This is a genomic window from Paraburkholderia fungorum, assembly GCF_046027605.1.
In the GTDB taxonomy this organism is placed as follows: Bacteria; Pseudomonadota; Gammaproteobacteria; order Burkholderiales; family Burkholderiaceae; genus Paraburkholderia; species Paraburkholderia fungorum_F.
Genome location: NZ_JAQQEF010000001.1, coordinates 633516 through 690189, shown reverse-complemented (window position 1 = coordinate 690189; position 56674 = coordinate 633516). Strand labels below are relative to the sequence as shown.

The following is a 56674-nucleotide window of genomic DNA, read 5'->3' as shown; positions in this document are numbered from 1 at the left end:
CCGAGCGCCCGCGAGGCGGCACGGATGCTGCCGTGCTCGGCGATAGCAGTGAACGCGCGCAACTGGGAGATCGTCATTGCCATGAGAACGTCGGTGATCGGTAAAAGTGATCATGATATTACTTTCGGGGCTTCTTTGAGGCGCGGTGACGGCATAGGATTGCCCTGTAGTAATCCGTCCACCCACACTCTCTCCCATGAAAATTCCGCTGATGATCTTGAGCGCCGCGCTGTTTTTCAGCAGTGGTGCGTTTGCCGCCGACCCCACCACGCTGCGCCTCGGTATCGATCCGAGCTATCCGCCGATGGACGCCAAGGCGCCCGACGGCAGCTTCAAAGGTTTCGACGTCGATCTTGGTAACGAAATCTGCAGGCGCATTCATGCGCATTGCCAGTGGGTCGAACTCGAGTTCTCCGGGATGATTCCGGCGCTCCAGGCGCGCAAGATCGACGCGATTCTTTCGTCGATGGCGATTACGGAGAAACGCGAGCAGCAGATTCTGTTTTCGTCGAAGCTGTTCCAGTTCAAATCGCGGCTGATCGCCAGGCAAGGTTCGCCGCTCGCGGGCGGTATGAATGCGTTGGCCGGCAAGCAGATCGGTGTGCAGTCGGGCACGCAGTTCGAGGGCTACGCGTTGAAGAATTGGGCGCCGATGGGCGTGCATGTGGTCGCGTACAAGAGTCAGGATGAGGTGTTCGCCGACTTGCAGAGCGGCCGTCTCGATGGCGCGTTGCTGGGTTCGGTCGAAGCCGACTACGGCTTTTTGCGTACGCCGGCGGGTAAGGGATTTGCGTTTGTCGGCGAGCCGCTTTCGATGGGCGATCGTGGCGTTGGCATCGGTCTGCGCAAGGATGAGACTGCGGTGCAGGCGTCCATTAATGCGGCGATTGCTTCGATGCTGAAAGACGGTACGTATGCGCAGATCGCGAAGAAGTACTTCGACTTCGATCCGTACGGCAATTGATTTTCCAGTTTACTTCTCTTCTACAGATCTCTGGTTCCCATGAACAAGCAATCGATTCCGCTTCTATCGCCGGCTATCGGCACGCACCGCGAGCTGGTGTCGTTTCATTTTGGTCCTGCGGATAGCGGGCAGAAGATTTATATCCAGTCGTCCCTGCATGCCGATGAAACGCCGGCGATGCTGACGACGGTTTTGCTTAAGCGTCGACTGCTCGAACTGGAGAAGCAGGGTGCGTTGAATGCCGAGATTGTGTTGGTGCCGGTGGCGAATCCGGTTGGACTCGGGCAGTACGTGCTTGGGCAGTTTCTGGGGCGCTTCGATCTGGGCAGTGGCAAGAACTTCAATCGGCATTTCTTGCAGTTCCCGAAGTTGGTGGCGCGGGCCAAGGAGGCTTTGGGTTCGGATGCCGCGGAGAATCGGCGGATTGTGCGTGAGTTGATTGCTGCTGAGTTGGCAGAGCAGAAGGCGTCGACTGAGTTTGAGTCTTTGCAGTTGGCGTTGCTCAAACTTTCATTCGATGCGGATGTGGTGATTGATCTGCATTGTTCTTTGGAAGCGGCGATGCATCTGTATACCAGTGAGGCTGCGTGGCCTGAATTTGAGCCTTTGTCACGGTATTTGGGCGCACAGGCTTCGTTGCTGGCGACTGACTCGGGCGGCGCGGCGTTTGATGAGACGCATAGCTTGTTGTGGTGGACGTTGCAGCAGGAAATGCCCGCTGATAAGCCGGTGCCGAATGGGACGATTGCTGTGACGGTGGAGTGCCGCGGGCAGCGGGATGTGTCGTATGAAGTTGCTCAGGAAGATGCGGATGCGTTGGTTGATTATCTGGTTTGGCGGAAGGCTGTTCGGGCCGATGTCGTTAAGCCATTGCCTGACTTGTTGTCGCCCGCTACGCCGCTTGCTGGCAGTGAGCAGTTCTATGCGCCCTTCAGCGGGATTCTGATTCATCGCGCGAAGATCGGGGACACGATTCGTGTCGGACAGGCTCTGTTCGACATAGTCGATCCGTTGACTGATGAGACGACTACTTTGACTAGTAATACTGAGGGCGTGTTTTATATGCGACGCGCGATTCGGTTTGTGACGGCTGGGGCGCCGTTGGGCCGGGTGACTGGGGCTCGGGCCTTTAGGACGGGGGTTTTGTTGGGGGCCTAATGATTCTGGTGTGCGTGCGGCGTGCCAAGGCCGGTAAGCCATCGTCGCGGCACGTACCGACGCTCTCACGCAACTCACGGTCGTGCAGGACTGGCAAGCACTTGCGGCCAGCACAGCGCAGCGAAGAGGAAGGCGCAATTTGTCGCGCCTTTTTTGCGCGATTCCCAGACTACGTATGGAACTGTCTATATAACGCTGCTCGTTGCGTCCCCAAGGCAATCTCAAGCACTATTGTTCGGTTTGCGTAGCTTTTTTATCTCCGGCAGGAACAGGATTTCGAGTGTCAGATTTTCGTACTCGTTCGTAACCGACGACCAGACAATTTCAAGGTTTCTCATCTTAAATCCAGTATAGGGAAGGTCGATTGACGAGCGAGGTGATGTAATTTTGCTATTCCATCAATCAGTCGATGGAAGTACTGATCATCAGTGAAACTCAATGACGAAAAATGAAAAGGCGCAATTTCTCGCGCATTCCACTTTCATCCCTCCCGTCGCGTTACCGGTCCTCTCCGCTCGCCAGAACTTCCGCGTGATAGACGCGTGCGCGCTTCGCAATCTATTCCCATTGTTCAATATTCAGGCAATGAGCCTTGATAGTTTGTAGACAATAAGAACAGATTGTTTTCCTTTTCAATTGAAAGCTCCACGAGCGGATTGAATTTGCCGGGGTAGTACCCACAGCAAGGTGGCCAATTTCAGCAGAAACCTTGTTCGATTGCCCATAGCTCCGTTTTCTCAAGAGTTGGAGCCTCCACTAGCTTCGGGGCGGCTCAATGCCTCAGCGACGTACCTTTCGACGGCACGCCGGAAATGCTTTCGACGTTATCAAATATGATTTTCGAAGTTCTTTCAAAAGAAAGCTATTCGAACGGGTCACCAAATGAATAATGAAAGGAGATAAGTTTCTGTGCAGCAACCTGGATGAACTCAAACCCGACGCCCAGCCGGTCAGATGGCAGGTGAGATAAAGATTACTGTAGTACTTTGTCCCGTCTCATTGAAGCCGAGATCAATACGGGATTAACTCGTGATTATGACCATATATTACTTGATGGATATTTACCGAGAGATTACGCAAAGAAAATTTTTGTGGCCCATTCACAACAGCGTGATGGCGATGTCGAGGGGAATGAGTGGCTTGCTCAATATATTTTGATATTGTCTCGACACTCCTGGTTGATAGAAAAAAACCGCACCGAGACCAGGAAGACATGATGTAAATCTTAACCATCGGAGATCAACCTATGAAAAAGTCGCTTCTCGCTTTTGCAGCACTGAGTACGTTCGCGGGCGTTGCTAATGCTCAAAGCAACGTCACCCTTTACGGCATTATTGACGAAGGCATCAACGTCACAACTAATTCTGGTGGGCAGCATCTATACAATCTCTCCAGTGGAGAAATTCAAGGATCACGCTGGGGCGTGCGCGGCACCGAAGATCTCGGCGGCGGCTTGAAAGCGATTTTCCTTCTGGAAAACGGTTTTGACATCAATAGCGGCAAGCTTGGTCAAGGCGGTCTGATGTTCGGGCGGCAAGCTTACGTCGGTCTGTCGAGTCGGTTCGGTTCGGTCACCCTGGGTCGGCAATACGACTCGGTCGTCGACTACGTGGGTCCGCTGGAAGTCGGAGATCAATGGGGCGGGTACATTGCTGCTCACCCGGGAGACCTGGACAACTTCAACAACGCTTATCGCACCAACAACACGGTTAAGTACACCAGCGCGAACTATAACGGCCTGACGTTTGGCGGCACGTATAGCTTTGGTGGTGTTGCGGGCGATCTCACGTCGAACCAGATATGGTCGTTGGGTGCCAGCTATAACAACGGTCCTCTCGTGCTCGGCGCGGCGTACCTGAATGCGCGTACTCCTGCTGCATCGGGTGGCCTGTTCAATAATGGCGGTACGGCGGCGGCACCATCGGCTGCGGTCACGACATCGATTTACAGCGGCTTTGCTTCGGCGAACACCTATCAGGTGATCGGCGGCGGCGGCGCATATACGTTCGGGGCAGCGACGATCGGTGCGACGTACTCCAACATCCGGTTCGATAATCTGGGCGCGAGCTCAGCTTCGCCGTACAGAGGGCAATCGGTTTCGTTCAACAACGCGGAAGTCAACTTCAAGTATCAGTTGACCCCGGCATTCCTGGTTGGCGTAGCGTACGACTACACGCGTGGCGCGGAGATTGACGGTGCTTCGCGCGCTCAGTATCACCAGGCTGCGGTTGGCGTAGATTACTTCCTGTCGAAGCGCACCGATGTGTATGTGACAGGTGTGTACCAGCATGCTCTTGGCGAAACGCTGAATGCAGCAGGTCAAACGGTCGCCGCAACCGCAAACATCGATCAACTGAGCCCGTCGTCGAACCAGAACCAGTTCACCGGTCGCATTGGGATTCGCACGAAGTTCTAACGTCACAGGTAGTAAAAGCAGGTCAACGAAGGTTCAAGAGGTGCTTGCGCACCTCTTCTTTACTTCATCCGGTCATGAGAATCGCATTTATCCCAGAGCACGGTACGCTGGACAGGGGAAGCGAGCAATGTTTGCCCTCCAGTGCGGACGATCATCGGGAATTCAAAACCGCGTCATCCCTGTTTCGAAGTTTGAAAGAGTCGCGTTGGAATCTTGTCGTGGCGGGCTGGGATCTGCCCGATGTCAAAGGGGACGATTTACTGCGCTGGATGCGGGCTACTTTTAGCGATTCTCCACCCGTCGTCTTTCTTACGACCCACGATGCTGCGGTCGACATTGTCAAATCTCTCGATCAAGGCGCAGTCGATTACATACTTGCGCCTGTGGAACCATTGGTGTTGCGTGCAAGGCTGGGCGCGATCTTGAGGTTGCTTTCGTCCGCCCACGATGGCCTCGTGAAAGAGGGGGAAGAGGGCCGTTATCAGGACACTCGACCGACTGTACGATTCGGCCGCTATGTATTCCATCAGCGGCATCATTATGTGGATGTTCAGGGTGAAAAAGTGATGCTTCGTCCAAAGGAGTATGCGCTGGCGATGCTTCTCTTTGAGAACATTGGGAAGACTCTCAGCAGAGAGTCGATACATATGAAGCTCTGGGAGACAATGGATAATTTTCCGACGAGGACGCTCGACACGCATCTTTCCAGACTACGGGCAAAACTCAAATTGGTTGGTGGGAATGGGTTTGATATCTGTCAGATACGGGGTGTAGGGTATCGGTTGGAATCCTGCTGAGAGCTAAATGAAGGACCGGAGGTGGGTATGTCGCGCAATTCGTTGGTTGTTCGCCTACGGTGTTGGCCTTTCCTTGCTTTTTTAGTGGTCTATTAGTGTCGCCCCTGTGCGGGGCGGGCACCTACTTTTCTTTGCCTGCCGCAAAGAAAAGTAGGTGCAAAAGAAAGCGGCCTTCCAGAATCAACGCCTTCGCTTCGAATGGATGTTCATGCACATCCATCGAGGTGTTCGCCTCCCGCGTCACGACGACGGTCTCCGGGAAACCTCGGGTGGGCGGGCACGTAGCGAGGTTGAGAGACCGGTGCCCAACCCAAACCGGTGAGCCTTGCGGCTCCCTCGCCGCGGCCCGCCCGATGAACGGACGCGCAGAGGCAATGACCTGCGTGGCAGGTTGATTAGGGTAGGCAGTCGGGCTCTCACACCCGGTCATCATTGTTTTGACGACCGCCAAATTATAAGTGCGCCCTTTTCTTAAAATTCACTTTGTTAGGCTAACTATCTAACTTTGGCCAATCGACCTAAGACGGATGCAATGCTCTGTCAGCGCAACGACATCAAACAGCCAGGCTTCAATTGAGCACCCCAAACAAACCGGCCGCCCAACCGAAGCCCAGCCCCTTCAACCGCCCTTAATTAGCCACCAACACCGGTGCCACAGCCGCCGGATCGCTAATACTCGGCCGCCCATTCTCCACATGCCCGGCCAAACGCCGCGAGAAACTAGCATCATCACTACTCGTCACCGTCAAGTCATACCAGTGATGACTCGACGCCAGCACCCAGGCCTCTTCAATACTCACCCCGGCCGGCACCAGCACAGGACGTGTCCGCGCCCCATATGCGTTATCAGTCACCGACAACCGCGCAATACCGCCGCCCGCATTGCTGAACTTCAAAAACACATTGCCGTTCGCAACATCGTATTGCACCTTGATTTCCGGCAGCGCGGGCTTATTGTTGCCATGCCAACCCCCAGCCTGCGCGGTCTGCGCCATCGCTTGCTGCGTATTCCCCGCGAACTTGCGCACAAAACCATTCGGCCCATACACCTCGAACGCATACACACCGTTCGTCGTTGTCAGATCGAAAGTCTCGTTGAGCGACTTGCCGGCCTCGACGGTATAACGCCACGGACCATCCGTGCGATTCGTCGAGTAAACATAGAAATGCGCGCCTTGATCGCCGGTATTGGCAAGCACGATCTCGAACGTGTTCTTCTTCGCATCCGCTTGACCGTTCACATGCAACTCATACGGCAACGCACGGGCGAAACGGATGCCGCTTTCCTGCGGATCGATCGTACCCAGCGTCGCGGGAACGGTCGGCTTTGGCTGCGTCGCGCACTGATTGTCGGCGATGCTCTTGTAGTTGCTCGTGTCCGGCAGCGGGGGTACTTTCGAATCCGGCGTGCGGAAGTCGAACGCCGTCGTCAGGTCGCCGCACACCGCGCGGCGCCATTGCGTGATATTCGGCTCCTGCACACCAAAGCGCGTTTCGATAAAGCGAATCACCGACGTATGATCGAACACCTGCGAGCACACAAAGCCGCCCTTGGTCCACGGCGAGACGATCGTCATCGGCACGCGCGGGCCGAGGCCGTAGGGCAGACCGTCCGCGGTATAACTACCGCCGCGTCCCGGATTCACGACGTTGTGAATTTCGCCGTCGGTGCTGACTGTCGACTGCCCTTGCGCGGGCGTGGTTGCCGGTTGCGGCGGCACGAGGTGATCGAAGAAGCCGTCGTTCTCGTCGTACATGATGAACAGCACGGTCTTGCTCCACACCTCGGGATTCGACGTCAATGCATCGAGAATCTGCGACGTATATTCCGCGCCGTACGCGGGCGTGTATTTCGGGTGCTCGGAGTACGCAGCCGGCGGGCACAACCACGACACTTGCGGCAACTTGTTCGCCAGCACGTCGGCCTTCAGATCGTCGATAGTACGCACGGTTTGCGCGCGCTCATACAACGGCGAACCCGGCTGCGCGTTGACGAAGTTCGTGAAGTTCTGCAGGATGTTGGTGCCGTAGTTGCCGTTCAACGGATCGGCGCCGGTCAGACCTTGCTGATACACCTGCCACGAAATTCCCGCCGCTTGCAGACGTTCCGGGTACGTCGTCCACGAGAGCAATTGATATTTCGGCGGACCGTCGCCGTCGACGAAATCGTTATTGTCGAGCAGCGGACCGCCCTGCGTGCCGGTCGGATCGACCATGCCGCTCATCAGATACGCCCGGTTCGGGTGCGTCGGTCCCGCCAGCGAGCAGAAGTAAGCGTCGCAGATGGTGAACGCATCGGCCAGCGCGTAGTGGAACGGAAGGTCGCTGCGCAGGTGATAGCCCATCGTCATGTCGGTCTTGTTCGCGGGCCACTGATCATAGCGCCCGTTGTTAATCGCGGCATGGGTTGGATACCAGTTGTGGTCGAGATCGCCGAGACATTGCGCACTGGTGGTCGCCGTGTTCAGATGGAACGGCAGCACCGGTTGGGTCGGGTCTTCCTTCGACGGTTGATACCACACCGGCTTGCCGCCCGGCAGCGGAATCGGGAAGCGGTCGTTATAACCACGCACACCGCGTATATGGCCGAAGTAGTGGTCGAACGAACGGTTCTCCTGCATGAACACGACGATGTGCTCGACATCGCGGATCGTGCCGGTGCGCGAAAATGCGGGCACGGCAAGTGCGTTGCGAATCGATTCGGGCAGCGCGGTCAGCGCGGCAGCAGCGCCGGCGGATGAAGCCACGGTCTGCAGGAAACGGCGACGGCTGGTTGATGTCATCGAAATATCACCTTCTGCGGGGAGGAAAAATAGCGCGCCTTGCGCGCCAGTGGAATCAGGTCAATTGCTGCTGGCGTTGTCGCCCGGTGCGTAATGCATCACGGGCGCGACTTGCTGGCTGTCGGCAGCGAGGTTGGCTTGCATGTTTTGGGTGATCGGTTCGGACGCCGCGGCGGCCCCGGCTGCGAGCGATGTCGACGCATTGAGCATGTCGGTCGCGGGATTGATTGCTGAACTTTGCGCGACATCGTTGTTAGCAACGCCCGGCGATGAAGGCGTCATCGCGGCGCTTTGCGCGGCATCGCTGCTGGCCGCAGTCGTCGATGAAGACGAAGGCGCGGTGTCGTCCGCGCCACAGCCGCTTAGCGTGGAAGTTGCAACTGCAACAAAAATGGTAATAGCGAGGAGGGCGTGTCTTCTCATGTCTGCATCCGACTTGGTGATGGCGGATGCAGTCTCCAATCCTTTCAAGAAATAATTGTGAAACGTTTGCGAGTGAATCGATTTACATCGTAATGTTGGTTTTTAGAAAGGAATTGGAAAGCAGTAAGCAGGAGAATGGTCACATTAGCGCCATACGGCTAAAGCCCAGGCACACCGAACGATTGGCGGCGTTGCATATCCCGGTAAGTTCATGACACGTATCGAGCACCCTTTCGACATCACGCGTCTCGAAGACGAATGGCTTGAGGCAGACGGCTTCGGCGGCTTCGCATCGGGAACCGTCGGCACGCTGCGCACGCGCCGCTATCACGCGTTGCTGCTCACGGCCACGCGCGCGCCCGGCGGGCGCGTGGTCCTCGTCAACGGTGTGGAAGCCTGGATCGAAGCGGACGGCCAGCGTTATCCATTGAGCATGCAGCGATATCTGCCGGACCTGATCTATCCGGACCTGACGGCGAGTCTTCTCGCGTTCGACACCGACCCATGGCCGACATGGCGTTTGCAACTCGATCCGCACACCACGCTGATAGCGGAAGTGTTCGTGAGCAAGGCAACGCGCGAAACGGTTTTGCGTTGGCGGTTGCAGCGCGACGAGGCGGGTGTTCCCCCGAAGGCGTTCAACCTGAAAGTCAGGCCCTTGCTTTCCGGCCGCGACTACCACGCGTTGCACCACGAAAACGCCGCGTTCAACTTCAACGCGCAGACCAGCGGCGACGCGGCGTGCGTGAGTTGGCAACCGTACGGTGACCTGCCGGTCATCAATGCGGCGACCAATGGCATCTACACGCACGCGCCTGATTGGTACCGGAACTTCTGCTATGTGCGCGAGCGCGAACGCGGCCTTGATTTCAGCGAGGACCTCGCCACGCCAGGCGTATTCAGCTTCAACCTCGCCGACGGCGAAGCGGTGATGGTCCTGAGTGCGTCGGTGGCAACGCCGGTGTCGTCAGCGCCCTTGTCAGCGGAGCCCACAGGCACGCGGACAGCCGGTGCCTATGCACCGGAGTCGACCGGCGTCGCCGGCCTTTTTACAAATCAGGCAGGCGCGAAGGCCGCCGCCGGCTACCAAACGGACTTTGGGAGCACACAACCAGCCGCCGCCCTCGCAACCCAACTCGCCCACACCGAACAACAACGCCGCAACGCACTCGGCTCCCGCCTCGAACGTTCCGCCGACGCCTACGTCGTCGCGCGTAACGAAGGCCGCACGATCCTCGCCGGCTTTCCATGGTTCACGGATTGGGGCCGCGACACGTTCATCGCCATGCGCGGCCTGCTGATCGCAACGGGCCGCCTCGACGAAGCCGCGGCGATCCTGCTCGAATGGTCGGGCACACTGTCGGAAGGCATGCTACCGAATCGCTTCCCCGACTATGGCGACACGCCTGAATACAACTCCGTCGATGCATCGTTATGGTTCGTCATCGCCGTCCACGACTATCTGTCAACGAATCACGCAAAAGCCGACACCCGAACGCGTCTGCAGCAGGCAGTGGAAATCATCCTCACGGGCTACACGAACGGCACGCGCTTCAACATCAAGGCGTCGGCCGATGACGGCCTCCTGAGCGCCGGCGTCCCCGGTGTGCAACTCACATGGATGGACGCAAAGGTCGGCGACTGGGTCGTCACGCCACGCATGGGCAAACCCGTCGAAGTGCAGGCGCTCTGGATCAACGCATTGCGCATTGCAGCAACATGGAATCCGCGCTGGCAGCCAGCCGCGGAACGTGCGTTGCAATCGTTTCATGAACGCTTTACCGATCCATCGACACAAGCGCTTTTCGACAACGTCGACGTGGATTTCGTGAAAGGCACCGTCGATCGCGCAATTCGCCCGAACCAGATCTTCGCCGTGGGCGGCCTGCCGTTTCCACTACTCGAAGACGTAGCGGCGCGCGCGGTGCTCCAGCAGGTCGAAGCGCAGTTGCTCACGCCGCTTGGCCTCAGAACGCTTGCCCCGTCCGATCCAGCCTATAGTGGGCACTATGGCGGGTCCCCGCTGGAGCGCGATCGCGCCTATCATCAAGGGACCGTCTGGCCGTGGCTGCTGGGCCCGTTCGTGGAAGCCTGGCTGCGGGTTCACTGCACCGAGCCGGATGTCGGCGCACAAGCCAAGGCGCGCTTTCTCGACCCGCTGTACGCCCATCTCGATCACGCCGGACTCGACCATCTGTCCGAAATCGCCGACGGCGACGCGCCGCACGCGCCCGCCGGCACGCCGTTTCAGGCGTGGTCGCTGGGCGAGTTGCTGCGCATCGAAACCCTGCTTGCCCGCCTCGCGCCCATCGCCGCCTAAACGCGCTAGGATGTGAGTCCCACCGCCAAGCCCGACGCAAGGACGGAGTCATGCCACCGCTGCGCGCTGCCAATCTGCTCGACACCATTGAAGGTTCACGCCTCCACTCAGCCGACTGCGCCCATTGGCAACGCTGGGGACCGTATCTCAGCGAGCGTCAGTGGGGCACGGTGCGCGAAGATTACAGCCCGGACGGCACCGCCTGGGACTACTTCCCGCACGACCACGCGCGCAGCCGCGCTTACCGTTGGGGCGAAGACGGCATTGCCGGTTTCGGCGACGACAAACTCAGCTGGTGTGTGTCGCTCGCGCTGTGGAACCGCAAGGATCCGATCCTCAAGGAACGTCTGTTCGGACTCACAAACGCGCAAGGCAATCATGGCGAGGACGTGAAGGAGCTGTACTTCTACGTCGACGGCACGCCGACGCATTCGTACATGCGGATGCTCTACAAGTACCCGCATGCCGCCTTTCCATACGACGACCTGGTTCGGGAAAACGCGCGGCGCGGCGGCGACATGCCGGAGTACGAGATTCTCGATACCGGCGTATTCGACGATCTGCGTTACTTCGACGTGCAGGTGGAATACGCGAAACACGCGCCCGACGACATCCTGATGCGTGTGACGATCGAGAATCGCTCGGACCAGGCGGCCTCGCTCGATGTGTTGCCGCAGATCTGGGCGCGCAATTCGTGGTCATGGAAGGAGAACAAGGACAAACCGTCGCTCGTCGCAGGCCAGGACCACAACGGTGAAACTCATGTGGTCGGCCGGCAGCATGGCCATGAGCCGATCGTCGTGTCGGCGTGGTCGAAAGACGCACCGCAGATGGCATGGCTGTTCTGCGAGAACGATACCAACGTCAAGCGCCTGTTCAATATGGAGGGCGCCGGGCCGTTCAAGGACGGCTTCAACGACTACCTCGTGCACGGCGACGAACAGGCCGTACGCCGCGACGCCGGCACCAAGGCGGGCGCGCATGCGTCGATTGAACTCGCTCCGTATGGGCGCGCTGTTGTGTACATGCGCTGGCGGCCGCAATCGTGTCCCGACGACACGCAGCTGGATGCCGATGCCGTGTTCGCGCACCGCATTGCCGAGGCCGATGAATTCTATGGCGCGCTGCAGCACGAGATCGACGATCCCGATGCGCGCCTCGTGCAGCGTCAGGCGCTGGCCGGCATGCTGTGGTCCAAGCAGTACTATCAGTTCGACGTGCATCGCTGGCTCGAAGGCGATCCGTTGCAGCCGAAACCGTCCGAAAATCGCAAACGCGGCCGCAATTCGGAGTGGCAGCATCTGTGCAACGCCGACATCGTGTCGATGCCCGACAAGTGGGAATACCCGTGGTACGCGTCATGGGACCTGGCGTTTCACGCGGCCGCGTTCGCGCTGATCGATCCGGCGTTTGCCAAGCGTCAATTGCTGTTGCTGGTTAAGGACCGCTATCAGCATCCAAACGGCCAACTGCCCGCCTACGAATGGGCGCTCGGTGACGCGAATCCGCCGGTGCATGCCTGGGCCGCGTGGCGCGTCTATGAAATCGACCGCGCGCTGACCGGCAAGGCGGATCGCGATTTTCTGGAGCTTGTTTTTCACAAGCTGCTGCTGAATTTCTCGTGGTGGGTGAACCGCAAGGACGCGGACGGCCGGAATGTTTTTCAGGGTGGCTTTCTTGGCCTGGACAACGTGGGTATTTTCGACCGCTCGTCGCCGCTGCCCACCGGTGGCTATATCGATCAGTCGGATGGCACCGCGTGGATGGCCGCGTATGCGCTCGACCTGATGCGTATCGCGCTCGAACTGGCCTATGCGAACCATGTGTTCGTCGATATCGGCGTGAAGTTTTTTGAGCACTTCCTGTATATCGCCGAGGCTGTCAGTTGCGACGACAACTGCGATACCGGTCTATGGGATAACGAAGACGAGTTCTTCTACGACAAGCTGCGCCTGCCCGACGGCACCAGCGTGCCGATGCGCTTGCGTTCGATCGTCGGCCTGATTCCGCTGTTCGCCGTGCACGTGCTCGAAGAGCGTTTGCACGGCCACCTGCCGGGTCTGCGCGAGCGGCTCATCTGGTTCCTCGAACATCGTCCGGATCTGGCGAAACTGGTCTCGCGCTGGAACGAGCCCGGCAAGGGGAATGCGTTGCTGCTCTCGCTATTGCGCGGGCATCGGATGAAAGCGTTGCTGCGCCGTGCGCTCGACGAAAGCGAATTTCTCTCCGATCACGGCGTGCGCGCGCTGTCGCGCTTTCATCGCGACAACCCGTTCGTGTTCAAGCACAACGACACCAGCGTCACCGTCAAGTATCTGCCGGCCGAATCCGACACGCGCGTGTTCGGCGGCAACTCGAACTGGCGCGGGCCAGTGTGGATGCCGGTGAACTATCTGCTGATTGAATCGCTGTACGAATTTCATCGCTATTACGGCGACGGTTTCCGCGTCGAGTATCCGACCGGTTCCGGGCAGAAGTTCTCGCTCTGCGAAATCGGCGACAAACTGGCACGCCGGGCAACCACGCTGTTCCTGAAGGACAAAAACGGCGAGCGTCCGGTGATGGGCGCGTATCCGCTCTTGCAGGCCGACCCGCGTTCGCGCGATCTGGTGCTGTTCCATGAATATTTTCACGGCGACAACGGCCGTGGCGTGGGCGCCTCGCATCAGACCGGCTGGACCGGGCTGGTGGCGTTGCTCCTGCAGCCGCGGGTGATGGCCGCGTCGGGCAATGTGCCGCTGACCGGCGAGTCGGACCAGGCGCCGATTCCAACGTCGAGCACGGCGCCTGCTCCGGCATCCGAGTCCGAGCCGGCGCCTGCGCTGACAACCGCGGTGGCCAAATAGCGCGCGGCGGCGCAGCCGCGCGCGAGGTTACCCAGGCCATACCGCGCGCGGCGTGAACAGGTTTAGCAGTTGTTTTTGAACTGTGCGGGTTCAAGCGTGGTCTTTCATGTACCGCCACGTCCGTTCCATTGGCTTCCTTAAGCGAATCCCATGTCGACCACTCCGAATACCCAAACCTCCCCCCGCCCCGACGCCAGCGGCGAACCCAGTTGCAAAGTCAGCGCGAGTCCGCATGATGCGCCGCCGTCGCCGGCGGGCAAGCGGCCAGCGCCGCCTTGCACGCTGGTGATCTTCGGCGCGGGCGGCGACCTGACCAAACGGTTGCTGATGCCCGCGCTCTACAACCTTGCGGTGGACGGCCTGCTCGACGGCGGCATGAAGATCATCGGCGTGAATCACGGCGAGCGTGAAACGAACGAATGGCGCGAAGACTTGCACACGTCGCTGCAACAGTTCGCCGCCGATAAAGCCAGCACCTTCCACGCCGGCAAGCTCGACGACAAAGCGTGGGACTGGGTCGCGCAACGGCTCGAATACATGGCCGGCGAATTCGAAACCGACGACATCTTCACGAAGCTCAAGCAAAAGCTCAATCAAGTGCCGGGCGGTAACGTGATTTTTTACCTGGCGGTCAGCTCGCGCTTCTTCAAACCGATTGTCGAACATCTCGGCAAAGCGGACTTGCTGAAAGAAGGCGACGGCGGCAGCGGCGGATTTCGCCGCATCGTGATCGAGAAGCCGTTCGGCACCGATCTCGCGTCGGCGCGCGATCTGAACGCGCACATTCTGTCCTACGCGGACGAGTCGCAGGTGTATCGCATCGATCACTTCCTCGGCAAGGACACCGTGCAGAGCATTCTCGCGGTGCGCTTTGCGAACGCATTGTTCGAACCGATCTGGCGGCGCGAATACATCGACAGCGTGCAGATCACCGCGGCCGAAACGATCGGCGTGGAGGGGCGCGGCAAATTCTACGAGCAGACCGGCGCGTTCCGCGACATGCTGCCGAATCACCTGTTCCAGTTGCTCGGCATGGTCGCGATGGAACCACCCAATTCGTTCGATGCCGAAGCCGTGCGCGACAAGAAAGCCGAAATCTTCGACGCCATCCAGCCGCTGACCGCCGACGACGTCGTTTTCGGCCAATACGAAAAGGGTCCGGCGGGCGTCGGCTATCGCGAGGAACCGGACGTCGCGCCGGACAGCACGACGGAAACCTATGCCGCCGCGCGCGTGTACGTCGAGAATTGGCGCTGGGCCGGCGTGCCGTTTTATCTGCGCACCGGTAAGCGCCTCGCCGCGCGCCGCACGGAGATCTCGGTGCAACTGAAGCCGGTGCCGTTCCGCCTGTTTCGCGACACGCCGGTCGACGCGCTGACGCCGAACGTGCTGACCTTGCGGATCGATCCCGCGCACGGCACGAGCTTCGACTTCAATGTGAAAACGCCGGGGCCGGTGATGCAGATCGGGCCGGTGCAATCGTCGTTCGACTATGCGGACTTCTTCGCCGAGCAGGCCAACGTCGGCTACGAGACTTTGCTGTACGACTGCATGCTGGGCGACGAGACATTGTTCCAACGCGCCGACAGCATCGAAACGAGCTGGTGCGCCGTGGACGACGTACTGCATCCGAAGACCGGCGGCGCGATGCCGGTGCGTGGCTACGCGGCGGGCAGCGAAGGCCCCGCGGAAGCGGACGCCCTGCTGGCACGCAATGGCCACGCGTGGCGGCCTTTGCAAAAAAATGCAGTCGAAAAGAAGTAACTCCACTGAGACGGATCAACACAACCGGGGGACACCATGGCCACACGTAAGACGAGTAAGGCAGGCAAGCCAGGCAAGACGACGGCCAGGTCGAAAGCAACCAGCAGCACCGAGCGGATTCTGGCAATCGACGTCGGCGGCACCGGCCTGAAGGCCGCGATCATCGACGCGGACGGTCAGATGAAAACCGAGCGTTTGCGCGTGGCGACGCCGCATCCGTGCACGCCGGAGCAACTGGTGGATGCGTTGGCGACGCTGGTCGAACCGCTCGTCGAAAAGGAGCCGCCCACGCTAATGTCGATCGGCTTCCCCGGCGTGGTGCGCAACAACCGCATTCTGACGGCGCCGCACCTTGGCGTTGAAGGCTGGCACGACATTCCGCTGGCGGATTCGCTGGCGCAGCGCCTCGGCGGCTTGCCGGTGCGCATGATCAACGACGCGGAGATGCAGGGCTTCGCCGCGATCGAAGGTCATGGGCTCGAGCTCGTGTTGACGCTCGGCACGGGCGCGGGCACGGCACTGTTCCGCGACGGCGAGTTGATGCCTCACCTCGAGCTTGCGCATCATCCGGTCAGCAAGAAGGGCGTGGCGTACGACGAATACATTGGTGACGCAGCGCGTGAGAAGGTGGGCAATAAGCGCTGGAATCGCCGGGTCGAGAAAGTGATCGGGATTCTGAGTTCGCTGGTGAACTACGACAAGCTATGGCTTGGCGGCGGCAACGCGGCGCGATTGACGATCAGCTTGCCCGCCAACGTCGCGACCGTTTCGAACGACGCGGGCATCGAAGGCGGCGCGCGACTGTGGCATCCGAAGTCCCTACGTGAGACGCGGCAACTGCCGGAGGCCAATGAGCGGACCGGCCGCTTCAAGTGATACGCGCCTGGCGGACAGATTTTTTGCACGTCGGCGGAATAAAGGGTTGGATTGATCCGTTTGCCACCGGAGGTAGTCACGCTCATCCCTTGCGTGACTGCCATTTTCAGGTTGGCTAACTCGTACCCGGACAATCGACGATGATTCGAAGCGATAACACTGGCGTTGCACGACGCCTTCTATCTGTTGGCTTGTGCGCTGTGCTGACCTTTGCCGCGGTGAGTGCCCGCGCGGCTGACGCGTTCACGTTGTCGTCGCCCGGTCTGACCGACGGCGGCACGCTGGACGCGAGCCATGCGGCGAGCGCGAATAATTGCGGTGGTGGGAATGCGTCGCCGGCGCTGCAATGGCGCAATGCGCCTGCCGGCACGAAGAGCTACGCGATCACGATTTTCGATCCGGACGGCGCGAAGGGCTTGGGGATTGTGCACTGGGTGCTATATGGCGTCGCGCCCTCGGCGACCGGTCTGGGCGCTGGCGCTACGCCGCCGGCCGGCAGTGTGGGCGGAACGAATCGGACGGGCGGCTCGGGTTATTACGGACCGTGCCCGCCGATCGGGGAGGTTCCGCATCACTATGTCGTGCAGATTTATGCACTTGATTTGCCGCCCGACGCGTTGCAGGCAGGTCTGACGCGGGACGCGTTACAGGCGGCTATCAAGGATCATGTGCTTGCCGCTACCAGTACGGTGCTTCGGTACGGCCGGTGATCTTTTGCCTTTGCTTTTGCCTGCGCGGCGGCCGGGTAACGGCCGCCGCCGGCAAAGGCAAGCCACTACCTGGCCGCATCACCCCAGCGATATTCGTGACTCACCTCATCAAGCTGCGACTTGACCTCTGCATCGAGCACAAACTCCGAAGCCGCCAGCGTATCGCTCAACTGCTCAGCGCGACTGGCGCCAATGATTGCCGAGGTAATCAGCGGATTAGCCAGAACCCAGGCAAGCGAAACCCGAGTCAAAGACTCGCCGGTCGGCGCAGCGATTGCCTTCAACTTCTCGATCGTTTCGAACTCTCGCTGATGCCAGTACCGTTGCTGGTACATCGCCCCAGCCTTCCCGACGGTTTCGGTGAAGCGCCCGGACGTGGGCGCCGCATCGACCCGATGCTTACCCGTCAGCAAGCCACCCGCCAGCGGGTTGTAAGGCATGACGGCTAATTGCTCTTCAGCCGCCAAAGGCAACAATTCCCTTTCGATTTGCCGGAACAACAAGTTGTAGCGGGGCTGCACCGATACGAACCGCGCGACGCGCAACACATCCGCACGCCCCAACGCCCGTGCCAGCCGATACGCGAGGAAATTCGACACGCCGATATACCGCGCCTTGCCGGAGCGCACGATCACGTCCAGCGCCTCCAATGTTTCATCAAGCGGCGTATTCGCGTCGTCGGAATGGAGTTGGTAAAGGTCCACGTAGTCCGTGCCGAGCCGCCGCAGCGAAGCGTCGATGGCATCCAGCAGATGTTTGCGCGATGCGCCTTGATCCCACGCCGACGGCCCCATCTTGCCGACCGCCTTGGTCGCCAGAACGAAGCGGTCGCGTTTGCCCTTCAGCCAGCGACCGACGATTTCCTCCGTGCGCCCGGCCACATCCTCGCCGCCGCCAAGCGGATAAACGTTCGCGGTGTCGATAAAGTTCACGCCGGCGTCCGCCGCCGTGTCGAGAATCCGATGGGAAGCGCCTTCTTCAGTCTGCAGACCAAAGGTCATCGTCCCAAGACACAGGCGTGAAACGGTTAGGCCGGTGTGGCCGAATTTACGGTATTGCATAGTCATCTCCGAGGCGAAACGGAACAGTTGCGGTGTGCAGTGTTGCAAAAAGGATAAACGGTGTCGCGATTTTGCGTTTGGTTGGCGGCGCGTAAGGACGTTTCCGGTCGTTAGCATTTAGAAAGTTTTCAGCGCTGCGTGATTCATATGGGCAAATGAAAGGCGCTTGCATGGTCGGGGCACATCGCTCGGATCAAGTCGCGGATTCTGCGGTGAGTTTGAGGGAGTTGACACGCTTATCTCAGATATAAGCGTGTGCGCTTATTCATCGGGTGAACATTCAAACTCCTTTCATAGTTCGTCTCGTCACATTACAAATACGTAATATTTCGCGAGCATTGATGCCTCAAAAATTACGGAATCCCTACGTTCGTAAAAAAAAGAAACAATTCAATTACACGAGGTAAGGTTCAGCGCGATTGATGCAATTTTATGCATGTGGAATGATAGCGATTCTCATTTAACCAACTAGCCAGCCATCCCGTCACCTCTGCTCCAAGCAGGAGACCGGCAGCCAGCCAATTGCGGTTTTGTCATTGATCCCATGCCGAGTCATGCGGATCTGGCAAGCGCACTCCTGACGGGATTTCCCATGTTCAATCACACGCCGCTTGTGGCTGCGTTAGCGCTAGCCTTTGCCGTTCCGTTTGCCACGCCCGCCGTCGCGCAGACCGCTCCGCAGCCATCGGCTCAAAACGCTCCGCAACCCGCATCGCAGCCGACGGTTCAAAACGCGCCGACAATCGCAGCGGGCGATAACGGAACCTTGCCGACCATCGGCGTCGCGGCGCAAGCAGAACAACAGGACTTCCAGGCAGAACGTGCGACGGTAGGTGCAAAGACGCCCACCGCGTTGCGCGATATTCCGCAGACCGTCACCGTCATCAACAAATCGGTGCTGGCCTCACAAGGCGCCACCTCGTTCCAGGACGCGCTGCGCAATGCGCCGGGCGTGACGATCGGCGCGGCCGAAGGCGGTCAGATCGGCAACAACATCAACTTGCGCGGCTTTACCGCACAGAACGACATCTATCTCGACGGCTTCCGCGATCGCAACCAGTACTATCGCGACACCTTCGACCTCGAGGAACTCGAGGTGTTGTACGGCCCGTCGTCGATGCTGTTCGGCCGCGGCTCGACCGGTGGCGTGATCAACCAGGTCAGCAAGAAAGCGAATCTGCATGACTCGGCGGAAGTCTCGGGCATGATCGGCACCGACGATAAATATCGCAGTACCGTCGACGTCAACCATAAGCTGACCGACACCTCGGCGATCCGCCTGAACGCATTCGGCCAAAGCCTTGGCTCGACGCGCGACGAGATGAAGAACAAGGACTACGGCGTGGCGCCTGAAGTGCGCTTCGGCATCGGCACGCCGACCGAAGTCACCATCTCCGCGCTGATCCAGCACAACTACGACATGCCCGACTACGGCGTGCAGGCGTTGAACGGTCGCCCTTCGCCGGTGCCGAAGAACACCTTCTACGGCCTGACCACTGACCGCACGATTCAGGACATCCAGACTTTCACTGCGGGGGTCAAGCACAAGTTCTCGGATAACCTGATCCTGACGAACCAGACGCAGTTCTCGCACTCGATGACCGACGCGCGCGAAACCGCGCCGCAATCCGTGTTGACGGGCCCGCTCGCCAGCAGCACCGCACTGACGAACGGCAATTTCACGACGCTATCGCCGTCGCAACTGTTCATCAAGCTGCAAAGCCACGACCGTGTCATCGAGAACCACTCGCTGTACAACGATACGATGCTCGAATACAAGTTCAACACCGGTCCGATCAAGCACGACCTGATCACCGGTATCGATCTCGGGCACGACAGCTATTCGAACCAGGCTTACACGCGTAACAACCTGCCGATCATTTCGATGGTGAATCCGCCGTATCTGGCGAATCCCGCGGGCGTGACGACAACGGTCGGCAACTACGCGGACTCGGGTTCGAACGAAATTGGCGCGTACGTCAATGACACCATCTCGCTGGGCCAGAACTGGAAATTTATCGGCGGTTTGCGTTGGGATCGCTTCCAGGCGCAGATCCACAACTCGATCAGCCTGCCGGGCTACGCGACGCAAACCAACTACTTCACCAGCGTGCGCGCCGGCGTGATTTACCAGCCGACCGACTGGCAGTCGTACTACATCTCATACGGCACCTCGTTCGATCCTTCGCTCGAAGCGTTGACGGTCACCAACCTGACGCAGAACCTCGCGCCGGAGTCGACCAAGTCGTATGAAATCGGCGGCAAGTGGGATCTGCTGGGCGGCAATATCTCGGTGACGTCCGCGTTCTTCCGCGAGGAAATGACCAACGCCCGCACGCAGGTTTCGCCGACCGAATACGAGCTTGACGGCGACATTCGCGTCGACGGCTTTCAGGCCGGCGTGACCGGTCATATCACCGACAAGTGGCAGATTTTTGGCGGCTACACCTACATGGACGCCATCATCCTGAAGGCGCTCGATGGCACGCAAGGGCACGTGCCGGCCAACACGCCGCGCAACACGCTGACGCTGTGGAGCACCTATGCGATCACGCCGCATTGGGAAATCGGCGGCGGCCCGACCTATATGTCGCCGCGTTACGCGTCGAACACGAACTACGTGCAGGTGCCGGGCTACACGCGTTGGGACGCGACCGCTGCGTACCACGCGAAGAAATACGACATCCGCCTGAATCTGTTGAACCTGACCAACAAGATGTACTACGACGCGCTGATTCCGTCGGACGGTGGCCGCTCCGTGCCGGGTATCGGACGTACGCTGCTGGCAACGTTCGATTACCGGTTCTGAAGCACGCCTGATTGATACGGTAGGCTTGCCGTTTCCCCACACGGCAAGCCGACGTCACGAGGCAAAGGAAACCCAACATGCTGCTGCACATTCCGAATGTACTGAACGCCGAGCAGGTGCGCTTCGTGCGCGAACGGCTCGATGGCGCCGGCGATGCATGGGTCGATGGCCGTGCGACCGCCGGCTACCAGGGCGCGCCGGTCAAACGCAATCAGCAGATCGCCGAGCATTCGCCGCTCGCGCGAGAGATCGGCGACGTGATTCTCGCGTCGATCGAGCGCAACCCGCTGTTCATCAGCGCGGTGTTGCCGAACCAGGTGTACCCGCCGCTCTTCAATCGATACGAAGGCGGGATGGAATTCGGCAGTCACGTCGACGGTGCCGTACGTGTGCTGCCCAACGGCATCAAGCTGCGCACGGACGTGTCGGTGACGCTGTTCATTTCCGAACCCGCCGAATACGACGGCGGAGAACTCGTTATCGAAGACACCTACGGCGTGCAGCAGGTCAAGCTGCCGGCGGGCGACATGATCGTCTACCCCGCCACCAGTCTGCATCAGGTCACGCCGGTCACACGCGGCGCGCGCCTCGCCAGCTTCTTCTGGGTGCAAAGCCTCGTGCGCAGCGACACGCAGCGCGCGTTGCTATTCGATCTGGACACGGCGATTCAACGTCTGAACGCCACGCATGCCGACGATGCAGCGCGCCGCAGCCTGGTCGGCTGTTATCACAATCTGTTGCGTACCTGGAGCGAAACGTGAGCGCACCCGAGGCTATTGAATTCCAACTGGCTGCGGCCATCGACGCCGAGGCGGGCGAACCACGGCGGCTCGACCAGGAGGAGCTGAAAGCGCGGCAGCAGCGTTCGCGCCGCGCTACCTTCGTCAAGTGGCTGCGCAAGGTGCATGGCTGGATCGGTTTGTGGGGCGCGGCGCTGGGGTTGCTGTTCGGCACCACGGGCTTTCTGCTGAATCATCGTGGCGGCCCGCTCAAAGTGTCGACCGGCGAGCCGCAGGTGTCGGTCGTGCAGGTACCGTTGCCGCAACCGGCGCCGGAGACGCCACGCGAACTCGCCAAGTGGCTCAAGCATGAGCTCAAACTCGCCGGCAACCCGGGCCGCGCGCAGAAAGAGCCCGCGCATCCGGTCGCGTGGGGCGAGCGCACCATGGTTCAGCCGGAGCATTGGCAACTCAACTTCGCGTCGCCGCATGAAAACACGGCCGCTGAGTATTGGGTCGGCAATGGTTACGTGACGGTCAAGCGCAGCGAAAACTCGTTTCTCGCGACCCTCACGAATCTGCACAAGGGCGTTGGCTTGAGCGTCGGCTGGGTGCTGCTGATCGATACGCTGGCAGGCAGCATCATTTTGCTGTCGCTTACAGGCGTCCTGCTGTGGACCGAGCTGAACAAACGCAAAACCATCGGCGTCGTGCTGGTGACGGGATCGATCGTCGCGCTCATCTGCATGGGATTGCTTTAATAACCCTTTCATTTCAAGTCTCTCGCGCCTCACTCCACCTTCCTCCAAAACGCCGCTCCGTGCGAGAATCGCGCTACGTCGATCGGCTGCCTCCGGGCAGCCGTCCGGCGTGCCTGGCCTCGTTTTTGCTATTCCGGTCCGCACAAATTCGAAACAGCAGCGTTGAGGAGATCGCGTTGAAAAAGCCGGACAGCTTCATGTCGGAGGAGGGAACACCCGCGAACCTCGTCACGCCGTCGTTTCTTGCCGGCGGCGGTGAACTGGGTGCGCTGATCCGCGCCTACGACTGGACGCAGACAGCGCTCGGCGCGCCTGAGAACTGGCCGCAAGGGCTGAAGATCGCGATTCGTATCATGCTGACTTCGCGTCAACCGATCTGGATCGGCTGGGGTGACGAGCTTCTCTATTTTTACAACGACGCGTACAAATCGATCATCGGCGGCAAGCACCCGGCCATGCTCGGTCAGCCCACCCAGGTCGTGTGGCGCGAAATCTGGGCCGATATCGAGCCGCTCCTGGATACCGCGCTCAAAGGCGCGGAGGGCACCTTCGTCGAACAGAAGCTGCTCATCATGGAGCGCAACGGCTTCCCCGAGGAGACGTATTACACCTTCTCGTACAGTCCGATTCCCGGCGACGACGGCGAGGCCGGCGGCATCATCTGCGCCAATAGCGACGACACCATGCAGGTGGTCGGTGAACGGCAACTGGCGCTGTTGAAGGAACTGGCGGCAGCCAGTCCGGACGGCCGCGACTGGCGTGAGGCGTGCGAGCTGAGCGCGCGTGCATTGCAGTCCAATCCGCAAGATCTTCCCTTCGCGTTGCTGTATGCGGCGGAGCCGGGCAGCAGCACGGTCACGCTGGTCGGCGCGTGCGGCATCGAGCCGGGTCATCCGGTGGCGCCTGAGTCGATGAGCCTCGGCAGCGCGCCGGTGTGGCCGTTCGCGGACGTGCTGAAGATCCAGGCGCCGCAGATGGTGCGCGGCCTGACCGAACGTTTCGGCATGGCCTTGCCAGGCGGCCCGTGGCACCTCGCGCCTGAGCAAGCGGTCATCCTGCCGGTCTCGGCGGGTAGCGAAACGGCGCCGGCGGTGCTGTTGATTGTGGGTCTGAATCCTTGCCGTCTTTTCGACGACGCCTATCGCAGTTTCCTGAATCTGACCGCCGGCCAGATCGGCGCGGCGATCGGCTACGCGCAGGCCTACCAGGAAGAGCGGCGGCGCGCGGAGGCGCTGGCCGAAATCGATCGCGCGAAAACCACCTTCTTCTCGAACATCAGCCACGAATTCCGCACGCCTCTCACGCTGATGCTCGGCCCGCTCGAGGAATTGCTCGCCAAGCCGCGGCTTGGCGCGAGCACGGATACGCCTCGTCCCGGCAACGATGCCGACGACCGCGCACTGATCGAGATCACGCATCGCAACGGCTTGCGTCTGCTGAAACTCGTCAATGCGCTGCTCGACTTTTCTCGGATCGAGGCGGGCCGTATCCAGATTCACACCGAACCTACCGACGTTGCCGCCTTCACGGCCGAACTCGCGTCGCTGTTCGAGTCTGCGATCGAGGCAGCCGGCTTGCGGCTCGAGGTGGAAATTCCGCCCACGCCGGTCGTCGTGCAACTCGACCGCGAGATGTGGGAAAAGGTCGTGATGAATCTGCTGTCGAACGCGTACAAGTTCACGTTCTTCGGCACGATCCGGGTCGGGGTTCGCGCTGCCGGGAGCGGTGGTGTCGAGGTCAGTGTGCGCGACTCCGGTATCGGTATCGCCGAAGACGAAATACCGCGCCTGTTCGAACGCTTTCACCGGGTGGTGGGCGCGCCTGGGCGTTCGGTCGAAGGCAGCGGTATCGGTCTGGCGATGGTGCAGGAGCTCGTGAAGCTGCACGGCGGCACCGTACAAGTCGAAAGCCGTCTGGGCGAGGGTGCGTGCTTTACGGTCGCGCTGCCGCGCGGCGCGGCGCCGTCTCATGCCGCAAACGAAGCCGCGGACCAAGCGGTGCACGCCGCCATGAGCAAGCACGCGCGCACCTATGTCGATGCCGCATTGCGCTGGAGTCCGGAGAACGAAATCCTCACCGATGCGCCGTCCGCCGTGACGCCGGCCGGGGCGGCGGCGCCCGATGCCGCGCCAATGGCTGCGGCGCGCGTGCTGATCGTCGACGACAACGCCGACTTGCGCGAATACATGAGCCGCATCCTGCGCGCGGCGGGCCACGACGTCCAACTGGCCACCGACGGCCTGGCGGCGCTCGAAGCGGCACGCGCCGCGCCGCCCGACCTGATCCTGTCCGACGTGATGATGCCGCGCCTCGACGGTTTCGGCCTGCTACGTGAGCTGCGCGCCGATCCCGAGTTGCGCGACACGCCGGTCCTGATGCTGTCCGCGCGCGCGGGCGAAGAGGCTCGCGTGGACGGTATCGAACACGGTGCCGACGACTATCTGACCAAGCCGTTTTCCGCCCGCGAACTGCTCGCGCGCGTGGCGGGCAATTTGCAACTCGCACGGCTGCGTCGCGAGACCGAGATGAAGCTGCGCGAGGAATCCCGCACGCTCGAAATTCTCAACCGCGTCGGCTCCACGGTCGCGGCGGAACTCGATCTGAACCGCGCGGTGCAGATCGTGACCGACGCCGCCACGGAATTGACCGGCGCCGCATTCGGCTCGTTCTTCTATAACGTGCTCGACCAGGCGGGTGGCAGCTATATGCTGTACACGCTCTCCGGTGTGCCGAAAGAAGCGTTCGAGAAGTTTCCCATGCCGCGCAACACGGCGGTGTTCGCGCCGACGTTCAATGGCGAGGGCATCGTCCGCGTTGACGACATCACCAAAGATCCGCGCTACGGGCACAATGCGCCGCATCGCGGCATGCCGGAAGGCCATCTGAAGGTGTGCAGCTATCTGGCCGTGCCGGTGCAATCGCGCAGCGGCGAAGTGGTCGGCGGCTTGTTTTTCGGCCATCCGGAACCTGGTGTGTTCACCGAGCGTGCCGAACGGATCGTGGCCGGTATTGCGGCTCAGGCGGCGATTGCGATCGACAATGCGCGCCTCTATTCGGCGGCGCAAACCGAGATTGCCGAACGCACCAAGGCGCAAAGCGCGCTGCATGATCTGAACGAGACGCTCGAGCGCCGCGTGATCGAGACGGTGGCGGACCGCGACCGTCTGTGGGAGCTGAGCGAAGACCTGCTCGTCGTGGCCGACATTGAAGGCCGCTTGCAGCGCGTCAGCCCGTCATGGAGCAGCGCCCTCGGACACAACGCGCAATGGCTGAAGTCGCGTTCATACTTCGATCTGGTCCATCCGGACGACATCGAGACCGTGCGTACGCACCTCGCCGAACTGCGCGGCACGGGTGTGCCGGTGCGTTATGAAAATCGCTTCAAGCGGATCGACGGCAGTTGGCGCTGGGTCGCATGGACGCTCGCGCTCGATCCGGACACCGCGCGGATTCACGGCGTGGGCCGCGACGTCACCGCCGACAAGGAAACCACCGAGGCGCTGCGGCACGCGGAAGAAGCGCTGCGCATGGCCCAGAAGATGGAGGCGATCGGTAAGCTGACGGGCGGCGTCGCGCATGATTTCAACAATCTCCTGCAGGTGATCGGCGGCAACCTGCAATTGCTCGCGAAAGACGTTGCCGGCTCCGACAAGCCTGAACAGCGCGTGCGCAATGCGCTGGCGGGCGTGGCGCGCGGCGCGAATCTCGCGTCGCAACTGCTGGCGTTCGGCCGGCGTCAGCCGCTTGCGCCGAAGGTGGTCAATCTCGGCCGCTTCGTGCGCGGACTCGACGACATGCTGCGGCGCGCGCTCGGCGACGGCGTCGAGATCGAAACGATCGTGTCCGGCGGTTTGTGGAATACGCTGGTCGATCCGTTCCAGGTCGAAAACGCGCTGCTCAATCTGGCGATCAACGCACGCGACGCCATGAACGGCCACGGCAAACTCACCATCGAAGCCGGCAACGCCGCGCTCGACGACTCGTACGCCAAGCGCAATGCGGAAGTCACGCCGGGCCAGTACGTGATGCTCGCGGTCACGGATACCGGCGCGGGGATGTCGCCGGAAGTGCGCGAGCGCGTGTTCGAACCGTTCTTCACGACCAAACCGGAAGGGCAGGGCACGGGTCTCGGCCTGAGCATGGTGTATGGCTTCGTGAAGCAGTCCGGCGGCCATGTGAAGATCTACAGCGAGGAAGGCCACGGTACGACGATTCGCATCTATCTGCCGCGCGTGCGTCAGGAAGAAGACCTTGAAACGAATATCGACGCCGGCCCCGCGAAGGGCGGCACGGAAACGATTCTGGTCGTCGAGGATGATGAGGAAGTGCGCACCACGGTGGTCGAAATGCTCTCCGATCTCGGCTATCGCGTGCTGAAGGCGAAAGACGCGCAAAGCGCGCTGGCGATCGTCGAAAGCGGCGTACCGATCGACATGCTGTTTACCGATGTGGTCATGCCAGGACCGCTGCGCAGCACCGAACTCGCCCGCAAGGCGCGCGAGCGGCTGCCGGCCATTGCCGTGCTGTTTACGTCGGGCTATACGGATAACGCGATCGTGCATTCCGGCCGGCTCGACGAGGGCATCGAACTGCTCAGCAAGCCGTACACGCACGAAGCGTTGGCGCGCAAAGTCCGCTATGTGTTGCAAACGCAGAATCCGCAGGTGGAGGAAATCGCCGCGCTCGACCCGCAGGATCTGCAGATCGAGCCGCCCGTCACGCCGGAGGGTGCCGACAGCTTCGCCGCGGACGCGCGGTTGCGGATTCTGCTGGTGGAGGACGATGAGCTGATTCGTGTGAGTACCGCGGAACTGCTGCGTACTTTCGACTTCGACGTTCTGGAAGCCGAAGGTGAACACGATGCCAAGCAGATGCTCAGCGAACACGCGGTCAACGTGATGCTGACCGACGTGGGGCTGGCAGGCAAGTCAGGTGTCGAACTCGCGCTGGATGTGTGCCATTCCCGGCCCGATCTGCGCGTGATCTTCCTGACCGGCTACGATCTCGTGCTGACGCCGGAGCAGCGCAAGGTGTTGCCGCATGCGATCCTGCTGCGCAAGCCTTACGATTTGCTTGACCTGATCGATGCGCTGAAAACGCCGCTGCCGTAGTGGTTCGCCTGCCGGATACCTTGTGCGTCTGCCAGCGGAAAAGTGGACGCTCGCGCTAGAATCTCCGCAGACCGCCCAACCCGTTGGCCCTGCCGGAATTCCGCCGATGACCACAACGATGAAACCCTCACGCCGCCATTTTCTGACGCTGAGCGTGGGCGTGAGCTCAGCGCTCATGCTCTCCCGCCTCGCGTTCGCCGACACCGCGAACGCCAACGCACTGAGCGAAGCTGATCCGAAGGCGCAAGCCGTCGGCTATAAAGAAGACACAGCAAGGGTCGATAAAGCGAAATTCCCAGGCTACGCTGCCGGACAAACCTGTGCCAACTGTTCGCTATTTCAGGGTAAGGCCACCGACGCTTACGGTGGCTGCACGCTGTTCGGCGACAAGCAGGTCGCCGCGCGCGGCTGGTGTAGTTCGTATTCGAATATGTGACGCAGCGTGGTCGCGCATCAGAATCCGGTGTTTGAAACACTTTGGCCTCAGTTCAAAGCGCTCAATACCAATTCATGCGAATGGCCGATCCACACCGCCGCGTCGCGGTGGTCGCGCAAGGCGTCGCCGGTATTCGGATGCAGAAAGATATCGAGCGCGCCGTGATTCAGCGTGAGCCAGCCGAGCAGCCCGGCGAACTGCTCCTGTGTGAATGCGAGCTGGTACGACCACATCGGGTGCGGTCCGACTGGGCGTTCGTGAAACCGGCCCATTTGCAGTTTGCCGGTCCAGTGCGCTTCGATTTGCTCGCGAAAGGTCCACGCGGCGTCGCGGCTGCCTGCATCGAAGTAAACATGCGCGTGCCAGCTCTCGATGGCTGAGGTGTCGCGAAAGGTCATAGCTGGGTCCGTTGTGGTTCAGTCTTTTTCAGACATTCATTCTGCTCGTGTTTCCGCTGACGCGCGTGGCGCGCGTCTCATGTGAAACTGTATTTCGTCTTCGTCGACGATTTCGAAGCCGAGGCGTTCGTACAGACGCTTCGCGGGATTGCCTTTGAGCACCTTGAGTGTGACCGGCAGAGCGTCAGTCTGCGCGGCCTGCAAGACGGTTTGCAGCACGCGCTCACCCATGCCGCGCCCTTGATGCGCCGGCGCGATCTGCAATTGCACGACGACCCATTCGTTCTCGGTACGATGGGCTTTTAGCAAACCGGCCGGCGTGCCGCCGAGGCAAATCACCTGCGCCGCGTCGTAACGATGGCGCAGACGCGCGTGATGCTGGGCGTCGTCGATAGATTCGCCGGCGCGCGCCAGGTGCTCCGTCATGGTGGCCTTGCGCAGTTCGAAGAGAAAGGGCTCGTCGGCTTCCAGCGCCGGGCGCAGGGTGAGGGCAGGTTCTTGCATAGGCATGCTGGTGACGTTTCCGGGCTGCGGGCGGCTAGTAAGAATTGTCGTGAATTGTCGCGTCTGCAGCGCTTTTTTACCATGCGGGTTATGGTTAAGCCTCTCGACTTCATGGCTGCACGTGCGCCGCAGTGCCGTTTGCTGACGGCAGCCATTGCCATGGATAAGCGCGCCGTCACGCTTGTGGCCTCAAGCGTTGCCGGTGTTTGCGGCTCATCGAGCGGGGCGCAAGCTGGGCTCGCATCGCTGTCTTTGCGACCCGCGATGCAGGTTATGCGTTCATTGGCATGCGGTTTGCTTTTGCCTCATCCGCCGATCGAGCGGCTCAACGAACTTTGCGAGGTGGGCTATGGAGATTATCGAGCTTGAACCCAGCGTCTCGGCAGATGGACGCGCGGTGATTTTCCAGCTTTCGACGCGAGGTCGAGACCTCGAGTGCGCCGTCACGCGTGAAGCGTTGGAACAGCACTTCTGGCTGCAACGCGGTGCGGGCGAGGAACGCGTACTGAAGACATTCGCGGATGGGCGCAAACGCATTACCGCGGTGGCCGAGAGAAAGATGCTCGCGCGGCCGGGTGAAAAGGTATTGTTGACAATCAGCGATTTTGTCGCGCGCGGGTGATACGCAAAATGATCGCTTCAATAAGCCGCAGTTAGACCCACGCTCTCTCGCGAACCTTCGCCGCCGCTTGCGCCAGCACGCGTTGCGCACCCTTCACATTTGACGAAATTGGCCTTCCGCGCCGATTCGCCAAACTAGCCTGCCAATTCCCCTCGTTTCGCGCAATTGCATTCGGGTGCGCTCACATAAACTGTTTTCCATGGAGCGACAAGTCACCGCGCCCCATCAGCGCGGTCTTCCCCCGCGTTGTTTTGAACCGTACCGTTGATGGCAGTTTGCCGCGGTTGTCTCACGTGGCAGCGCAGTAAAGCAGTAGGAAGTCGAAGCAATGTAAATAGCGCGCAATCGAAATAACAATGTGCGTTGATCAGCTGGGGGTTGCAGCGGGGCGATGTAGAAGACGAGGGACCAAGCTGCGATCTGGTAGTAGCAGTTCAGGTAGTAGCAGTGCAGGTAGCAACAGCTTTGTTAGTTTTTGGTGGTTATAAAGTCGGCACGCATCCACGCGCCTGTACGACTCTTCCATCCTGTCCGGCCCTGTTCCCTCGCGGGAACAGGGTTTTTTTTCGTTAGCGCGACAACAATGTGACTTGTATTTAGCCGGTTCGAACTTATATGGCAGCGTTGCATCCCGGCGCTTTCGGGCGCTGCCGCAGCGGAAAATCCGTTCGCGCGCGGCGAGATGCCGCGCACAATCGAGACTTTGAGTCGTTTAAGTCTGTCTTAATAGTTGCTTGCCATGATGGCTACACAGACTCACAGTAAGGGCCTGTCAAGCCGCCGGCGGATCGGCGGCGTTTGCCACCGGAGAGCACACCATTCGGTGGCAAAGCCGAGAGTTAGCGAAGGAGGTTGAATCGATATGTCCAGTAAATCGCGAGTCCGCAAGCACAGCCAGCCGGCCATGTCCCCGCTGTTGCGTGCGCTGACCTATAGCCGCACCGCCCACGAGCCGGTCACCGCGGCGATGCTCCTGCAGTGCTACGCCGCCCTCGATGCATTCCAGCGCGGTCAAGGCTCGCGGGATTTGTATACGACCTTGAGCCGGCATTTGCTGGTGTCGCAAGAATTGGCGCGTCTTGGACTCGGCGAAGATCTGATTGCCGACATCGAAAGCGCGCATGCGGCGATGGTGCAGCTCGACGCGCGTGAACATCACAATGGCGCCTGGCGTCTCGAGGACAACGAATACGCCCGTCTTTGCACTGCGCTGGCGATTCTGGACGGGCAACTGGCGGTCGCCACGTTGAGCGAAATCGCGAATGCGGAAGCGAAGATGATCGAGGGGCTGATGAGATCCGTGCATACGCAGGCGATTGTCGAAGCCGTCGTTTAAGCCGCGTTGCAACGCTGCTGAAGCCGCAAGCGCAACCGCCGCACAAGAATACGCCCCACATGGGGCGTTTTTTGAATCCGGCGCAAGTCAATTCAGCGCGAGTCTTGTGGTCAGCAAATCCGCTGCGCCCGGTTAAAGTACCGCGGCAACAGTCCCTGTGATGAAACTACTAGCCTGCGAGCTTGCGGGGCTACAGTTGGGGCAATACATAATTTGCCGCAAGACCTCGGCATTATTTCCGCAGCGCCGCGACCATCTTGATTTCAATCAGCAACTCGGGACGCGCCAGCGACGCCACGCCGAGAATCGTCCATGCAGGAAAGTCGGAGCGGATATAACGCTCTTTGACGGCGCGAAAATCGTTGAGTTGTGACGTGACGTCCACGTGATAGGAAACCAGTTCAACGAGGTCGGTAAAGTCGAGACCGAGGTTCCGAAGAATGATTTCGGCACGCTTGAACGCCAGATCGATTTGCTCGCTAGCCGACGCGGGAATGGTCCCGTCCGCTCGCAACCCGACTTGCCCGGCAATGAAGACCAAACCGTTCGCCGACACCGCAGGCGAATACTGGAAAAGATCGAAGATCTTGTTGCCGCCGAACGTTTCATCGTTTTCGGGCAGTCGCAGGCGTTCAATCCTGTTCATTCTTAACCTCAGTGAAGTTCATGTTTTGGTGCTGCCAGTTTGCATGACGGACGGCGTCACAAGTCAAGACGCAGCCGTGGTCCCACCTCGACAAAGCCCGCAGACAGATAAAACGCAAGCGTGCGGGCCCAACGTGGTTGGTGAGGCGCGCCGACGTCGAGTCGTTGCCATCCTCGTTTCTTACCGAACTTTGCGGCTTCGCGGACCAGCGCCGCAGCCACGCCGCCAGACCGGTATTCCGGCAGCACGTATAGCTCCGTAATCTGCCCGAATTTGCCCCCTGCGTATATCGCCATTCCTTCTGTCATGAGAAGCACGCCTATCGGTCTATTGCCTTCGAGCGCCACGTATCCGAAGTTACGATTCGTTTGGCTCAAAACGGCTTCAACGATGGACACCCGGTCTGCAGGTTCGAGCTCGCCGTTATGAAGTTCCGCGAGAAGCGCCTCCACAAGGTCCGCAACGGCACGTGCATCGCCTGGTTCAACGGGACGAATACATATCAAGGCAACCTCCTTTACGATCTCGCGCGGTGCTGCCAAATAGCTGTTGAGCTGGCACTCATCGACAGCAATGCCTCATATAATGACAACAAGTAGTCATCTTTGAACTGCTCCTTCACTGAAGGCACCATGGCAAAATCTCAGAATCGGCCGCTCACTGAAGAATCTGCGGACATTGAAGTCGCAGAGAAGCAGCCCGACCCCGCAGTAGAGAAAGTGTCTCGTGCTTTGGCTGCACAGATCCACACGTTCAGGACGTCAGCAGGAATCGCTTCGGGCACGCTTGCGAAAATGGCCGGCATTTCTCATTCGATGCTCTCAAGAATCGAAAAAGGAACGGCCACCCCGTCGATCGAAACGCTTACGCGGCTTGCCAATGCCTTGGGCAAACCCGTGTCGCGGTTTTTCGTCGACCAGAGTGAACGTCACGATTGCTCGTTCGTACCCGCGGGAGAAGGCGTGACTGTCGACCGGGAAGGTTCGTCGTACGGCCACATCTATCGGCTCGTTGGTCACGTATTGTCAGGGAATCTCTCCGTGGAGCCGTATGTCGTTACGCTCGACGAAAAGTCCCAACCGTGGTCGACGCATCAGACAACGGGTATTCAATTCCTTCACGTACTCGAAGGCAAGATGAAGTACCGATACGCCAACCGGCTCTACGACCTGAAGCCCGGCGATAGCTTGCTGTTCGACCCGAATGCGGCGCATGGTCCGGAAGAAATCGAAACTGTGCCGGTCAGATTTCTCGCCGTATTCTTCAACATCCGCGAATACAGCTAGTAAATAGCGGGCACATCTCGCACCGGCCGTACCGGCCGCTATCACCCGTATCGGTTTATCGTTGCAGCCGCTGCAGTTCCGCGAATTGCTTCGCCACCACGCTTTCTCGACTGGCGACAATCTCTCCCGCTCCCACGCGCTTGCGGCCATACACAATCCAGGCGTCATCCGGCGAGCCGATCGTTGCATCCACTCGCAGCTTCTCCGGTTGCGAATCGAAATAGTAGCGATAGACAAGCGCGGAATCGCATTCTCCCTTCATCAGTCGTTCGAACGCCACTGGAATGGATATCGCGGGAATCAGCTTCGAATACGCGCTGAGGTCTGCGTAGTCATCGGTCGCAGGGGAGACAAGCGAGATGGTTTCCGGCTTGTTCACGTCCTTGCGCGTGAGAATCGCCAGTGTCTGGCTCGGCGAGATGAAGGTATCCACCACGAACCGTTCGCGGAAGTTGCTGCCCATCACACGCGGGGTATCCGGATGAACCGCGCACTGAATCAGATAGTCGATCTCGTTCGCGTCAAACGCAGCCAGCGCTTCGTCGAAATTATTGAAGAGCCTGGTTTCGGCATCGAGTCCATGGAATTCAATGTAGCGACGCGTCACGTACTCGTGGTTCGTTCCAGATGGACCGAGGGTGCCAAACCTGATTGTGGCCATGCCTTACTCCTGAAGATTCGCGCGCATGTTCAGCATGGCGCTTCATTTGTGAATCATCTGACTGAGGAAGCGCCTCGCTCGCTCTGTTTTCGGCGCGTCGAAGAAACTGGCAGGCTCGTTGTCTTCCACGATTTCGCCTTGGTCCATGAACAGAATGCGATCGGCCACCGCCCTTGCAAAGCCCATTTCGTGCGTGACGCAAAGCATGGTCATGCCGTCTTGCGCGAGCAACGTGAGTGTGTCGAGCACCTCCCTGACCATCTCCGGGTCAAGCGCCGACGTCGGTTCGTCGAGAAGCATGATGGTGGGCGACATACACAGCGCTCTTGCGATGGCGACCCGCTGCTGCTGACCGCCGGAAAGCTGCGCAGGATATTTTGCGGCGTGACTTGCCACGCGAACGCGTTCAAGCATTTCCAGAGCCCGAGCCTCGGCCTCCTTCCGCTTCAGACCCCGAACGCGCATGGGCGCCAACGTGCAGTTTTCCAGCACTGTCATGTGTGGGAACAGATTGAAATGCTGAAACACCATGCCGACGTCGGCACGTACCATGCGCACGCGTTTCATGTCGTCAGTGAGCTCGATTCCGTCGACGTGAACATCCCCCGAATCATGCTTTTCAAGTCGATTCAGGCAGCGAATCAGCGTCGATTTTCCGGAGCCGGACGGTCCGCACAAAACGATCTTTTCGCCTCGCCGGACATGCAGCGAAATAGAATTGAGTACATTGAATTCGCCGAAGCTCTTTGAGAGCGCTTTGATAGAGATCGCGAGTTCGTGGTTCGGCACGGTGTTCATGGCGCAAATCCTCTGCATCGTTCGGCTCAGGTGTCGAGCCGCGTAAGTGTCTGGGCGTGGAATGCCTGAGCCGCCGGGCTCTCCTTCCAGGCGACGACCTGGCCGTCGGACAGCCGCGCACGGCCATACACGATCCATGGGTCATCGACAGTACCAATTCGCTCGTCGATTCTGAACCGCGTGGGATTCTCGGTTGCGAGGGACGAGTACGTCAGACCGCTTTCGTATTTGCCCGAAAGGAGTCCATCCGCAACGGATGCCGTTGAGGTCTCCGGAATCAGAGTCAGGCCATCTGTGTTGACATAGTCGCGCGTGGCCGGCTGAAGTGCCAATGTTCGAGGTGTATTGACGTCAACGCGGGTCACAACCGCCATATCTTTGCTGGAAGAGACGAAGGCATCGATGACGAAAAGTTGTTTGCGATACTTCGCGACGATGTCGGCCGTCGAAGGGTGGACGGCAACCTGAACGATATAGTCAGCCTCGCCATCGATCACCATCCGTGCCGCCTCGTCAAAGCTCAACACCAGCACCATCGACGCTCGTCCTTCCAGACCATGATGTTGAATGTATCGAGCAGTCACAAACTCGTGATTGCTGCCAGTGGGTCCAAGTGTCAGAAACCGAAGCAATTTGTTTCTCCAATAACTTTGCGTAAGGAACTCGGGAGCATGAGTCCACGCTAAAAAATTGCGCTGTACGAGGACTAGGCTGCGTGAGCGTCTCCAGAATCGGAAGACTTCAGCATCGCGGGTTGCTTAGGCTTTCGAGGGTTGGCGACGTTGACGTCTTTCCCTGTTCTGCGCGCAATGTTCAGCTCGAGAAACCGGAACGTATGCGACAGGAGGAATGTCATTGCCAGATAAATTATTCCCGCGCCGACGAAAATCTCATAGGGCGCGTAGGTCTCACTCACCAGAAGCTTCGACGTTCCCGTCAATTCCATGATGGTCACCGTCGACGCCAGCGACGTCGCCTTCAGGTTCAGAATCGTTTCGTTCGCGTACGCGGGGAGTGCGATACGAACGGCGATCGGTGCTTTAACGCGGCTGAGTATCGAGGTGCGACTCAATCCGAGCGCCTCGGCAGCTTCCACGATGCCTTTGGGTACCGCAGACAGCGCCCCCATCAGAATGCGCGCGGTGTACGCCCCTGAATTCAGCCCCAACGCAATCACCGCACACGTGAAGGGGTCGCGCAAGAACGGCCAGACTACGGAGTGCCGGATAAAAGCGAACTGTCCGAAGCCGTAGTAGAGAAAGAACAGTTGAACGAGCGCTGGCGTGCCGCGGAATGCGCCGATATAAAACTTGACGCTGCCACTCAGAATCCTGGATGAACTCATTCCCACGAGCGCCGTGGGCACACCTACAATGAGACCCACAACCATGATGGCGACAAACAGCTCGAGCGTCACAGGCAACGCAGCAAGCAGACGCGGAAAGCTCGAAATGAGCAATGAGAAGTCAAACATGCGTCACCTCGCCAATGCGGTCGACGTCTTGCGACGAACCGTGCTAAAAACATTTGTCAAAGCGAAGCTGAGAACAAAGTACAGCACGCCGGCGACAAGGTAAAAGAAGAAGGGACGATTGGTTGCCTCAACGGCGAAGCCGGTTCGTCGCATCAGATCTTCCAGGCCAACTAGGGAGACAAGCGCGGTTTCTTTCAGTAGCACGGTCAGCTGGTTCCCGAAAGCAGGTACCGCGAGGCGCCACGCTTGTGGTGCGATTACGTGGACAAAGCTTCCAATGCCGGTCAAGCCCAGAGCCGCGGAGGCTTCAAACTGGCCACGCGGAACTTCCAGAATCGCACCCCGGAAGATTTCCGTCGCGTACGCGCCAAACACCAGTCCCAGCGACACGGCACCCGCTCCGAACGCGTTGATTTCAATCGACCGTCCCAGCAGATGGGAAAGGGTTGCGCTGCCGCCGTAGTACACCAGAAAGATGACCAGCAGATCCGGAACACCTCGTATCGTGGTTGTGTATGCGCCGGCGAACTGACTGAGAATCCGCACCGGAGACAACTTGGCGGCCGCCATCAGAATCCCGATTGCCGAACCGATCGCGGTGGCCGCGAGTGCGACCAGCAGAGTCGTCAGGGCCCCAAGCAGAATGAGTCCGCCATAACCATCAAGCGTAAAGTTGACCATGCTGGCTCCCGCGTTACATCAGAGAGAAAGGAAAGTACTTCTTTCTAATCTGGTCATACGTGCCGTTCGCGATGATTGCGGCCAACGCTGCGTTAATCCGATTGCAGAGGTCGGCGTCGGCGAGACGAACTGCAATTGCGTTGCCGTCCCCGAGTACACCGCCTTTGAATTCGGGGCCGACGAAGGCGAAATCCTTCGAGTCCGGCCGCTTGAAAAAGTCGGAATAGAACGTCGCCTTGTTGCCGATGATGAGGTCGACCCGGCCCGCGACGAGGTCTAGCTCCGGCTGACGGGTGTCGTCGTACAGCACGAGCGACGCCGTCTTGTCGTAACCGTTGGCGACCAGCCACTGGTGCTGGGAGGAGCCGCGCTGAACGCCGATGCGTTTGCCTTTCAGGGCCGCCGGTGAGACGTCTTTTATCCCGCTGTCTTTTGCCGCGATAAAGCTGGACGTCGTCTCCTTGTACTTGTTGGTGAACAGCACCTGTTTGCGTCGCGCGGGCGTCGTCGACATCGACGCAACGATTGCGTCGTACCGATTGGCCTGGAGACCCGGAATGATGCCGTCCCAGGCCTGCGCGACGATCTGGCATTTCATCTTCATCTGTGCGCACAGCGCATTCGCAATGTCCACGTCGAAGCCCTGCAGCTCGCCGGAGGCATCCTTAAAGCTCCACGGCGGATAGGTGCCTTCCGTGGCAACCCGCAGCGTGTCGCCGGCCGAAAAGGCGGGACCTGAGATGACCAGTGCGGTCGCCGTCAAGGCGCACGTGACCAGTCCTCGAAGACATCGAAACAGGGTGTGTGACATGGCAACTCTCTCGTCGCGATTGCTGCGCCCCGGGTATTCCGTCGCATTAGAGGTAAAGGTAGTCGGTTGTTAATTTAACGTCAATATTTTAATTTTATGCAAATTCCCTAATCGGGTTTACGCGTAGGTCGGCAACCGGAGTGAGCTGCCGATACCACGTTCGGGCTGAAATGAAAAACGCCCCTTGCGGGGCGTCGGGCAGGCCAGGCGGGGTTCGCCTTGTTCTAATCGTTGTACTGCGTCATATCGTAGTACGTGGTCCCGTTGCGCTCGCCACCCAACTGCACGAGCCGCGAACCACCGGACGTCAACGCCGGGAACGGGCAATTCGTGCACGTCTGCACGCCCGACGGATCGACCCCTGCGTGGACCGTGGTTTGATACTGGCCGACCGTCGTGTTGTTCGGTGCGCCGACGGAGAAGCCGTCGATTGCAGTCGTCGATCCGGAGCCCGCTCCCGGCGAAGCCTGGATCTGCACGGACGTCACCGGGTAGGTGAGATTCGGTCCCGTCACGACGCTCGACCACGTCACGCTCATCGCGTACTGCACACCGGCCAGCGATCCGGCTGGTGTGAGGAACTGGGTCGCGAAGTCCGGCAGCAGCGTCGGCCACGCGACCGTGCTGGCCGCCGCCGCGTTCAACGGGCTGCCCGGATTGATGATCGACGACTGGCCGAGCTGCGCGCCGTTCTTGTCGTAGAACGTGACGGTGTAAGTCGCATAGAGCGGCACGCTGCTCGCGTCGATCGGTTGCGCCGCGTAGTAGCCGCTCGAAGCCGCCGGCGTGAAATTCGCCGTCGACGACAACGACAGCCATGACCAGCGATACAGCTCCGTATTGCTATTGGTCATCGCCGGAGAGACCGGCGCCGCACTCAACGGCAGATCCGACAGACCCAGCGAATCGCTGCCGGACGCATTGCGCTGCATCAGCCAGACCGGCGCGGCGAGACCAGGTCCCGCGACGGACGCCGAATACACCGTCGGATTCGAGGCAGTCGGAATCGCGATCTTGAGACCCGACTCGTAGCGGTTCACGTCGTTCAGCTTCGAATCGAGAAAGGTGCGGCGCTGGATTTGCGACATGATCGACACAGCGAATGGCGACTGATTACCGACCAGATCCCATCCGAGTTGCGTGCCGTTAGCGAGCGCGACCGGTGTGGGGCGCTGTTGTGCAATGGTGTAAAACACGCCGCTGGTTGCGCCGCTCGCCAGCGTGACCGGCAACTGCACGAGCGCAAGCTGCTTGCCGTTGCGCGTGAAGAAGGCGAGGGTCTTCGGCGAACCGAACACCGCGCCAGTGATGCTCGCATCGGTCAGACCGTGGCCGACGGCCAGATCGGTCGAACCGTTTTCGAGGAACGTGGCGTCGATCGCCGGCGAGCATGATGTGTTGAGCGTGCCGTTCGCGGCGCACGCAGTCAGCAGGGACGCAAGCGGCTCCAGATAATTTGCCGCCGCGGGCGGCGCTGCCAGCGTGACCGATTGAGCAGTCTGGTTGTTCAGCACGACGGTCGTACCCGGCGCCGCATTCGACAGCAGCAACACGCCACCATTCGCCGCCGATACCAGCGACACCGTGTCGATCACCGCGTCGGCGCCGGTATGGTTTGGTATGAATGCCGTGCCGATGGGATCGAAGCCCGCCGTCTGGATGCCGTTCTGCGCGAGGATTTTCGCCAGCATCGTGTCGAGCGTGATGGTGGCGATCTGCACGGACGGCAGCGTTACGCTGGCCAGCGCCGTGATGGACGCGAGGTCGGTCGGATTACCCGAGGCGGTCAGCATGGCGGCAATCGCGGTGGTCAGCGTGGTGACGTTGGCGACGGCCGGCGCCGTGCCGTTCGGCAGCCTGGCCAATACGGAGACGAGTGGCGCGGAGATGCCGGCGGCGTCAGTCGCGACGATCAGGAAGGGCGCGGTCATGCCCTTCACCGAGATCGTGTACGCGCCCTGCGTGTTGGTGGTGGCCGTGGCCTGAGCGCCCGTCGCATCGGTCAGCGTGACGGTCGCGCCCACAACGGCGGTGCCGGTGGCAACCGTGCCGCTCACCGTGGTGGCCGTGACCGGCGGCGTACTCGACGACGTCGAGCCGGAACCGCCGCCGCCACAACCACTGAGTTGAATCAAGGCAAAGGTCACCGCGGCCGCGACGCCGGTACGCACTAACGATCGATGCATGAATTTCCCGAAGCTCTGTTTATATGTGTCGCTCGTTATGTCGACAGAGTATGCCGATGAGTCTGACTGCATTTGCCGCGTCGTCTTACCGGATTGAACGCGGATTATCCGCCGCGATTAATCGATAAACGGCACTTCATGACACGGCTTTAGCGCGTTCGGAGAATACTTTAAACCGGCGCTCTTGTGTCGCGCTTCGGGATGCGCTTCAGGCTTTCACTTCGCTGCCCGATTACTTGCCCAACTCATGGCCGATCACCCCGCCGGCGACCGCGCCGCCGACCGTGCCGACCGTGCTGTGATTGGTCGCCTCGTTGCCGATCACACCACCTGCCGCCGCGCCGCCCAGGGTGCAGCCGGCCGTCAAGGTCAGCAGCGTTAGGACCATGGCAATGACGCCCAGATTAGATCGATTCCGCATGATGTCACCTCGGATGGTTGTCGATACAAACGGCGAAGCAATCCCCATGCCGCGTCTGTATTACGAGTGTCCGTAAGGGCCTGCGGTCCTCTTGCAGCGGGGCGCTGAAACGAGTTTGCTGGAGTCCCCCACGCTTGCTAGACTGCCTTTCTCAACCTTTTTCGCAACCCAACTGTAAGCGCGTTCTTGCCGTCGTTCGCCTGGCTGGCGTTCACGTCCACGGCGCGACCAATCGGAGCCGCCATGTCTTACATGCTGCTGATCGTCGAACCCCCGAATCAACGCATCGAACGCGGCGAGCAGGCTGGGCGCGAAGTCTATGACCAGATGCTGCGCTTTGCCGCCGACCTCAAGGAACGCGGCAAACTGCTGGCCGCCGAATCGCTGACCTCCGCCAGCGACGCCGTGCGCGTGCAGGTGCGCGACGGTCAGCCGAAACTGCTCGATGGCCCGTTCGCCGAAGCCAAGGAAATGATCGGCGGGTTCTTTCTGCTCGATTGCGAAACCCGCGAAGAAGCGGTGGCAATTGCGCAAGCTTGCCCGGCAGCCGCGTGGTGTACCGTCGAAGTCCGCAAACTCGGTCCTTGCTTCATGTAGGCGGCTCAGCCATTCGCGGCTAGTGGCTCGGGGTTTTCCCTGGCCGACGACAAACATGTCGATCCGGCCGCGCATCGCTCGTCGTGTGAATAAGGAGCCAGCGGGCTCTTCATTTGCCACGACCCCCGGAGCGTTTGCGATGCGATTCATGATCATGGTGAAGGCGACAGCCGTCAGTGAAGCCGGCGGGCCGCCGGACGAAGCCCTGATGGCCGCGATGGGCACGTACCACGAAGAACTGGCCAAAGCCGGCGTACTGCTCGACGCAACCGGTCTGCAACCCAGCGCCAAAGGCTGGCGCGTCCACTACAGCGGCGGCAAGCGCACGGTCATCGACGGCCCGTTCGCGGAAACCAGGGAACTGATCGCCGGCTATACGCTGATCCAGGTTCGCTCCCGCGAGGAAGCCATGGAATGGGCGCGGCGGTTCCCCGCGCCGTTTGGCGAGCAGGCCGACGGCGAAATCGAGGTGCGGCAACTGTATGAACTCGAAGACTTCGAACCCGGCCCTGAAGTGGACCGCTTCCGTGAACTGAACGCGGCCAAACATTGATCTCGACGGATGCCATCATGCATAAACAGATCTACGTCAATCTCGCGGTCGACAACCTCGAACGGTCGAAGGGATTTTTCAGCGCGATCGGTTTCAGCTTCGAGGCGCAGTTCACCAACGAGCAGGCCGCGTGTCTGATCCTCGGCGAGAATCTCTACGCGATGCTGCTGGTCAAGGACCTGTTCAAGTCTTTCACGCGCAAGTCGCTTTGCAATCCAAAGGAAAGCACCGAGGCGTTGATGGGTCTGTCCTGCGAAAGCCGGGGCGAGGTGGACGCGCTGGTCGCGAAGGCGCTCGCCGCGGGCGGCACGGTGCCGCGCGCGCCGCAGGACTACGGCTTCATGTACGGGCACGGCTTCGAGGATATCGACGGACACATCTGGGAGTTGATCTACATGGACCCGAACGCCAAGGCAGCGGGCTGATCCCGTGACAAAACCGGCCACCCATCGTGCCATCGAGGCAGTCTGGCGGATCGAATCCGCCAAGGTCATCGCCCACGTCGCGCGGATGGTGCGTGACGTGGGGCTCGCCGAAGAGCTGGCGCAGGACGCGCTGGTGGCGGCGCTCGAACATTGGCCTGACGCGGGCGTACCCGACAATCCCGGAGCGTGGCTGATGGCGACCGCAAAGAATCGCGCCCTCGACCGCTTGCGTCAGGAAGCGCTGCATGCCCGCAAGCGCGAAGAACTGGGCCACGATCTCGACGCAATGGAGGCGCATCTCGTGCCGGATTTCGTCGATTCCCTCGATGCCGCGCGCGCCGACGATATCGGCGACGACTTGCTGCGGCTGGTGTTCACGGCCTGCCACCCGGTGTTGTCGACCGATGCCCGCGTCGCGCTGACGCTGCGCCTGCTCGGCGGCCTCACCACGGACGAAATCGCGCGGGCCTTTCTCGTGCCCGAGCCGACCATCGCGCAGCGCATCGTGCGGGCCAAGCGCACGTTGTCGGCGGCCAAGGTGCCGTTCGAGGTGCCGCAAGCGGACGCGCGTGCGCCGCGGCTCGCGTCGGTACTGCAGGTGATCTATCTGATTTTCAACGAAGGCTATTCGGCCACCGGCGGCGACGACTGGATGCGTCCGGCGTTGTGCGAAGAAGCGCTGCGGCTGGGGCGCGTGCTGAGCGGGCTCGTGCCGGACGAAAGCGAAGTGCATGGCCTCGTCGCGTTGATGGAAATCCAGGCGTCGCGCACGCATGCGCGCACCGATGCCGAGGGCAGGCCGGTGCTGCTGCTCGATCAGGACCGCAGCCGCTGGGACCCGCTCCTGATCCGCCGCGGGCTGACCGCCCTCGGCACCGCGCACGCGTTGGGCGGCGCGAGCGGGCCCTATGCCTTGCAGGCCGCGCTGGCCGCGTGTCATGCACGCGCCCGCCGTGCCGAAGAGACCGACTGGACGCAGATCGTCGCGTTGTATGACGCGCTGGCGCAGGTGGCGCCTTCACCCGTGGTCGAGTTGAACCGGGCGGTGGCGGTCGGCATGGCGTTCGGGCCGGCAGCTGGTCTGGAAATCGTCGATGCGCTCGCGGCCGATGCGGCGCTCGCGAACTATCACTGGTTGCCGAGTGTGCGCGGCGATCTGCTGGAAAAACTCGGCCGCATGGAAGAGGCGCGCGCCGAATTCGGACGCGCTGCCGGCATGACGCACAACGCGCGCGAGCGCGCGTTGTTGCTCGAGCGTGCTGCGCGCGGTACCGCGCATTGAGTGGCGGCGTGCATCAAGGGTGAGTTGTTGAGCGCCGCGTCAGCCGGCGCAGCCCCACAGCAGATAGAACTCGCGTGCGCCGAATTCTTGCGGCGGATCGAGCAGCGGCTCGACGTAACGTGTGATGCCTATCCGGTCGAAGCCGGCCGCAACGCAGGCGGCTTCCAGTGTGGCGGCATCGTCGATGGTGAAACCGTATTTGGCGAACGGCATTGCCGCGGCCGCCTGAGGCGTGATGGCCGCGATCACCAACACGCCGCCGGCGCGCAGCACGCGATGTGTTTCCTTCAAGCCGCCGATCAGATCGGGCCAGAAATACGTCGTGTTGATCGCAATGGCTTTGTCGAATGAGCCGGACGGGAATGGCATCGACATCACGTCCGCGGTTTCGAGCCGGACCTGACCACTGCGGATGAAGCTTGCGTTGTGCCGGCGGCCCTCGGCGATCATGGTTGGCGATATATCGATGCCGGTGAAACGAAGTCCCGCGGCTTGATCCAGGATAGACGGGATATGACCGCCGTTGCCTAAGCCGATCTCGAGGATCCGTTCGTTGGCGCGCAGGTCGAGCAGATCGAAGGCTGCGTCGATGATGGGCAGATTGGTGCGCTCCAGCATGTCGCCGACTGCCACGCCGATCTCGCCTGCCGGGCAGCCGAGTTGCGGAAGCAGAACGCTTTCGTCGAGGTTGGCGACGAGGTCGTCGGCAGCGTTAGGGGATGTATTCACGGTGAGTCCTCCATGACGGGTTGCGCCCAGTACTGCGGCGCGGACACGCGATCCAGGATCGCGGCGCCCTTTATTTATGTCATGAAATTGGACTACTGAGCATCCGATCCGCGCGTCTTTGACCCAGGACAAATTGGCGCGCGGAGGGCTTTAGGACTGACTTGAAGTTGAGGCGGATGAGCGGCAATAAACCTATCGGATCAGCTGGCGCACGCCCAACGCGACGATCAATCCGCCGCACACGCGATCGATCCACGCCTTGCAGCGCCGATACGCCGAGGCAATCCGCGCATGCGACAACGTCAGCGCGACAAAGCCATACCAGCTGCTCGCCACGACGCACACCATGCCGAGCATCGCGGCAAATGTCCCCACGCTGACATGCGGCGGCGCGGCGGACGAGAACACCGCGGCAAAGAACGCCATCGACTTTGGATTCGCGATGTTGGTCGCAAAGCCTTGCGCGAATGCCTGCCGAAAGCCGCCTGCCGACGCTTGCACGCTTTGCGTGGACTTGCCGGCGGAGGCATTTGCAATCAGGCGTCCGCCGAACCAGATCAGATAACCGGCGCCGGCTATTTTCACCGCCAGCGCTAGCCACGGAAACGCGGTGAATACGATACCGACGCCGAGAATCGCGCAGCTCGCCCAGAACAGATTGACGAGCACGATGCCGGCCACCATCGCGAGCGCCTCGACTCGGGTTGCCGACGCGGCTTTGTGTGCAACCGCGACGAAGTTCGGGCCGGGGATCACCACGCCGGCTACGTATACGGAGAAAACGCCTAGAACTGCGGACCCATCAATCACACACTGCTCCTTAACTCATCGATCCGGTAACGCGTAGCCTGCCCCGGCCTGACCTGGCCGCTGACCGCGCCGCTCGCGCTATCAAGCCGCGAAGAATGCCATCGCCGCGGTGACCACACCCGCAGCCGCCACACCGAACGACAGATTGCGCAGCCATTTCTTGCGAGTCAGCAACGTGATCGCGCACAGGGCGATCGCCACCTGAATCAAGGTCGTAGCCTGCGCCCAGCGATGATGGCCGTGCAGCAATACTTCACTTTTGGCGTCGTTGTTCACGACTTCCTTTTCGATCGCTTCAGCGTTCACGCGGATCGGCTCTTTCTGCTGCTTGTATTTGTCGACGTCGGCGACGAACTTCGCGTGCGCGTCGGCATTGCCGAGCGACAGCGCCGCGCCGAGTTCAGCGAGATTCTCTTTCTCGCCCTTCGCCTGGTAGTAGTTCCATTGATTCGACGCTTCGGTCTTTTTAATGGCGGCTTCGTTCTTGTAGTACAGCGCCAGATTTTCGCTGTTGCCGCTCTGGTATGCGCACAATGCACCGATCGTCGCGAGGATCGCCGTCGTCACGGCCATGCGGCTCGCAAATGGGTCCGCGTCGTGGTGGCCGGCGTGTTCAACCGCATGGTCATGCGGACCATGCACTTCATATTCTTCAGACATCCAGTTCTCCGAGCCAGCTGTTCCTGTGATTCCCGGGCGCGGTGCATGGCGCAGGCACATGCGCGGGCGACGTCACAAGCGCGGCGCGCCGGCCCGGGGGCCTCAATCTTAGCGTGAGGTGCCCGGTGATGGAAAAGGTATCGACGCAAGCGGAGATCGATGAGGACGTCGATCGCACGTCAATGCGGACGTCAATGAATGCCGGCGGCCAGCCAGGTCCGTACGAAGGGGATCACGTGCTCGCCGGCCAGCATGCCGAGCAGGCCGACCAGTGCGACTGTCGGTGGCGCGGGCGATTTCACCTGCATCACGCTGTAGATCAAACCGACCACGACGCCGGCCACGAGCGAGATCAAATAAGCTTTCATGTTCGTTGTACCCATCTGAAATGCGGGCCGCCACGCCCACCGGTCGCTTCAGCAATTACATCGTGATGACGACCCGGCCGCGCGTGCCGGCGGCGACTGCCTCGTAGGCCTCGCGAGCACGTTCGAGCGGGAATTCCTGCGCGATGGCCGGCCTTTGCAGCTTGCCGCTTTCGAAGCCTTCCACCAGCGCTGTCATCAAGGGCGCCGATTGGGCGACCCCCAGCTTGGCGCTGTCCACGCCGAACAGCTGCGTTTCGTTGTGATAGAAATCGATCAGGTCGAATTCCACGCGGCGTTTGCCGGTGGCGCTGATTTCCAGCACCCGGCCGCGGCGTTTGACTAGACTCAATGCGGTCTCGAACGCCACGCCGCCGACGCTGTCGTACACCACGTCCGCGCCGGCGCCGCCGGTCAATGCCTTCAGGCGCCCGGTGACGTTTTCGTCGAATGGAACGTATTCGTCGATCAGTCGGCCCGCGGGCGCATCGGCGGAAAGCGGATGACGATCGACTGCGATTACGCGAGCGCCCCGCGCTTTCGCGATCTGCACGACCGCGCCGCCGACGCCACCGCCCGCGCCGATCACGGCAATCGTCTCGCCGCCTTGCAAGTGGGCGTACTCGATCGTGCCGAGCCAGGCGACCACGAAATTCACGCCGATCGCGGCGGCTTCCGGATGGCTGAGCGAGGCGGGCTTGCGTGACAGACCGGCGAACGGAATCTTGATGAACTCGGCGTGTGTGCCGTCGCGGGTGAAGCCGATGTCGCCGCCGGTGCCCCACACCTCGGCGCCGAGCCATGCCTGCGGGCCGTCCACCACGACGCCGCTGAAGTCGCGGCCAGGTGTGCGTGGCAGGAGGGTGTGTTCGAAATGGCCGGATACGTTCTTGACGTCGCTTGGATTCACCGAGGCCGCCTTGACCTGCACGACGGCGGTCTCCGCGTCGGCCTGGGGCGTCGGCAGCTCGACGTAGTCCAGCACTTCGGGGCTGCCAAAAGTCTTGAACTGAATCGCTTTCATTGCGCGTCACTCCTGTCGGTTCGCAGGCTGCATCGTGCAGCCGATGAACGTAGTCTAGGTGACCGGTAAAAAGCGATGAGACAACGGCTTTCGAATTTCGGACAAGACGTGCGGCGGCGCTTACCGCGCCGGCGCGTGGGTCCCGTTAGGTGCGATGCCCCATCAACATCAGCAGCACCGAAAGGGTGACCACCGACCCCACCGTCGACAACAAAATCGTACGCGAGGTGATGTGCGCCTCGCGCCGGTAGAACTCGGCCAGCATGAACGGGCCGGTGCCGGTGGGCAGTGCGGCCAGCACGACGGCCATCTCGACGAGCGAGGGCGAGAGCCCGAACACGCGCGCTGCGAGCCACCAGGTCAGCGCCGGCTGCACCAGCAGCTTGACCCCGGTCAGCAGCAGCGAGATGCCGCGCGAGCCGGCCTCCGACGGACGCTTTTCCGCGAGGAACAAGCCAAGGCTCACCAATGCGCACGGACTGGCGGCGCCGCTCAGCAGCTTCAGAAACGTCTCCGCGCTCTGTGGCAACGCGATGTGGGTACTGGCGAACAGCACGCCCGCGATCGGCGACACGATCAGCGGATTGCGCGCCAGCGAGCCCAGCACTTTCAGCCCCAGCTTGTGCGGCGTGCGCTCGGTCTGCAAGCCGACTTCGATCAGCACGATTGCAACCGCGAACAGCACGCAGGCGACGAGGATCGTGGCGATCGTGGTCGGCGTCAGGCTGGCTGAGCCGAACGCGATCAGGCCGAGTGGAAAGCCGATGTAGCCGGTGTTCGGATACGACGCCGCGATCGCGTCGACGCTCGCATCGGCCAGATGCCGGCCATTCAGCATGCGTATGACGAGAATCAGCACGAACACGCTGACGCAGCCGATCGAAAACGTCGCGACGAAGCCAGGCTGATAGAGCTGCTGCCAGGTGGCGCGTGCCATCGTGTCGAACAGCAAAGCCGGTAGCGCCAGCCAGACCACGAAGCGGTTCAGTTCGGACGCGGAATTCGGTCCAAGTACACCGCGCCGGCGGCAGGCAAAGCCCGCGGAAATCAGGCCGAATACGGGGAGCAGAATCTCGAGGGTAGCTAACATCGGTGCAGATCAGTGTGGGCGGACGGAGCGATGCGCCAGCGTAATAGCTTGCATTGATACAATCCAATACTGTTTTTCGCATTCGATAATACCTTTTTTGCATCGTCAATCAGCGTGAGCGCATCGTGATCGATATCAAGCCCCTGCGTTACTTCGTGACATTGGCCGAGACGCGCCATTTCGGCCGGGCGGCGGCGCGCCTGAATCTGTCGCAGCCGCCGTTGAGCCGGCAACTGGCGGCGCTGGAAGCGAGCCTGGGCGTAACGCTGCTCGAGCGCAGTCCGCGCAGCGTCACGCTGACGGCGGCGGGCGAGCGCTTTTACGCCGACGCGAAGGCGATTCTTGCGTCGGTGGAGCAGGCGGCCAGCAACGCGCAAGCCGCGGCGCACGGGGACGCCGGCAAGCTCGCCATCGGCTTCACGATGTGCGCCGCGTACAACGTCGTGCCCGGCTATGCGCGCGCTTTCGGCGCCGCGTTTCCCGAGGTGGCGTTGAACCTGCGCGAGGTCGTCTCGAACGATCTGGCCGAACAGGTGCTGGCCGGCCAGATCGACGCGGCGATCATGTTTCCGAACGTGCCCGACAAGGGCCTCGCCACGCGGACGATTCTCCGCGAGCCGTTGTGCGTTGCGCTATCGCGCAGCCATCCGCGAGCACGCGCACGGCGTCTGACGATCGCGCAACTGGCGGGCGAGCCGTTCGTGCTGGCGCTGGAGGAAGTGGCGCCGAGTTTGCGCGCAACCATCCTCGAGCATTGCCGCTCGGGTGGCTTCGAGCCGGATATCCGCTTCGAAGTGCAGTTGCAGCAGACCGTGCTCAGTCTCGTAGATGAAGGCGTGGGGGTGGCGCTCGTGCCGGCCTCGATGCGCAAGGTGCAACTCGCGGGCGTGGTGTTCCGGCCGCTGGCTGAGGCGCCGCTGATCGAGCAGGTGCTGGCGTGGTCGCCGGCTAATCGCAATCCGTGTCTGGCGCGGTTTCTCGAGCTGGCGTGAGGGGGCTTCATGAACTTGCGAGCGTGCTGTCGGCGGGCGATGGTGGGTCGTCGGGATAGCGCAGCGCGTCCTGCCTGATGCGCTGTCGGCACCAGAAGGTCCATCCCGTCAGACCGGCGTAGACCCCGTAGCGCAGTACTTCGGAGGCGAACGCCGCGTGTGGGTCGTTCGGCCAATGCCAGACGATCAGGCTGCGCAGGATGTTCTCGCCGATCATGCCGAGTCCCCAAACGAGCGTCATCAGCCGGATATAAGCAGCGAGGCTGGGCCGCTCGCGCCAGTGCTTTTCGAAGCTTGCGGCGCTGCGCGGGTCTTCGCGCGACATCGTCGAACGGGCGAGGTAAAACACCACGGGCCGCCGCAAAACCAACGAGATCAGGAAGGACACGCCGATCATGCCGGAGACCATCGGCTCTTCGATCGCGCCGATGAGCCGGTCGCCGCCCAAGGCCACCGCGATCAGCGAGAGCACGATGCCGACCAGCACGTTCGCGCTGAGCGCGTCGAAATGACGGTAGCGCAGCAGGTCCCAACTCATCCACGCAATCAACGGCAGCGCGGACGCGGCCAATGCGCCGGAATGGCCCCAGTGCGGAAACGCGAGCCGGTACGCGAGCCATGGAAGGGCGACGTTCACGATCAGCGCGGATAGGTAACGTAAGCGGGTTTTCATGGACTGAGCGGCGATAAGCATGGCAGTGACGCAGGCGGTGCGCACGTCCGCCGCCGCGCTTATCGCACCGGCGTGGCAGCACATGCGTCTCCAGGGAGTGTAGGGCGAAGCCCCTTTGCACGCCAGAGTCTGCAGTGCGGCGCGCGCGATCGCCTGGGTCGTGGCAGTGAACCTGGTGCACAAAAAATCTGCGATCATCCCAGGCACGCTTCAACGCTTCTTAACCCTAAAGCGTCCACGCTAACCATTCACTCGCCATGCCCACCCACGCCACGTTCCTCACCACCGACCGTCTCATCATGCGCCCGCACACGCGCGACGATTTTCTCGACAGCTATACGATGTGGTCCGATTCCGAGGTGATCCGTTATATCGGCGGCAAGCCATTCACGCGCGAAGAAGTCTGGGCGCGTCTGCTGCGTTACGCCGGGCATTGGGCGATGCTGGGATACGGCTATTGGGTGGTGCGGGAGAAGGATAGCGGCCGGTTCCTGGGCGAGGTGGGCTTTGCCGATTATCACCGGGAGATCGAGCCTTCGTTGATGGATACCCCTGAAGTCGGCTGGGCACTCGACCCCGCCGTCCACAATCGCGGCTACGCGACCGAAGCCGTGCGCGCCGCACTCGTCTGGGCCGATGCACATTGGCCCGACGGCGACACCGCCTGCATCGTCTCGCCGGACAATCAACCCTCGCTGCACGTCGCGCGTAAATGCGGCTATCGCGAACAGCTTCGCACGACGTACAAAGGCAAGCCGACCATCGTGATGCGGCGAGCGGCAGGCGTCGCATGAGCCGCCCGCTAGCCGCGTGCCGGTCAACCAGGTGGCCGCCTTATCGACCGCCTTCGCTCGCCGCTGCCCGCTGCCGCGCGATCAGGTCCACCAACCGTTCAACCTGCTTGCCCTCTGCATCGAAGTTGCCGGCATTGAGCCAGCGCGTGTAGCTCGGACGCAGCGCGGGCCACTCGCTGTCGATGACAGAAAACCACGCGGTGTCGCGATTGCGTTCGCGATACACAATCGCCTGCCGGAAAATCCCTTCGAACGTAAAGCCGTAGCGCAACGCCGCCGTGCGTGACGGTCCATTCAGCGAATCGCACTTCCATTCGAAGCGGCGATAGCCGAGGTCGTCGAATAGATGGCTCATCAGCAGGAACATCGCTTCGGTGGCAATGCGTGTGCGCTTCAGGCGCGGCGAATAGGTGACGTGCCCGACTTCGATCACGCCGTTCGCGCGGTCGATCCGCATCAGCGCGAGCGTGCCGACCGCCTTGCCGGTTGCCAGGTCGATCACCGCGTGGTGCAGCGGATCAGGCGATGCGGCCATGCGCGTCAGATGCTCGCGATACGCAGCGAGGCTCTCGAACGGCCCGACCGCCAGATAGGTCCAGTCGCGGCCATCGGGTGCCGAACTGTAGGCCTCGTACAAGTCCGCCGCATGACGTTCGACGTCCACCGGTTCGATCCGGCAATAGCTGCCCACCAGCGGCTCGCGGCCGGGCGCCCTGGCGCCTTTCCAGTCCGCCACGGGGGCGCCGATAGGCTGCCCGAAGTCGTTACGTCTCGGTTCCATGTCTGCTTCTCCAGTCGATGGTTGGTGATGGTTCGTTGTGGAGAACGATACGGCAAACGTGGTATGTTAAAAAGATCCAACCAAGACGAATTTAATAGGTCCAGCAGCGATGATTGAGATCATTGGCCCGCTCGCCAACCCGGGCGTCAAGACCCGAGCCGCTAGCGCCAGCGCCACCGCAGCCGCGGGTGCCGGCAGCGCCACCCCCACCGCCACCGGCGAAAAAACCACCCCGCTGCAAAAGCAACTGACCGAACGTTTGCAGCAAGCGATTCTCACGGGGCGTTTGCCTGCGGGGTCGCTGCTGCCGTCGTCGCGGATGCTGGCGGCGGAAATGGGCGTGTCGCGCAACACGGTGGTGATCGCGTACGAGCATCTGGCCGCGGTCGGTTATGTCGTGGCCGACAAAAAGGGCACGCGCGTGAGTCCGCTCTCCAGCCCTTCTGCACGCGGCGAAGCGCGGACACCCTCGGCCGCCCCGGAAGTCGCCTACGCGGCGCGCGTCGAACAATTCGCGGCGACCCGCACCCATGTCGACAACACCTTGCCGCTGACACCGGGCACGCCTGCATTGGACCGCTTTCCACTGACCGCCTGGCGGCGCGCACTCGAACGTTCGATGGAGCGTGCGTTGCCGCTCGCGCTCGGCTACGGCAATCCGGCGGGCGAACCGGCGTTGCGCGATGCGATCGCCGCGCATTTGCGGATAGCACGGGGCGTGCGCTGCGAGGGCTCGCAGGTGGTGATCACCGAAGGCGCGCAGGAGGCGCTGAATCTGTGCGTGCGGCTCTTGACCAATCCGGGCGACGTCGCGTGGATCGAGGATCCCGGCTATCGCGGCGCCAAGGCCGCCTTCAATGTCGGCGATCTGACCGTGCTGCCGATGCCGGTGGACCTTGAAGGCATCGCCGTGCCGTCCGGTGCGTGGCGCACGGATCCTCCCAAGCTGATCTACACGTCGCCCGCGCATCAGTATCCGACCGGTGCGGTGCTGTCGGTGGCGCGTCGGCTGGAGCTGATCGCGCAGGCGCGCCGCTGCGGCGCCTGGCTGATCGAAGACGACTACGACGGCGAGTTTCGCCATACCGGTGAGCCGATCGCCAGCATGCAAGGGCTGGTCGAGGATGCGCCGGTTTTGTACGTCGGCTCATTCAGCAAAACGATGTTTCCGGCGCTGCGTATCGGCTTCGTCGTGCTGCCTCGCACAATCGCCGCGCACACGGCGGTCGCGTTGCAGGAGATGCTGCGCGGCGGGCATCGTCTGGAGCAGTTGGCGCTGGCGCATTTCATCGACAGCGGCGAGTTCGGACGGCATCTGGGCCGGATGCGGCGTCTGTATCGGGAGCGCCAGCAGGCGCTGCGCGACGCGCTCACCACGCATTTCGCGTCGTCGCAGATTCTTGGGGGCAATTGCGGGATGCATCTGACGCTTCGTCTGCCGCCGCGCATTTCCGATCGGACCCTCGCCGAACGTGCGCTCGCCGCGCGGCTCAATCCACGCGCGTTGTCGGGTTTTGCATTGCAGCAGCGCGACGAGACGAACGGGCTTGTGATTGGTTATGGCGGCACGGCCGCCGAGCAATTGGTGCTTGCCGTCCGCACATTGGCCAGGCTGGCGCGGGAGTGAGCAGTCGCCATACGCGCCGTGTAAGTTTTTACGTTTGTCCGCGCGGCCCATGTCGCGCTATCGTGTCGCTTATGCGCGGCGATTCGGAAGTGCGTGACGTCGACGAATCGTCCGCAGGTCATGCCCGGCGCACCGAGACGCAAGATCGCGTGAGATGCGGGGCGCGCTTGCCGGGCCGCTATCAGGCTCGGGCATGAAGAATGCCTTTGTTTGTGGTTATCTTTGACGATTTATCCGACCGGAGACGACATGAAGGAAATCGAACCGACCGCTTGGTTTGAGCTTGCCGCCCACACGCCCGCCCGTGAAGGCTGGTACGAGGTGCAGTTGACGAGCGGGGAGACGGCCTTTGCGAAGTATGGCGACGGCATATGGACCGAGAAACCGTTGCTGGTGTTCACGCACTGGCGCGGACTTTCCGCCGATCCGTCGAAAGCTGCCGAGGGCGAGGCAGAATCGATCGGCGCGGAAGCCACAGCGGCTCAGGGCGTGCGCGCTGCGTGGAACGCATTCTTCCCAGGACTCGGCGAAGAGCAGCACAAACCGCTGGACGCCGTGCCCAACGGCAAAGCCCCGCATTGATTGACGTTGATTGATGCGACGCCTGGGCGGCGGCTTAGCGGCTGCCGCCTGATGAATACGCGATTAGTCGTTTCCCGGCGTCATTTCCGAGCGGTCACTTCCGCTTCAGCGCTTCAGCCCCCCATTCCGCCGACGTCCCTATCGACGTCCGGCGTCTCCGGTTTCACGCCGCCTCCGCCTCTCCCGTCTCCCCTGTCCTCCCGTTTCGCGCGGCCCCGCTACAATCCGCTCAATCAAATTGACGCGGAGATGCACGTATGAAAGTCACCCGGGAACCCGTGGCACTCTCGCGAGCCACGCAGTTACTGAATCATGGACCCGTCACGATCATCACCAGCGCGCACGACGGCCGTACGAACGTGATGGCCGCATCGTGGGCGATGCCGCTCGATTTCACGCCGCCGAAGGTCGTAGTCGTGGTGGACAGCCGCACGCTCACCCGGCAACTGATCGAAGCGAGCGGCGTGTTCGGCCTGCAACTGCCGAGCCGCGGATTTGCCGCGCAGACGTTGGCGGTGGGCACGAACGCAGGCGCTGAACTCGACAAGTTCTCGGCCTTCGACCTCGAGACTTTCCCGGCGCAAAACATCGACGTGCCGATGCTGGCCGGCTGTATCACGTGGATGGAATGCAAGGTGATTCCCGACGACAGCCAGCGGCACGATCTGATCATCGGCGAAGTGGTTGCCGCGTATGCGGACAGCCGCGTCTATTCGAACAACCGCTGGCATTTTGGCGATGATCCCAACCTGCGCACGTGCCATTACGTGGCGGGCGGGACGTTCTTCGCCACGGGCGAGGCGTTTGAGGTCGAGCCGGTAGCGAGCGGCGCGGCGAGTTGACCGGTCAGCGGCGGCAAGCGTGTCTCATTTATCGCCGTCGGCAAACGCCGTGAGTGCATCGCCCGCCAACCGGTAGCGAACCCATTCGCTTTGCGCGCTCGCACCGATCGATTCATAGAAGCCGATCGCCGGCTCGTTCCAGTCGAGCACGCTCCATTCGAAGCGGCCGCAGCCGCTCTCGCATGCAATCTGGGCCAGCCGGCGCAGCATCCGCTTGCCCGCGCCGCTGCCACGCGAACTCGGCGACACGTACAGGTCTTCCAGATAAAGCCCGTGCTTGCCGAGCCACGTCGAATAAGAAAAGAAATAGACGCAGAACCCGATCGGCTCGCCGTTCATCTCGCAGATCAAAGCCTTCGTAGTGGACGTGGCGGAGAAGAGACTCGTTTCGATATCTTTAACGGTAGCGACAACTTCGTGCTCCGCTTTTTCATACACCGCGAGTTCGGTGATGAAGCGGAGAATCAACGCGGCGTCGGATGCGTGGGCGGGGCGGATGTGGATGGTCAAGATGAGATGCTCGGTCGGTTTGTAGGGTGAATCGAAAGTTGGTGAGTATGCATGCGCGTCGGATCAACCATGCATCGTATCGTTTATTCCGCGGTCCTGGCCAGCGTGCGCTCGCACTCCGCGATGTGGAGATTGCGATTGACGTGCCCTCGCAAAATCGTTTACTGTCGATCCATGGACTTCCACTCGATTCCCTTCGCTGCCGTCACCACCACGGCGACCACCTTCACAGGCGGGTCGTCTGGAGGTTGCGCACGCTAGAAGCAGGAAGCTGTGGCAGACCACCAAAGGCCCCGCCGGAAACGGACGGGGCCTTTGGCGTTTCTGGACCTCCGATTGGACCTCCGTTTGCGGCATCGATCAACAGTATCTGCAACGTCAAGACAAGCGGAGCGTCATTGTGAACGACATCGACCATCGTGTACTGGGCAACAAACTCGACCTTTTCCACCAGCAGGAAGAAGGCGCCGGCATGGTGTTCTGGCACCCGCGCGGCTGGGAGCTGTACCGTGTGCTGGAAGACTACATTCGCGCCCGCATGCGGCGCGCGGGCTTTCGCGAGATCCGTACGCCGCAATTGCTCGCGCGTTCGTTGTGGGAGAAAAGCGGACATTGGGAGAAGTTCGGCGCGTCGATGTATTCGCTGGCCGACGCGGAAGAAGGGCGCGCGCTGTGTCTGAAGCCGATGAGTTGTCCCTGTCACGTACAGGTGTTCAACCAGCGTGTGCGGTCGTATCGCGAGTTGCCGGTTCGCTATAGCGAGTTCGGTGCGTGTCATCGTGACGAACCTTCGGGCTCGCTTGAAGGGCTCAAGCGTACGCGTGCGTTCGTGCAGGACGACGCGCATGTGTTCTGCACCCAGGCGCATATCGAAGCCGAAGTCGGCCGCTTCTGCGCGCTGTTGCGGGCGGTCTATGCGGACCTCGGTTTCCCCAATTTCAAGGTCGCGCTCGCCACGCGGCCCGCCATGCGCGCGGGCAACGACCCCACGTGGGATCGCGCGGAAGAGGCACTGGCAAATGCAGCGCGTGCAGCGGGCCTCGAATTCGACGTACTCGAAGGAGAGGGCGCGTTTTACGGCCCGAAACTGGAATTTCATCTGACGGACAGCCGGGAACGCAGCTGGCAATGCGGCACGATCCAGCTCGATTTCGTCTTGCCCGAGCGGCTCGACGCGCAGTTCGTCAACGAGCGCGATGAACGCGAGCGGCCGGTGATGATTCATCACGCGGTACTCGGCAGCATGGAGCGTTTCATCGCGATGCTGCTCGAACATCACGAAGGGTGGCTGCCGGTGTGGCTCGCGCCCGAGCAGGTCGTGGTCGCCACGATCAGCGAGGCGCATACGGCTTACGCGCGGGAAGTGATGCAAGCACTCGACGCCGCCGGCATCCGGGCGCTGCTGGACAGCCGGCCGGAGCGGCTGGAAAAGAAGATCGTCGACGCACGGGAAAAACAGGTGCCGATTTTTGTCGCTGTAGGTTCACGCGATGAACGCGACCGGACGATCAGCATTCGCGCGCGTGACGGGCAGCAGTCGACGCTTGCTCTCGCGCAGGGTGTCGAATCTTTGAGGCTGGCTGCGCTGCCGCCTGCGTTCTCCTAGATCTCCAGCACACCAGCCGCCATGAAAGCCACCGTCCACCGGCACGCTATCCGGGCCGACGGTGGAGGATGCCGCATGACTTCGCTATCCAACGCATCCGAGGTCAAGCCTGGCGGGGAGTGCGCGATCTTGCGAGGTTATGCGACGTCAGCAAACAAACTTCCCCAGTTCGCCAGTGGCCTGGTATCCACATCCAGCATCCTTAATGCTTTCCAAAGCACAGTCGCCACGGTGTCATAAGCGGGAACATCCGTGGCGAGTTCAAACGTCCTCACCAGATGCGCAGCATGCAGATTCGTGCAGAAAGTCGTCACGGCATCCGGTCTGGCAAATGCAGCTTCACGCATCATGATTGCCAATTGCGTGTCCGGCACCTCGGCAAAGCTGAAATTGTCCCGCAAGCCGAGGTGCCGTTCCGCCACGCATTCGATGCCGAGCTTCTCGTAGTTGCGCACGATCCGCTGCTGAACATCGTCGGTGTACGGCGACACCAAACCGAACCGCCGTACCCCCGTTTTTTCGAAAATCTCGTTGAGCGCCAGCACCGAGGTCGTCGCGGGAATGCCCGTCGCCTCGGTGATCTGACGGCACAACGACTGATCGCGTTCGAAGCCGAGCCAACCGGCGGACGTGCCGCTCCAGCCAATCACATCCACGCGAGCGTCGGCCAGTTGACGCGCTGCGTCCAGAATCCGGCTCGCGTCGAACTGGCCGAGCGCCTGCTCCGATAGCGCGATCTCCGTCACCGTGAAGCGGGCAAAGTGTGCGCTGACATAAGGCAATTCGCTGAGCATCGCTGCGGTGATCGGCTCGAGCGCCGTGTTCGACGACGGCGTCAGCACGCCGAGCCGGATTCTTGTGTGTTGCATCGCGGTGTGTCCCTTTAGCGCTTGCTTGCGTACGTGAGCGGTTTAATCGGCGAGCAACAGCTTCACGCCTTCGGCCGCCTCATAG

54 protein-coding genes and 1 pseudogene (2 of these 55 only partly in view) are annotated in these 56674 nt (G+C 61.1%); 28 read left to right on the top strand and 27 right to left on the bottom strand.

Going from position 1 to position 56674, the window contains the following annotated elements; all coding sequences use genetic code 11:
* Nucleotides 1-83, bottom strand: partial view of a LysR substrate-binding domain-containing protein gene (locus PQR53_RS02955; RefSeq protein ID WP_408451058.1) — the beginning only. It extends 838 nt beyond the left edge of the window; the window shows 83 of its 921 coding nt (coding positions 1-83); the start codon lies at nucleotides 81-83; the stop codon falls past the left edge of the window.
* Between the two features lie 113 nt (nucleotides 84-196).
* Here PQR53_RS02955 and PQR53_RS02950 point away from each other — a divergent pair, with 113 nt between their 5' ends.
* The 4 genes from PQR53_RS02950 to PQR53_RS02935 all read left to right on the top strand — a co-directional run bounded on the left by PQR53_RS02950 (nucleotide 197) and on the right by PQR53_RS02935 (nucleotide 5335).
* Nucleotides 197-964 (top strand): transporter substrate-binding domain-containing protein, encoded by a 768-nt coding sequence (locus PQR53_RS02950; protein WP_408451057.1) that lies wholly within the window; start codon nucleotides 197-199, stop codon nucleotides 962-964.
* Nucleotides 965-1003: 39 nt separating this feature from the next.
* A complete protein-coding gene (locus PQR53_RS02945; protein ID WP_408451056.1) occupies nucleotides 1004-2122 on the top strand; it encodes a succinylglutamate desuccinylase/aspartoacylase family protein in 1119 nt (372 codons plus the stop codon).
* Nucleotides 2123-3368: 1246 nt separating this feature from the next.
* Nucleotides 3369-4538, top strand: a complete 1170-nt coding sequence (locus PQR53_RS02940) for a porin (RefSeq protein WP_408451055.1) — start codon at nucleotides 3369-3371, stop codon at nucleotides 4536-4538.
* 44 nt (nucleotides 4539-4582) lie between these two features.
* The gene (locus PQR53_RS02935; RefSeq protein ID WP_408451054.1) at nucleotides 4583-5335 is read left to right on the top strand and encodes a response regulator transcription factor; all 753 of its coding nucleotides are present in this window, start codon (nucleotides 4583-4585) and stop codon (nucleotides 5333-5335) included.
* A gap of 169 nt (nucleotides 5336-5504) precedes the next feature.
* Here the strand turns inward: PQR53_RS02935 and PQR53_RS02930 are convergent.
* Nucleotides 5505-5579 (bottom strand): annotated as a pseudogene (locus PQR53_RS02930) (cupin domain-containing protein); the annotation flags it as partial.
* A gap of 385 nt (nucleotides 5580-5964) precedes the next feature.
* A complete protein-coding gene (locus PQR53_RS02925; protein ID WP_408451053.1) occupies nucleotides 5965-8118 on the bottom strand; it encodes a phosphocholine-specific phospholipase C in 2154 nt (717 codons plus the stop codon).
* A gap of 142 nt (nucleotides 8119-8260) precedes the next feature.
* On the opposite strand from PQR53_RS02925, the gene PQR53_RS02920 reads away from it, so the two are divergent.
* From PQR53_RS02920 to PQR53_RS02895, 6 genes are all read left to right on the top strand, one after another.
* A complete protein-coding gene (locus tag PQR53_RS02920) occupies nucleotides 8261-8596 on the top strand; it encodes a hypothetical protein (protein WP_408451052.1) in 336 nt (111 codons plus the stop codon).
* A gap of 156 nt (nucleotides 8597-8752) precedes the next feature.
* On the top strand, nucleotides 8753-10861 hold the full coding sequence (locus tag PQR53_RS02915; RefSeq protein ID WP_408451051.1) for an amylo-alpha-1,6-glucosidase: 2109 nt from the start codon (nucleotides 8753-8755) through the stop codon (nucleotides 10859-10861).
* 50 nt (nucleotides 10862-10911) lie between these two features.
* Nucleotides 10912-13707 (top strand): MGH1-like glycoside hydrolase domain-containing protein, encoded by a 2796-nt coding sequence (locus tag PQR53_RS02910; protein ID WP_408451050.1) that lies wholly within the window; start codon nucleotides 10912-10914, stop codon nucleotides 13705-13707.
* 150 nt (nucleotides 13708-13857) lie between these two features.
* The gene (zwf, locus tag PQR53_RS02905) at nucleotides 13858-15471 is read left to right on the top strand and encodes a glucose-6-phosphate dehydrogenase (RefSeq protein WP_408451049.1); all 1614 of its coding nucleotides are present in this window, start codon (nucleotides 13858-13860) and stop codon (nucleotides 15469-15471) included.
* Nucleotides 15472-15507: 36 nt separating this feature from the next.
* Nucleotides 15508-16347 carry an ROK family protein gene (locus tag PQR53_RS02900; RefSeq protein ID WP_408451048.1) on the top strand — a complete coding sequence of 280 codons (840 nt, stop codon included), beginning with the start codon at nucleotides 15508-15510 and terminating at the stop codon, nucleotides 16345-16347.
* Between the two features lie 140 nt (nucleotides 16348-16487).
* Nucleotides 16488-17057: a YbhB/YbcL family Raf kinase inhibitor-like protein gene (locus tag PQR53_RS02895; protein ID WP_408451047.1), complete on the top strand. Its 570-nt coding sequence runs from the start codon at nucleotides 16488-16490 to the stop codon at nucleotides 17055-17057.
* 65 nt (nucleotides 17058-17122) lie between these two features.
* On the opposite strand, the gene PQR53_RS02890 is transcribed toward PQR53_RS02895, so the two are convergent.
* Nucleotides 17123-18118, bottom strand: coding sequence for an aldo/keto reductase (locus PQR53_RS02890; RefSeq protein WP_408451046.1), 996 nt, complete (start codon nucleotides 18116-18118; stop codon nucleotides 17123-17125).
* Between the two features lie 592 nt (nucleotides 18119-18710).
* Between PQR53_RS02890 and PQR53_RS02885 the strand changes: the two genes are divergently transcribed.
* The 5 genes from PQR53_RS02885 (at nucleotide 18711) to PQR53_RS02865 (ending at nucleotide 27954) form a co-directional block, all read left to right on the top strand.
* Nucleotides 18711-20927, top strand: coding sequence for a TonB-dependent receptor (locus tag PQR53_RS02885; RefSeq protein WP_408451045.1), 2217 nt, complete (start codon nucleotides 18711-18713; stop codon nucleotides 20925-20927).
* A gap of 77 nt (nucleotides 20928-21004) precedes the next feature.
* Entirely contained in the window at nucleotides 21005-21688 is a 684-nt protein-coding gene (locus PQR53_RS02880) for a Fe2+-dependent dioxygenase (RefSeq protein ID WP_408451044.1), read from the top strand.
* Nucleotides 21685-22407, top strand: a complete 723-nt coding sequence (locus PQR53_RS02875) for a PepSY-associated TM helix domain-containing protein (RefSeq protein ID WP_408451043.1) — start codon at nucleotides 21685-21687, stop codon at nucleotides 22405-22407. The genes PQR53_RS02880 and PQR53_RS02875 overlap by 4 nt, the downstream gene beginning before the upstream one ends.
* A 197-nt stretch (nucleotides 22408-22604) precedes the next feature.
* Nucleotides 22605-27518, top strand: coding sequence for a response regulator (locus PQR53_RS02870; protein ID WP_408451169.1), 4914 nt, complete (start codon nucleotides 22605-22607; stop codon nucleotides 27516-27518).
* A gap of 118 nt (nucleotides 27519-27636) precedes the next feature.
* Nucleotides 27637-27954 carry a high-potential iron-sulfur protein gene (locus PQR53_RS02865; protein ID WP_408451168.1) on the top strand — a complete coding sequence of 106 codons (318 nt, stop codon included), beginning with the start codon at nucleotides 27637-27639 and terminating at the stop codon, nucleotides 27952-27954.
* Between the two features lie 47 nt (nucleotides 27955-28001).
* Here PQR53_RS02865 and PQR53_RS02860 read toward each other — a convergent pair whose 3' ends face one another.
* Complete coding sequence (locus PQR53_RS02860; protein ID WP_408451042.1) at nucleotides 28002-28352, bottom strand: DOPA 4,5-dioxygenase family protein; 351 nt, start codon at nucleotides 28350-28352, stop codon at nucleotides 28002-28004.
* 36 nt (nucleotides 28353-28388) lie between these two features.
* Nucleotides 28389-28862, bottom strand: coding sequence for a GNAT family N-acetyltransferase (locus PQR53_RS02855; RefSeq protein WP_408451041.1), 474 nt, complete (start codon nucleotides 28860-28862; stop codon nucleotides 28389-28391).
* Between the two features lie 343 nt (nucleotides 28863-29205).
* Here PQR53_RS02855 and PQR53_RS02850 point away from each other — a divergent pair, with 343 nt between their 5' ends.
* Both PQR53_RS02850 and PQR53_RS02845 read left to right on the top strand, forming a co-directional pair.
* Complete coding sequence (locus PQR53_RS02850; RefSeq protein ID WP_323045159.1) at nucleotides 29206-29478, top strand: DUF1488 family protein; 273 nt, start codon at nucleotides 29206-29208, stop codon at nucleotides 29476-29478.
* A gap of 862 nt (nucleotides 29479-30340) precedes the next feature.
* Entirely contained in the window at nucleotides 30341-30814 is a 474-nt protein-coding gene (locus PQR53_RS02845) for a hypothetical protein (protein WP_408451040.1), read from the top strand.
* A 232-nt stretch (nucleotides 30815-31046) separates the two neighbouring features.
* On the opposite strand, the gene PQR53_RS02840 is transcribed toward PQR53_RS02845, so the two are convergent.
* Both PQR53_RS02840 and PQR53_RS02835 read right to left on the bottom strand, forming a co-directional pair.
* Nucleotides 31047-31460, bottom strand: a complete 414-nt coding sequence (locus PQR53_RS02840) for a RidA family protein (RefSeq protein WP_408451039.1) — start codon at nucleotides 31458-31460, stop codon at nucleotides 31047-31049.
* Nucleotides 31461-31516: 56 nt separating this feature from the next.
* Entirely contained in the window at nucleotides 31517-32002 is a 486-nt protein-coding gene (locus tag PQR53_RS02835; protein ID WP_408451038.1) for a GNAT family N-acetyltransferase, read from the bottom strand.
* Between the two features lie 177 nt (nucleotides 32003-32179).
* Between PQR53_RS02835 and PQR53_RS02830 the strand changes: the two genes are divergently transcribed.
* Complete coding sequence (locus PQR53_RS02830; RefSeq protein ID WP_408451167.1) at nucleotides 32180-32746, top strand: helix-turn-helix domain-containing protein; 567 nt, start codon at nucleotides 32180-32182, stop codon at nucleotides 32744-32746.
* Nucleotides 32747-32801: 55 nt separating this feature from the next.
* Here the strand turns inward: PQR53_RS02830 and PQR53_RS02825 are convergent, their stop codons facing one another.
* From PQR53_RS02825 to PQR53_RS02790, 8 genes are all read right to left on the bottom strand, one after another.
* A complete protein-coding gene (locus PQR53_RS02825; RefSeq protein WP_408451037.1) occupies nucleotides 32802-33407 on the bottom strand; it encodes a hypothetical protein in 606 nt (201 codons plus the stop codon).
* Nucleotides 33408-33449: 42 nt separating this feature from the next.
* The gene (locus PQR53_RS02820; protein ID WP_408451166.1) at nucleotides 33450-34205 is read right to left on the bottom strand and encodes an amino acid ABC transporter ATP-binding protein; all 756 of its coding nucleotides are present in this window, start codon (nucleotides 34203-34205) and stop codon (nucleotides 33450-33452) included.
* Nucleotides 34206-34231: 26 nt separating this feature from the next.
* On the bottom strand, nucleotides 34232-34741 hold the full coding sequence (locus tag PQR53_RS02815; protein WP_408451036.1) for a hypothetical protein: 510 nt from the start codon (nucleotides 34739-34741) through the stop codon (nucleotides 34232-34234).
* Nucleotides 34742-34911: 170 nt separating this feature from the next.
* On the bottom strand, nucleotides 34912-35679 hold the full coding sequence (locus tag PQR53_RS02810) for an ABC transporter permease (RefSeq protein WP_408451035.1): 768 nt from the start codon (nucleotides 35677-35679) through the stop codon (nucleotides 34912-34914).
* A gap of 3 nt (nucleotides 35680-35682) precedes the next feature.
* Nucleotides 35683-36360 (bottom strand): ABC transporter permease, encoded by a 678-nt coding sequence (locus PQR53_RS02805; RefSeq protein WP_408451034.1) that lies wholly within the window; start codon nucleotides 36358-36360, stop codon nucleotides 35683-35685.
* 13 nt (nucleotides 36361-36373) lie between these two features.
* Entirely contained in the window at nucleotides 36374-37171 is a 798-nt protein-coding gene (locus PQR53_RS02800; protein WP_408451033.1) for a transporter substrate-binding domain-containing protein, read from the bottom strand.
* A gap of 224 nt (nucleotides 37172-37395) precedes the next feature.
* Nucleotides 37396-39357: a hypothetical protein gene (locus tag PQR53_RS02795; protein ID WP_408451032.1), complete on the bottom strand. Its 1962-nt coding sequence runs from the start codon at nucleotides 39355-39357 to the stop codon at nucleotides 37396-37398.
* 232 nt (nucleotides 39358-39589) lie between these two features.
* Nucleotides 39590-39745 carry a glycine zipper 2TM domain-containing protein gene (locus tag PQR53_RS02790; RefSeq protein WP_408451165.1) on the bottom strand — a complete coding sequence of 52 codons (156 nt, stop codon included), beginning with the start codon at nucleotides 39743-39745 and terminating at the stop codon, nucleotides 39590-39592.
* A gap of 276 nt (nucleotides 39746-40021) precedes the next feature.
* Between PQR53_RS02790 and PQR53_RS02785 the strand changes: the two genes are divergently transcribed.
* The 4 genes from PQR53_RS02785 to PQR53_RS02770 all read left to right on the top strand — a co-directional run bounded on the left by PQR53_RS02785 (nucleotide 40022) and on the right by PQR53_RS02770 (nucleotide 42635).
* Complete coding sequence (locus tag PQR53_RS02785; RefSeq protein ID WP_408451031.1) at nucleotides 40022-40375, top strand: YciI family protein; 354 nt, start codon at nucleotides 40022-40024, stop codon at nucleotides 40373-40375.
* A gap of 139 nt (nucleotides 40376-40514) precedes the next feature.
* Nucleotides 40515-40928: a YciI family protein gene (locus tag PQR53_RS02780; RefSeq protein WP_408451030.1), complete on the top strand. Its 414-nt coding sequence runs from the start codon at nucleotides 40515-40517 to the stop codon at nucleotides 40926-40928.
* A 17-nt stretch (nucleotides 40929-40945) separates the two neighbouring features.
* Nucleotides 40946-41353, top strand: a complete 408-nt coding sequence (locus tag PQR53_RS02775; protein WP_408451029.1) for a VOC family protein — start codon at nucleotides 40946-40948, stop codon at nucleotides 41351-41353.
* 4 nt (nucleotides 41354-41357) lie between these two features.
* Nucleotides 41358-42635 (top strand): RNA polymerase sigma factor, encoded by a 1278-nt coding sequence (locus PQR53_RS02770; protein WP_408451028.1) that lies wholly within the window; start codon nucleotides 41358-41360, stop codon nucleotides 42633-42635.
* A gap of 39 nt (nucleotides 42636-42674) precedes the next feature.
* Here the strand turns inward: PQR53_RS02770 and PQR53_RS02765 are convergent, their stop codons facing one another.
* The 6 genes from PQR53_RS02765 to PQR53_RS02740 all read right to left on the bottom strand — a co-directional run bounded on the left by PQR53_RS02765 (nucleotide 42675) and on the right by PQR53_RS02740 (nucleotide 47313).
* Nucleotides 42675-43364: a class I SAM-dependent methyltransferase gene (locus PQR53_RS02765; RefSeq protein ID WP_408451027.1), complete on the bottom strand. Its 690-nt coding sequence runs from the start codon at nucleotides 43362-43364 to the stop codon at nucleotides 42675-42677.
* A 192-nt stretch (nucleotides 43365-43556) separates the two neighbouring features.
* Nucleotides 43557-44174, bottom strand: a complete 618-nt coding sequence (locus PQR53_RS02760) for a LysE family translocator (protein ID WP_408451026.1) — start codon at nucleotides 44172-44174, stop codon at nucleotides 43557-43559.
* Between the two features lie 81 nt (nucleotides 44175-44255).
* Complete coding sequence (locus PQR53_RS02755; RefSeq protein WP_408451025.1) at nucleotides 44256-44834, bottom strand: DUF4337 domain-containing protein; 579 nt, start codon at nucleotides 44832-44834, stop codon at nucleotides 44256-44258.
* 191 nt (nucleotides 44835-45025) lie between these two features.
* Nucleotides 45026-45202, bottom strand: coding sequence for a DUF1427 family protein (locus PQR53_RS02750; protein WP_179740064.1), 177 nt, complete (start codon nucleotides 45200-45202; stop codon nucleotides 45026-45028).
* A gap of 55 nt (nucleotides 45203-45257) precedes the next feature.
* Nucleotides 45258-46223 (bottom strand): quinone oxidoreductase family protein, encoded by a 966-nt coding sequence (locus PQR53_RS02745; RefSeq protein ID WP_408451024.1) that lies wholly within the window; start codon nucleotides 46221-46223, stop codon nucleotides 45258-45260.
* Between the two features lie 145 nt (nucleotides 46224-46368).
* The gene (locus PQR53_RS02740; protein ID WP_408451023.1) at nucleotides 46369-47313 is read right to left on the bottom strand and encodes an AEC family transporter; all 945 of its coding nucleotides are present in this window, start codon (nucleotides 47311-47313) and stop codon (nucleotides 46369-46371) included.
* Nucleotides 47314-47438: 125 nt separating this feature from the next.
* On the opposite strand from PQR53_RS02740, the gene PQR53_RS02735 reads away from it, so the two are divergent.
* Nucleotides 47439-48305, top strand: coding sequence for a LysR family transcriptional regulator (locus tag PQR53_RS02735; RefSeq protein ID WP_408451022.1), 867 nt, complete (start codon nucleotides 47439-47441; stop codon nucleotides 48303-48305).
* A gap of 7 nt (nucleotides 48306-48312) precedes the next feature.
* Here the strand turns inward: PQR53_RS02735 and PQR53_RS02730 are convergent, their stop codons facing one another.
* Nucleotides 48313-48978, bottom strand: a complete 666-nt coding sequence (locus PQR53_RS02730) for a VC0807 family protein (protein ID WP_408451021.1) — start codon at nucleotides 48976-48978, stop codon at nucleotides 48313-48315.
* A gap of 257 nt (nucleotides 48979-49235) precedes the next feature.
* On the opposite strand from PQR53_RS02730, the gene PQR53_RS02725 reads away from it, so the two are divergent.
* The gene (locus PQR53_RS02725) at nucleotides 49236-49772 is read left to right on the top strand and encodes a GNAT family N-acetyltransferase (RefSeq protein ID WP_408451020.1); all 537 of its coding nucleotides are present in this window, start codon (nucleotides 49236-49238) and stop codon (nucleotides 49770-49772) included.
* A gap of 40 nt (nucleotides 49773-49812) precedes the next feature.
* Here PQR53_RS02725 and PQR53_RS02720 read toward each other — a convergent pair whose 3' ends face one another.
* Complete coding sequence (locus tag PQR53_RS02720; protein ID WP_408451019.1) at nucleotides 49813-50553, bottom strand: GNAT family N-acetyltransferase; 741 nt, start codon at nucleotides 50551-50553, stop codon at nucleotides 49813-49815.
* A 109-nt stretch (nucleotides 50554-50662) separates the two neighbouring features.
* On the opposite strand from PQR53_RS02720, the gene pdxR reads away from it, so the two are divergent.
* The 3 genes from pdxR (at nucleotide 50663) to PQR53_RS02705 (ending at nucleotide 53604) form a co-directional block, all read left to right on the top strand.
* Nucleotides 50663-52180, top strand: a complete 1518-nt coding sequence (pdxR, locus tag PQR53_RS02715; RefSeq protein WP_408451018.1) for a MocR-like pyridoxine biosynthesis transcription factor PdxR — start codon at nucleotides 50663-50665, stop codon at nucleotides 52178-52180.
* Nucleotides 52181-52429: 249 nt separating this feature from the next.
* Nucleotides 52430-52762: a hypothetical protein gene (locus PQR53_RS02710; protein ID WP_408451017.1), complete on the top strand. Its 333-nt coding sequence runs from the start codon at nucleotides 52430-52432 to the stop codon at nucleotides 52760-52762.
* Between the two features lie 257 nt (nucleotides 52763-53019).
* Nucleotides 53020-53604, top strand: coding sequence for a flavin reductase family protein (locus tag PQR53_RS02705; protein WP_408451016.1), 585 nt, complete (start codon nucleotides 53020-53022; stop codon nucleotides 53602-53604).
* A 24-nt stretch (nucleotides 53605-53628) separates the two neighbouring features.
* Here PQR53_RS02705 and PQR53_RS02700 read toward each other — a convergent pair whose 3' ends face one another.
* Entirely contained in the window at nucleotides 53629-54114 is a 486-nt protein-coding gene (locus PQR53_RS02700) for a GNAT family N-acetyltransferase (protein WP_408451015.1), read from the bottom strand.
* Between the two features lie 400 nt (nucleotides 54115-54514).
* Here PQR53_RS02700 and thrS point away from each other — a divergent pair, with 400 nt between their 5' ends.
* Nucleotides 54515-55720, top strand: coding sequence for a threonine--tRNA ligase (gene thrS / locus PQR53_RS02695; RefSeq protein ID WP_408451014.1), 1206 nt, complete (start codon nucleotides 54515-54517; stop codon nucleotides 55718-55720).
* Between the two features lie 137 nt (nucleotides 55721-55857).
* On the opposite strand, the gene PQR53_RS02690 is transcribed toward thrS, so the two are convergent.
* Both PQR53_RS02690 and PQR53_RS02685 read right to left on the bottom strand, forming a co-directional pair.
* Nucleotides 55858-56589 (bottom strand): maleate cis-trans isomerase family protein, encoded by a 732-nt coding sequence (locus PQR53_RS02690; protein ID WP_408451013.1) that lies wholly within the window; start codon nucleotides 56587-56589, stop codon nucleotides 55858-55860.
* A gap of 42 nt (nucleotides 56590-56631) precedes the next feature.
* Nucleotides 56632-56674, bottom strand: the final stretch of a protein-coding gene (locus PQR53_RS02685) for an isoxanthopterin deaminase (protein ID WP_408451164.1). The gene runs 1337 nt beyond the window's last position; only the last 43 of its 1380 coding nucleotides appear in the window; its start codon lies beyond the right edge, outside the window — the gene reads right to left on this strand; its stop codon occupies nucleotides 56632-56634.

What these genes read in the sequence shown, in the direction of transcription:
- PQR53_RS02885 (WP_408451045.1), top strand. Translation starts at nt 18,711, where the DNA reads ATGTTCAATCACACGCCGCTTGTGGCTGCGTTAGCGCTAGCCTTTGCC.
- PQR53_RS02740 (WP_408451023.1), bottom strand. Translation starts at nt 47,313, where the DNA reads ATGTTAGCTACCCTCGAGATTCTGCTCCCCGTATTCGGCCTGATTTCC.
- PQR53_RS02790 (WP_408451165.1), bottom strand. Translation starts at nt 39,745, where the DNA reads ATGGTCCTAACGCTGCTGACCTTGACGGCCGGCTGCACCCTGGGCGGC.
- PQR53_RS02950 (WP_408451057.1), top strand. Translation starts at nt 197, where the DNA reads ATGAAAATTCCGCTGATGATCTTGAGCGCCGCGCTGTTTTTCAGCAGT.
- PQR53_RS02815 (WP_408451036.1), bottom strand. Translation starts at nt 34,741, where the DNA reads ATGGTGCTGGTGTTGAGCTTTGACGAGGCGGCACGGATGGTGATCGAT.
- PQR53_RS02940 (WP_408451055.1), top strand. Translation starts at nt 3,369, where the DNA reads ATGAAAAAGTCGCTTCTCGCTTTTGCAGCACTGAGTACGTTCGCGGGC.
- PQR53_RS02945 (WP_408451056.1), top strand. Translation starts at nt 1,004, where the DNA reads ATGAACAAGCAATCGATTCCGCTTCTATCGCCGGCTATCGGCACGCAC.
- PQR53_RS02855 (WP_408451041.1), bottom strand. Translation starts at nt 28,862, where the DNA reads ATGCCTATGCAAGAACCTGCCCTCACCCTGCGCCCGGCGCTGGAAGCC.
- PQR53_RS02880 (WP_408451044.1), top strand. Translation starts at nt 21,005, where the DNA reads ATGCTGCTGCACATTCCGAATGTACTGAACGCCGAGCAGGTGCGCTTC.
- PQR53_RS02795 (WP_408451032.1), bottom strand. Translation starts at nt 39,357, where the DNA reads ATGCATCGATCGTTAGTGCGTACCGGCGTCGCGGCCGCGGTGACCTTT.
- PQR53_RS02745 (WP_408451024.1), bottom strand. Translation starts at nt 46,223, where the DNA reads ATGAAAGCGATTCAGTTCAAGACTTTTGGCAGCCCCGAAGTGCTGGAC.
- PQR53_RS02810 (WP_408451035.1), bottom strand. Translation starts at nt 35,679, where the DNA reads ATGTTTGACTTCTCATTGCTCATTTCGAGCTTTCCGCGTCTGCTTGCT.
- PQR53_RS02860 (WP_408451042.1), bottom strand. Translation starts at nt 28,352, where the DNA reads ATGACCTTTCGCGACACCTCAGCCATCGAGAGCTGGCACGCGCATGTT.
- PQR53_RS02825 (WP_408451037.1), bottom strand. Translation starts at nt 33,407, where the DNA reads ATGGCCACAATCAGGTTTGGCACCCTCGGTCCATCTGGAACGAACCAC.
- PQR53_RS02710 (WP_408451017.1), top strand. Translation starts at nt 52,430, where the DNA reads ATGAAGGAAATCGAACCGACCGCTTGGTTTGAGCTTGCCGCCCACACG.
- PQR53_RS02920 (WP_408451052.1), top strand. Translation starts at nt 8,261, where the DNA reads ATGTTTTGGGTGATCGGTTCGGACGCCGCGGCGGCCCCGGCTGCGAGC.
- PQR53_RS02890 (WP_408451046.1), bottom strand. Translation starts at nt 18,118, where the DNA reads ATGCAATACCGTAAATTCGGCCACACCGGCCTAACCGTTTCACGCCTG.
- PQR53_RS02840 (WP_408451039.1), bottom strand. Translation starts at nt 31,460, where the DNA reads ATGAACAGGATTGAACGCCTGCGACTGCCCGAAAACGATGAAACGTTC.
- PQR53_RS02850 (WP_323045159.1), top strand. Translation starts at nt 29,206, where the DNA reads ATGGAGATTATCGAGCTTGAACCCAGCGTCTCGGCAGATGGACGCGCG.
- PQR53_RS02925 (WP_408451053.1), bottom strand. Translation starts at nt 8,118, where the DNA reads ATGACATCAACCAGCCGTCGCCGTTTCCTGCAGACCGTGGCTTCATCC.
- PQR53_RS02870 (WP_408451169.1), top strand. Translation starts at nt 22,605, where the DNA reads ATGTCGGAGGAGGGAACACCCGCGAACCTCGTCACGCCGTCGTTTCTT.
- PQR53_RS02915 (WP_408451051.1), top strand. Translation starts at nt 8,753, where the DNA reads ATGACACGTATCGAGCACCCTTTCGACATCACGCGTCTCGAAGACGAA.
- PQR53_RS02865 (WP_408451168.1), top strand. Translation starts at nt 27,637, where the DNA reads ATGAAACCCTCACGCCGCCATTTTCTGACGCTGAGCGTGGGCGTGAGC.
- PQR53_RS02845 (WP_408451040.1), top strand. Translation starts at nt 30,341, where the DNA reads ATGTCCAGTAAATCGCGAGTCCGCAAGCACAGCCAGCCGGCCATGTCC.
- PQR53_RS02800 (WP_408451033.1), bottom strand. Translation starts at nt 37,171, where the DNA reads ATGTCACACACCCTGTTTCGATGTCTTCGAGGACTGGTCACGTGCGCC.
- PQR53_RS02725 (WP_408451020.1), top strand. Translation starts at nt 49,236, where the DNA reads ATGCCCACCCACGCCACGTTCCTCACCACCGACCGTCTCATCATGCGC.
- PQR53_RS02820 (WP_408451166.1), bottom strand. Translation starts at nt 34,205, where the DNA reads ATGAACACCGTGCCGAACCACGAACTCGCGATCTCTATCAAAGCGCTC.
- PQR53_RS02690 (WP_408451013.1), bottom strand. Translation starts at nt 56,589, where the DNA reads ATGCAACACACAAGAATCCGGCTCGGCGTGCTGACGCCGTCGTCGAAC.
- PQR53_RS02910 (WP_408451050.1), top strand. Translation starts at nt 10,912, where the DNA reads ATGCCACCGCTGCGCGCTGCCAATCTGCTCGACACCATTGAAGGTTCA.
- pdxR (WP_408451018.1), top strand. Translation starts at nt 50,663, where the DNA reads ATGATTGAGATCATTGGCCCGCTCGCCAACCCGGGCGTCAAGACCCGA.
- PQR53_RS02705 (WP_408451016.1), top strand. Translation starts at nt 53,020, where the DNA reads ATGAAAGTCACCCGGGAACCCGTGGCACTCTCGCGAGCCACGCAGTTA.
- PQR53_RS02805 (WP_408451034.1), bottom strand. Translation starts at nt 36,360, where the DNA reads ATGGTCAACTTTACGCTTGATGGTTATGGCGGACTCATTCTGCTTGGG.
- PQR53_RS02730 (WP_408451021.1), bottom strand. Translation starts at nt 48,978, where the DNA reads ATGAAAACCCGCTTACGTTACCTATCCGCGCTGATCGTGAACGTCGCC.
- PQR53_RS02750 (WP_179740064.1), bottom strand. Translation starts at nt 45,202, where the DNA reads ATGAAAGCTTATTTGATCTCGCTCGTGGCCGGCGTCGTGGTCGGTTTG.
- zwf (WP_408451049.1), top strand. Translation starts at nt 13,858, where the DNA reads ATGTCGACCACTCCGAATACCCAAACCTCCCCCCGCCCCGACGCCAGC.
- PQR53_RS02755 (WP_408451025.1), bottom strand. Translation starts at nt 44,834, where the DNA reads ATGTCTGAAGAATATGAAGTGCATGGTCCGCATGACCATGCGGTTGAA.
- PQR53_RS02720 (WP_408451019.1), bottom strand. Translation starts at nt 50,553, where the DNA reads ATGGAACCGAGACGTAACGACTTCGGGCAGCCTATCGGCGCCCCCGTG.
- PQR53_RS02780 (WP_408451030.1), top strand. Translation starts at nt 40,515, where the DNA reads ATGCGATTCATGATCATGGTGAAGGCGACAGCCGTCAGTGAAGCCGGC.
- PQR53_RS02900 (WP_408451048.1), top strand. Translation starts at nt 15,508, where the DNA reads ATGGCCACACGTAAGACGAGTAAGGCAGGCAAGCCAGGCAAGACGACG.
- PQR53_RS02775 (WP_408451029.1), top strand. Translation starts at nt 40,946, where the DNA reads ATGCATAAACAGATCTACGTCAATCTCGCGGTCGACAACCTCGAACGG.
- PQR53_RS02895 (WP_408451047.1), top strand. Translation starts at nt 16,488, where the DNA reads ATGATTCGAAGCGATAACACTGGCGTTGCACGACGCCTTCTATCTGTT.
- PQR53_RS02785 (WP_408451031.1), top strand. Translation starts at nt 40,022, where the DNA reads ATGTCTTACATGCTGCTGATCGTCGAACCCCCGAATCAACGCATCGAA.